The 57,671-nt window shown below is 69.6% G+C and carries 41 protein-coding genes (1 of these 41 running past the window's edge); 21 read left to right on the top strand and 20 right to left on the bottom strand.

Features of this window, described 5'->3' with window-relative positions; translation table 11 throughout:
• Together BST17_RS05985 and BST17_RS05980 are read right to left on the bottom strand one after the other, a co-directional pair.
• Positions 1–2,038: the 5' portion of an MMPL/RND family transporter gene (locus BST17_RS05985; RefSeq protein ID WP_083056160.1), read on the bottom strand. Its footprint begins 938 nt before the window's first position; only the first 2,038 of its 2,976 coding nucleotides appear in the window; it begins with the start codon at positions 2,036–2,038; the stop codon falls past the left edge of the window.
• A 41-nt stretch (positions 2,039–2,079) separates the two neighbouring features.
• On the bottom strand, positions 2,080–3,501 hold the full coding sequence (locus BST17_RS05980) for a condensation domain-containing protein (protein ID WP_083056159.1): 1,422 nt from the start codon (positions 3,499–3,501) through the stop codon (positions 2,080–2,082).
• A gap of 303 nt (positions 3,502–3,804) precedes the next feature.
• On the opposite strand from BST17_RS05980, the gene BST17_RS05975 reads away from it, so the two are divergent.
• Positions 3,805–14,697 (top strand): type I polyketide synthase, encoded by a 10,893-nt coding sequence (locus BST17_RS05975; protein WP_083056565.1) that lies wholly within the window; start codon positions 3,805–3,807, stop codon positions 14,695–14,697.
• Between the two features lie 124 nt (positions 14,698–14,821).
• Here BST17_RS05975 and BST17_RS05970 read toward each other — a convergent pair whose 3' ends face one another.
• Positions 14,822–15,910, bottom strand: coding sequence for an NAD(P)H-dependent amine dehydrogenase family protein (locus tag BST17_RS05970; protein WP_083056157.1), 1,089 nt, complete (start codon positions 15,908–15,910; stop codon positions 14,822–14,824).
• Positions 15,911–16,168: 258 nt separating this feature from the next.
• Between BST17_RS05970 and BST17_RS05965 the strand changes: the two genes are divergently transcribed.
• From BST17_RS05965 to BST17_RS05955, 3 genes are all read left to right on the top strand, one after another.
• Entirely contained in the window at positions 16,169–18,004 is a 1,836-nt protein-coding gene (locus tag BST17_RS05965) for an acyl-CoA dehydrogenase (RefSeq protein WP_083056156.1), read from the top strand.
• A 197-nt stretch (positions 18,005–18,201) separates the two neighbouring features.
• Positions 18,202–18,801, top strand: coding sequence for a ClpP family protease (locus BST17_RS05960; protein ID WP_083056155.1), 600 nt, complete (start codon positions 18,202–18,204; stop codon positions 18,799–18,801).
• Positions 18,802–18,804: 3 nt separating this feature from the next.
• Entirely contained in the window at positions 18,805–19,395 is a 591-nt protein-coding gene (locus tag BST17_RS05955) for a ClpP family protease (protein ID WP_083056153.1), read from the top strand.
• Here BST17_RS05955 and BST17_RS05950 read toward each other — a convergent pair.
• Together BST17_RS05950 and BST17_RS05945 are read right to left on the bottom strand one after the other, a co-directional pair.
• Positions 19,392–19,718 (bottom strand): helix-turn-helix domain-containing protein, encoded by a 327-nt coding sequence (locus BST17_RS05950; protein ID WP_083056563.1) that lies wholly within the window; start codon positions 19,716–19,718, stop codon positions 19,392–19,394. The genes BST17_RS05955 and BST17_RS05950 overlap by 4 nt on opposite strands.
• 236 nt (positions 19,719–19,954) lie before the next feature.
• A complete protein-coding gene (locus BST17_RS05945; RefSeq protein WP_083056561.1) occupies positions 19,955–20,869 on the bottom strand; it encodes a TIGR03564 family F420-dependent LLM class oxidoreductase in 915 nt (304 codons plus the stop codon).
• Between BST17_RS05945 and BST17_RS05940 the strand changes: the two genes are divergently transcribed.
• Positions 20,868–22,007: a TDT family transporter gene (locus BST17_RS05940; protein ID WP_234807555.1), complete on the top strand. Its 1,140-nt coding sequence runs from the start codon at positions 20,868–20,870 to the stop codon at positions 22,005–22,007. The two genes, BST17_RS05945 and BST17_RS05940, sit on opposite strands and share 2 nt — an antisense overlap.
• A 192-nt stretch (positions 22,008–22,199) precedes the next feature.
• On the opposite strand, the gene BST17_RS05935 is transcribed toward BST17_RS05940, so the two are convergent.
• Positions 22,200–23,498, bottom strand: a complete 1,299-nt coding sequence (locus BST17_RS05935; RefSeq protein ID WP_083056150.1) for an acetyl-CoA C-acetyltransferase — start codon at positions 23,496–23,498, stop codon at positions 22,200–22,202.
• A gap of 46 nt (positions 23,499–23,544) precedes the next feature.
• On the opposite strand from BST17_RS05935, the gene BST17_RS05930 reads away from it, so the two are divergent.
• Genes BST17_RS05930 through BST17_RS05920 form a run of 3 tightly spaced genes read left to right on the top strand, consistent with a single transcriptional unit; the run spans position 23,545 to position 26,869 of the window.
• Entirely contained in the window at positions 23,545–24,897 is a 1,353-nt protein-coding gene (locus BST17_RS05930) for a 3-oxoacyl-ACP reductase (RefSeq protein WP_083056148.1), read from the top strand.
• A gap of 34 nt (positions 24,898–24,931) precedes the next feature.
• Positions 24,932–25,774, top strand: coding sequence for a MaoC/PaaZ C-terminal domain-containing protein (locus BST17_RS05925; protein WP_083056147.1), 843 nt, complete (start codon positions 24,932–24,934; stop codon positions 25,772–25,774).
• Between the two features lie 9 nt (positions 25,775–25,783).
• Positions 25,784–26,869 (top strand): methyltransferase, encoded by a 1,086-nt coding sequence (locus BST17_RS05920; protein ID WP_083056145.1) that lies wholly within the window; start codon positions 25,784–25,786, stop codon positions 26,867–26,869.
• A 58-nt stretch (positions 26,870–26,927) separates the two neighbouring features.
• On the opposite strand, the gene BST17_RS05915 is transcribed toward BST17_RS05920, so the two are convergent.
• From BST17_RS05915 to BST17_RS05905, 3 genes are all read right to left on the bottom strand, one after another.
• Positions 26,928–27,527, bottom strand: coding sequence for a TetR/AcrR family transcriptional regulator (locus BST17_RS05915; RefSeq protein WP_083056143.1), 600 nt, complete (start codon positions 27,525–27,527; stop codon positions 26,928–26,930).
• Between the two features lie 25 nt (positions 27,528–27,552).
• Positions 27,553–28,707, bottom strand: a complete 1,155-nt coding sequence (locus BST17_RS05910) for a glycoside hydrolase family 3 N-terminal domain-containing protein (protein ID WP_083056142.1) — start codon at positions 28,705–28,707, stop codon at positions 27,553–27,555.
• A gap of 78 nt (positions 28,708–28,785) precedes the next feature.
• Positions 28,786–29,079 (bottom strand): hypothetical protein, encoded by a 294-nt coding sequence (locus BST17_RS05905; RefSeq protein WP_083056140.1) that lies wholly within the window; start codon positions 29,077–29,079, stop codon positions 28,786–28,788.
• Positions 29,080–29,109: 30 nt separating this feature from the next.
• On the opposite strand from BST17_RS05905, the gene BST17_RS05900 reads away from it, so the two are divergent.
• Both BST17_RS05900 and BST17_RS05895 read left to right on the top strand, forming a co-directional pair.
• Positions 29,110–29,283, top strand: coding sequence for a DUF2613 domain-containing protein (locus BST17_RS05900; protein WP_083056138.1), 174 nt, complete (start codon positions 29,110–29,112; stop codon positions 29,281–29,283).
• Entirely contained in the window at positions 29,261–33,484 is a 4,224-nt protein-coding gene (locus tag BST17_RS05895; RefSeq protein WP_207573578.1) for an alpha-(1->3)-arabinofuranosyltransferase, read from the top strand. Before BST17_RS05900 ends, BST17_RS05895 begins: the two co-directional genes overlap by 23 nt.
• Here BST17_RS05895 and BST17_RS05890 read toward each other — a convergent pair.
• Complete coding sequence (locus BST17_RS05890) at positions 33,456–34,526, bottom strand: PDR/VanB family oxidoreductase (RefSeq protein ID WP_083056137.1); 1,071 nt, start codon at positions 34,524–34,526, stop codon at positions 33,456–33,458. The genes BST17_RS05895 and BST17_RS05890 overlap by 29 nt on opposite strands.
• The gene (locus tag BST17_RS05885; protein ID WP_083056135.1) at positions 34,523–35,419 is read right to left on the bottom strand and encodes a metal-dependent hydrolase; all 897 of its coding nucleotides are present in this window, start codon (positions 35,417–35,419) and stop codon (positions 34,523–34,525) included. Before BST17_RS05885 ends, BST17_RS05890 begins: the two co-directional genes overlap by 4 nt.
• Before the next feature lie 86 nt (positions 35,420–35,505).
• On the opposite strand from BST17_RS05885, the gene BST17_RS05880 reads away from it, so the two are divergent.
• Positions 35,506–36,483, top strand: coding sequence for a phosphotriesterase family protein (locus BST17_RS05880; RefSeq protein WP_083056134.1), 978 nt, complete (start codon positions 35,506–35,508; stop codon positions 36,481–36,483).
• Here the strand turns inward: BST17_RS05880 and BST17_RS05875 are convergent.
• Entirely contained in the window at positions 36,477–37,655 is a 1,179-nt protein-coding gene (locus BST17_RS05875; RefSeq protein ID WP_083056132.1) for an acyltransferase family protein, read from the bottom strand. The two genes, BST17_RS05880 and BST17_RS05875, sit on opposite strands and share 7 nt — an antisense overlap.
• Before the next feature lie 103 nt (positions 37,656–37,758).
• Here BST17_RS05875 and BST17_RS05870 point away from each other — a divergent pair, with 103 nt between their 5' ends.
• Together BST17_RS05870 and BST17_RS05865 are read left to right on the top strand one after the other, a co-directional pair.
• Positions 37,759–38,970 (top strand): cell envelope lipid trafficking protein PgfA, encoded by a 1,212-nt coding sequence (locus BST17_RS05870; protein WP_083056130.1) that lies wholly within the window; start codon positions 37,759–37,761, stop codon positions 38,968–38,970.
• A 35-nt stretch (positions 38,971–39,005) separates the two neighbouring features.
• The gene (locus BST17_RS05865) at positions 39,006–40,574 is read left to right on the top strand and encodes an MmpA family trehalose lipid delivery protein (RefSeq protein WP_207573582.1); all 1,569 of its coding nucleotides are present in this window, start codon (positions 39,006–39,008) and stop codon (positions 40,572–40,574) included.
• On the opposite strand, the gene BST17_RS05860 is transcribed toward BST17_RS05865, so the two are convergent.
• Positions 40,558–41,730: a glycosyltransferase family 4 protein gene (locus BST17_RS05860; RefSeq protein WP_083056128.1), complete on the bottom strand. Its 1,173-nt coding sequence runs from the start codon at positions 41,728–41,730 to the stop codon at positions 40,558–40,560. The two genes, BST17_RS05865 and BST17_RS05860, sit on opposite strands and share 17 nt — an antisense overlap.
• Positions 41,731–41,875: 145 nt before the next feature.
• Here BST17_RS05860 and BST17_RS05855 point away from each other — a divergent pair, with 145 nt between their 5' ends.
• The 3 genes from BST17_RS05855 to BST17_RS05845 all read left to right on the top strand — a co-directional run bounded on the left by BST17_RS05855 (position 41,876) and on the right by BST17_RS05845 (position 44,529).
• Complete coding sequence (locus tag BST17_RS05855; protein WP_083056126.1) at positions 41,876–42,640, top strand: class I SAM-dependent methyltransferase; 765 nt, start codon at positions 41,876–41,878, stop codon at positions 42,638–42,640.
• Between the two features lie 47 nt (positions 42,641–42,687).
• On the top strand, positions 42,688–44,157 hold the full coding sequence (locus BST17_RS05850) for an aldehyde dehydrogenase (RefSeq protein WP_083056124.1): 1,470 nt from the start codon (positions 42,688–42,690) through the stop codon (positions 44,155–44,157).
• A 186-nt stretch (positions 44,158–44,343) separates the two neighbouring features.
• Positions 44,344–44,529: a hypothetical protein gene (locus BST17_RS05845; protein ID WP_083056122.1), complete on the top strand. Its 186-nt coding sequence runs from the start codon at positions 44,344–44,346 to the stop codon at positions 44,527–44,529.
• 71 nt (positions 44,530–44,600) lie between these two features.
• On the opposite strand, the gene BST17_RS05840 is transcribed toward BST17_RS05845, so the two are convergent.
• The 6 genes from BST17_RS05840 to BST17_RS05815 all read right to left on the bottom strand — a co-directional run bounded on the left by BST17_RS05840 (position 44,601) and on the right by BST17_RS05815 (position 50,708).
• Entirely contained in the window at positions 44,601–45,266 is a 666-nt protein-coding gene (locus tag BST17_RS05840) for a response regulator transcription factor (RefSeq protein WP_083056120.1), read from the bottom strand.
• The gene (locus tag BST17_RS05835) at positions 45,251–46,735 is read right to left on the bottom strand and encodes a sensor histidine kinase (RefSeq protein WP_083056555.1); all 1,485 of its coding nucleotides are present in this window, start codon (positions 46,733–46,735) and stop codon (positions 45,251–45,253) included. The genes BST17_RS05840 and BST17_RS05835 overlap by 16 nt, the downstream gene beginning before the upstream one ends.
• A gap of 35 nt (positions 46,736–46,770) precedes the next feature.
• Positions 46,771–47,085 (bottom strand): hypothetical protein, encoded by a 315-nt coding sequence (locus BST17_RS05830; protein ID WP_083056118.1) that lies wholly within the window; start codon positions 47,083–47,085, stop codon positions 46,771–46,773.
• Positions 47,086–47,168: 83 nt separating this feature from the next.
• On the bottom strand, positions 47,169–49,001 hold the full coding sequence (locus tag BST17_RS05825; RefSeq protein ID WP_083056116.1) for an acyl-CoA dehydrogenase: 1,833 nt from the start codon (positions 48,999–49,001) through the stop codon (positions 47,169–47,171).
• Positions 49,002–49,258: 257 nt separating this feature from the next.
• Positions 49,259–49,804, bottom strand: a complete 546-nt coding sequence (locus tag BST17_RS05820; protein ID WP_083056114.1) for a dihydrofolate reductase family protein — start codon at positions 49,802–49,804, stop codon at positions 49,259–49,261.
• Between the two features lies 1 nt (position 49,805).
• The gene (locus tag BST17_RS05815; RefSeq protein ID WP_083056112.1) at positions 49,806–50,708 is read right to left on the bottom strand and encodes a helix-turn-helix domain-containing protein; all 903 of its coding nucleotides are present in this window, start codon (positions 50,706–50,708) and stop codon (positions 49,806–49,808) included.
• 71 nt (positions 50,709–50,779) lie between these two features.
• Here BST17_RS05815 and BST17_RS05810 point away from each other — a divergent pair, with 71 nt between their 5' ends.
• The gene (locus BST17_RS05810; protein ID WP_083056553.1) at positions 50,780–51,934 is read left to right on the top strand and encodes an acyl-CoA dehydrogenase family protein; all 1,155 of its coding nucleotides are present in this window, start codon (positions 50,780–50,782) and stop codon (positions 51,932–51,934) included.
• Positions 51,934–52,911, top strand: coding sequence for an acyl-CoA dehydrogenase family protein (locus BST17_RS05805; RefSeq protein ID WP_083056110.1), 978 nt, complete (start codon positions 51,934–51,936; stop codon positions 52,909–52,911). The genes BST17_RS05810 and BST17_RS05805 overlap by 1 nt, the downstream gene beginning before the upstream one ends.
• Here BST17_RS05805 and BST17_RS05800 read toward each other — a convergent pair.
• The gene (locus BST17_RS05800) at positions 52,898–53,731 is read right to left on the bottom strand and encodes an arylamine N-acetyltransferase family protein (protein ID WP_083056551.1); all 834 of its coding nucleotides are present in this window, start codon (positions 53,729–53,731) and stop codon (positions 52,898–52,900) included. The genes BST17_RS05805 and BST17_RS05800 overlap by 14 nt on opposite strands.
• A gap of 82 nt (positions 53,732–53,813) precedes the next feature.
• On the opposite strand from BST17_RS05800, the gene BST17_RS05795 reads away from it, so the two are divergent.
• From BST17_RS05795 to BST17_RS05785, 3 genes are read left to right on the top strand one after another with little or no spacing between them, the layout of a single operon-like run.
• Positions 53,814–54,623 (top strand): 1-acyl-sn-glycerol-3-phosphate acyltransferase, encoded by an 810-nt coding sequence (locus BST17_RS05795; protein WP_083056108.1) that lies wholly within the window; start codon positions 53,814–53,816, stop codon positions 54,621–54,623.
• On the top strand, positions 54,623–56,281 hold the full coding sequence (gene fadD12, locus BST17_RS05790) for an acyl-CoA ligase FadD12 (protein ID WP_083056106.1): 1,659 nt from the start codon (positions 54,623–54,625) through the stop codon (positions 56,279–56,281). The genes BST17_RS05795 and fadD12 overlap by 1 nt, the downstream gene beginning before the upstream one ends.
• Positions 56,282–56,290: 9 nt before the next feature.
• A complete protein-coding gene (locus tag BST17_RS05785) occupies positions 56,291–57,493 on the top strand; it encodes an alpha/beta hydrolase (RefSeq protein ID WP_083056104.1) in 1,203 nt (400 codons plus the stop codon).
• Positions 57,494–57,671 lie beyond the last annotated feature (178 nt).

Below are 57,671 nucleotides of genomic sequence, written 5' to 3'. Positions count from 1 at the left end.
CGCCCTGCTGCAGCTGGGCCAGCGTCGCCTCGGCACCGGCCGGGCTGTCCAGGCCCATGGCCTGCATGGCATTGGTCAGCCGGGTGAACGCGGTGCCGACCTGCTGCAACGCCGCGTTGAGCGACTGCCGGTCCTGCAGCGACTCCAGCTGCCCGGCCAGATCCTCGATCTCGGCCAGCGTGCCGTCATTGCGGGCGGCGGCCAGCCGGGACAGGTGGATACGCGTCTGGCTGCACGAGGCGTCCAGATCGCACACCACATTGCCGTGCAGGGCCGCCAGCACCGGGGGCACCCAGGCGAACATGTCCCGGGTCGCCATCAGGTTCACACCCATGGAGTTGCCGAGCCGGTTGATGCTGGCCACCAGCTTGGCCGCCACATCGACGTTCTTGACCAGCTTGTCCCCGCCGTACTGGCCGCGCAGCGCGGCGAACGCATCGACCATCTGCTGCAGGCTGCCGGCGATCTCGGTGACCTGGCCGCGCACATCGGACAGGCCGCCCGCCAGGGTGTTCGCTCCACTGGAAAGCCGGTTCAGATCCTTGGAGCCGTCGCTGATCATCTTGGCGCCGTCGGCCAGCCGGGTCCCGACGATGCCCGCCTGATAGGTGGCCCGGAACTCCGGCGGCACCGAGCCCAGCGGCCGGGTGATACCGCTGACCATCTGGATGTCGGGCATCTGGGCGATCCGCTCGGCGAGCTGCTCCAGGTCGGCCAGCGCCTCCGGGTTGCGCAGGTCCTTGGGGGAACGGATCAGCACATAGGACGGGATGGACTGGTTGATGTCGAAGTGTTCCTCCAGCGCCGCGTACCCCAGCGAGCTGGGCTCCGAGGCGGCGACGGCCTTGCGGTCGTCGTAGTTGAACGTCGCGAAGCCGGCCAGACCGGCCAGCAGGAACAGCACCAGCAGGCTGCCGATCAGATGCGCCCACGGCCGGCGCACGATCCGCGCGCCCGAGCGCCGCCACAGCCGCGAGGTGACCTCCTTGCGGGGTTTGATCCAGCCGCGCGGGCCGATCACGGCGAGCAGGGCGGGCAGCAGGGTCATCGCGGCCAGATACGCCACGAACACACCGACCGCCGACGAGACGCCGACGGTGGAGAAGACACCCATCTGGGCGAAGCTGATCGCCAGGAAGGTGACACCGACCGTCGCCGCCGAGGCGGTGATGACCTTGCCGACCGATCCGAGCGCCTCGCGGACCGCGGTGTGCGAGTCCTCGCCCCTGCGGATGAAGTCGTGGTAGCGGCTGATGAGGAAGACCGCGTAATCGGTGCCCGCGCCGAAGATGATCGCGCTGAGCAGGATCATCGCCTGATTCGAGACACCCAGGCCGGTGAACTCCGAGAGCCCCGCCACCGAGGCCTGCGCGATCACCAGCGACATGCCGATCCCGGCCAGCGGCAGCAGCATGGTGACCGGATTGCGGTAGACGATGAGCAGCACCAGCAGCACCAGCACGGCGATCGCGATCTCGATGGGCAACCGGTCCTTCTCACCGGCGACGGTGAGGTCGGCGACGGTTGCTGCCGGGCCGGCCAGGTGCACCTCGAGTGGGCCACCGGCGGTCGTCCGCTCGATCAGATCGGAGACCTGGTTGAACGACTCGTAGGACTGCGGAGTGCCCAGCGCTCCGGCCAGGCCCACCGGCAACACCCAGGACTTGTCGTCCTTACTGGTCAAAGTCGAACGCAGAGCGGGTGTTCCGATGAACTCCTGCAGCATCACGACGTTGGCCTGGTCATCGCGCAGCGCGTCGACCAGTTTGCGATAGGTCTCCTCGTGCTCGGGGCCCAGGCCGTCCTCGTCGGTCAGCACCACCAGCAACAGGTCATCGGTGCCGGGCTCGGAGAACGCCTCCTCCATCTGGCGGGCTGCGACGCTGGACGGCGCGTCGCCGGGGAGCATGGAGAGCGGGTTGCGCTGCGCCATCTCGTTGAGGCTCGGGACCGCCAGTGGCAGCGCCACCGCCAGTGCCACCCAGAGCCCGATGACGGCCAGCGGCCACCGCACCACAAAATCGGCTAACCGACGCACACGTCCCCCACTACTGCCACTCACCGAACCGGCACACCGGCTTAACCAAAACGACCCCAGTCTCCGGTCTCGGCGACCTGCTCGATCACCGATTTCATCGTCGCGATGTACCGGGTCACCGATTTCTGGGCGACCTCGTTGTCCGGGAACATCACCGCCATCGCCGTGCCCTTGTCGTAGCGGAACACGTAGACGGTCAACTGGTAGGAGAATCGGCCGTCGGAGTAGATGCCGATGTTGTTGGAATATCCCATTTCCGCCGCGGCGAGAACGGCGTTGAGTGGGGCCGCCCCGCCGTGCAGGAAGTTCGACACCGGGAAGTTCGGGCGCGGATTGTCCAGCCACGGGGCCAGTTCCAGCACCCGGTAGTAGGGCACCCGGGCCAGCTCGAGACCGGTGTCGAACGACGTCTGCGCCGACCAGGCCGCCTCGGCGAACGTCGTCGCGGCGATCGGCACGGTCAGCGGCACCAGACCGGTGAACCAGCCCTGGGTCATGAAATTGTCCGAGGTCCGCCGGGTGTCCCGCGGGGTCAGACCGTAATACGTTGCCGCACCGGTCAGCTCGTGCTCGACCATGGCGGTGCACGCGTACAGGCCGCCGACGAAGCGGACCCCCGCGGCGACGCAGGCGGCGTCGAAGCGCGCCGTCTGATCGGCGTCGAGCAGCATCTCCCCGACCATGTCGGCCACCGTCGGCACCGACGCGTCACCCAGCGGCAGCGGGAACTCCGGCATGCTGTTGTTGTTGTTCTCGGCGAACTCGATCCAGGCCTGCACCTCCGGCGAATCGACCGTCAGCTGGTCGGTACGTTCGCGTTCCTGCACGCAGAAGTCGTCGAAGTGGCCTGCCTCGGGCAGCGGCATGGGCTGCCCGGTGGTGGTGAGCGACGTGTACATCCCGTGCGCCTCGAGCATGGTGATGCCGATCAGCGCGGCGTCACCGTGCACGTGGTCGATGCTGGCGTAGAAGTCGAAATGGTCCTCGCTCTGCACGATTCCGAACGAGAAGCAGCCCCACTCCAACGGGGAGGGGATGTCGACGATGTGTTTGCGGGCGTCCTCGGTGGTGATCTCGCCGTGGACGACGGCCTCGAACTCGATATCGGCCGGATCGGCGATGGTGCGCCGCACGATGTCACCGGAACCGTCGTAGGAGAACCAGCTGCGGTAGGTGTCGTGCCTGCGCAGGTAGGAGTTCAGCGCGTGGTTCATCGCCTCGATGTCACAGACGCCGGGAACCTCGCAGGTGGCGATGATCTGCCGGGAGTAGTCCAGGCCCTTGGCGGCCTGTTCGTAGACACCGCGGATGTGCTGACCCTGCATGTAGCTGACCGGGACCGGGCTGACCGGCGCCTGGCGCGCCTTCTCCATGGCCGCGGTGGTCGGATGCCACGACGTCACGACACCTGGGGCCGGCGTCCAATCATCGATCGTCCCGATCGTGATCTTCCCGATGTGCAACCTGGTCCTCCCGGGTCTGGCCGTCGACGGTGGGCACCACGCAACACCGAAGGCGACTTCACGATAGCGGCTGTCGGCACGGGAGGCGCCGCGCTGTCCGGGTGCTCAGCAGCAGTCACGAAACCGCGTGCGATAGCACGGTACATGCAATACTGACCGCCGAGTAAGGTACCGGCCGTGGCTGACGGCCGATGAGCGGACCGTCGCACCTCAACAGGCGTTTTGACATCGCGTGTGGTCCATCTGCGGTGCCGTGAACTCCGATACCGAATGTTCATCAGCTTGAAGCGGGGGAAACACCTGATGACTGCAACCGACCACACCGAACCCACCCGGTTCGCGATCATCGGCTACGCGGCGCGGCTGCCCGGAGCCGCCGACGCCGACGGCTACTGGGACGTGTTGCGCAGCGGCCGGGACGCGGTCAGTCCCATTCCGCAGGACCGCTGGGACATCGAGGAGTTCTTCGACACCGACGCCGCAACCCCGGGCAAGGTCGTCACCCGCCGTGCCGGGTTCGTCGACGACGTGACCGGATTCGACGCACCGTTCTTCGGGGTGTCCGCCCGCGAGGCGCGCCTGATGGACCCACAGCACCGGCTGTTACTGGAGACCTCCTGGCGCGCGGTCGAACATTCGGGTACGGCGCCAACGGCGTTGGCCAACACCAAGACCGGCGTGTTCGTCGGGCTGTCCACCCACGACTATCTGGCCATGGCCTCCTCGGAGCTGACCTATCCCGAGGTCGAGGCCTACCTGGCCATCGGCACCTCCGGCGCCGCGGGCGCCGGCCGGATCAGCTATCGGCTGGGTCTGCACGGACCGGCCGTCACCGTCGACACCGCCTGCAGCTCCTCGCTGGTAGCGATCCACCAGGCCTGCCAGGCCCTGCAGCTCGGCGAATGCGATATGGCCTTGGCCGGTGGCGCGAACGTGCTGCTGAGCCCGGCCACCATGATCACCTTCTCGCAGTCGCGGATGCTCTCCCCCGACGGCCGGTGCAAGACCTTCGACGCCGCCGCCGACGGGTACGTCCGCGGCGAGGGCTGCGGTGTCATCGTGATCAAGCGACTCGAGGACGCACTGCGTGACGGCGACCGGATCCGCGCCGTCATCCGCGGCAGCGCCGTCAACCAGGACGGCGCCTCGGGCGGACTGACCGTGCCCAACGGTGTGGCGCAGCAACGCGTCATCGCCGAGGCCCTCGACCGCGCCGCCGTCACCCCCGGTGACGTCGACTACCTGGAGGCGCACGGCACCGGCACCTCGCTGGGGGACCCGATCGAGGTCCAGGCCGCGGCCGCCGCGCTGGGCAAGGGCCGCGCCGCCGATCAGCCGCTGCTGATCGGGTCGGCCAAGACGAACATCGGCCACCTGGAGGCCGCCGCCGGTATCGCGGGCGTGCTGAAGGTGGTGCTGGCCCTGGAGAACCAGGAACTGCCCAAGCACCTGCACTTCCAGAACCCGTCCCCGCACATCCCATGGGACCGCATCCCGGTACGCGTCGTCGACGAGTCCACCCCGTGGGAACGCGGCGCCCGGCCCCGCATCGCCGGGGTCAGCTCATTCGGCTTCTCCGGTACCAACGCCCACGTCATCCTCGAGGAGGCCCCGCAGCTTGCCCCGGCCCCGGCCGCCGGCACCGACGACCGGCGCTTCATGGTGCTGCCGCTGTCCGCGCGCACCCCGGCCGCCCTGGTGCAGACCGCCGAGGATTACCGCGGCTGGCTGGCCGAGCACCCCGAGGCCACCCTGGCCGACGTCTGCCTGACCGCCGGCGCCGGCCGCGCCCACCTGGAGCACCGGGCCGCCCTGGTGGCCAACTCGCTGGAATCCGCCAAGGATCTGCTCGGCGCCCTCGCCGATGATCGCCCCGCGCCGGGCCTGGTGCGCGGCGACTGCGTCGACGCACCCAAGACCGCCTGGTTGTTCCCCGGCCAGGGCAGCCAGTACGCCGGGATGGCCCGCCAGCTCTTCGAGACCGAGCCGGTATTCGCCGAGACCATGACGCGGTGCGCCGAGGCGCTCGAAATCCCGCTGCTGGACCTCATTTTCGACGCCCCCGAGGGGGACGCCACGATCCGGCAGACCCAGTACGCCCAGCCCGCCATCTTCGCGGTCGAGATGGGCCTGGCTCGGCTGTGGGAGTCCTGGGGCTTCGAACCCGATGTCGTGCTCGGCCACAGCGTGGGCCAGTACTCGGCGGCCTGTGTCGCCGGGGTGTTCAGCATGGCGGACGGCATCCGGTTGCTCGCCGAGCGCGGGCGCCTGTTCGGCGCGCTGCCGGCCGGCGGACGGATGGCGGCCGTGTTCGCCGATCCCGACCGTGTCGAGCGCCTTGCCGATGAGTACCCCAGCCTGTCGGTGGCCGCGTACAACGGTGCCAACACCGTGCTCTCGGGTCCCGGAGCGGACCTGGAGCAGGCCATCGCCGGGCTGGCCGCCGACGGGGTGCGCTGCGACTGGCTGGACACCAGCCACGCGTTCCACTCGGCCCTGCTCGACCCGGCCCTGGACGCCTTCGAGAGTTACGCCAACCAGTTCGAATACCGTGCCCCGCAACGCATCCTGGTGTGCAACCGCACCGGAGCGGCGCTGGGCCGCACCGCCAAGCTCGACGGTGCCTATTGGCGCAGGCATGCCCGGCAGCCGGTCGAATTCGCCAAGGGTGTGGCAACACTGGCCGAACTCGGCTGCGCGGTGCTGCTGGAGGTCGGCCCGCAACCGGTGCTGACCGCCGCGGCCATGCGCGCCTGGCCGGATTCGGTCACCGCGCCGCGGGCGATCGCGTCCATGCGCCAGAACGGCGCCGATCACCGCCAGATCATGGAGGCGCTGGCCAACGCCTACGTGGCCGGGCACGTGCCCGATTTCGCGGCCGTGGTGCGCAGGCCGGCGCGCAAGCTCGACCTGCCCACCTACCCGTTCCAGCACCGCCAGTACTGGTTCAAGGACAAGCAGGCCGGCACCGAGAAGAACGGCTGGGGCACCGAGGCCCCGCGCACCGAGGCGGTCCGGCTACTCGAGGACGGCCGCATCGCCGAGCTGGCCGCGCTGCTCGACGGCAAAGAGGCCAGCCCGGCCACCATTGACGCGCTGAACAAGCTTGCAGCGCAACACAACCGGCAGCGTGATGCGCAATCCATCGCCGATGCCCGCTACGAGGTCCGCTGGCAGACCGGCGGCGCCGGCTCCGCGGTCGCGCGCCAGGACGCGTCCTGGCTGCTGGTCAGCGACGATGCCGCGGTCACCGCGCCACTGATCGAGGCACTGACCGCGGCGGGGCACCGGCACCGGGTGCTCGGCCTGCCGGTCTCCGACGCCGACGAACAGCGCCTGGCCGAGCAGCTGCGCGCCGCCGTCGCCGACGAGCCCGACCTGCGCATCCTGCACGTCGCCGCACTGGATTCGCACACCGCACCCTCGATGCAGACGCTGCTGCGAATGCAGCACCGGGTGCTCGACGGCACCCAGCGACTGTTCCGCGCCGCGGCTGCCGCCGATCTGCGGCTGCCGATCTGGACGGTGACCCGGCATGCCCAGCGGGTCACCGAGAACGACCCGGTGTCCCCCGAGCAGACCAGCCTGTGGGGTTTCGGCCGCGCGGCCGCCCTGGAGTACCCGCAGATCTGGGGCGGTCTGGCCGATGTCACCGGTGACGCCCAGGAATGGCCCGAGCTGATCCGGCAGGTCCTCGGCCTGCCCCGCGGCGAGGACCAGATCGCGCTGCGCGGGCGCACCGTGTCGGTGCCACGCCTGGTGCGCCGCACCGGCCAGCCGAATCCCAAGCCGCTCGAATTGCGTTCCGAGGCGACATATCTGGTCACCGGTGGACTGGGTTCACTCGGCCTGGAGATCGCCGCCCACCTGGCCGCCCACGGGGCCCGGCAGCTGGTGCTGACCAGCCGACGCGACCCGAGCGAGGCCGCCGCACAGCGGATCGCCGATATCACCGGCCGGCACGATTGCGCCGTGCGCGTCATCACCGCCGATGTGGCCAACCCGCACGATGTGGCGCATCTGATCGCCACCGTGACCGCCGAAATGCCCCCGCTGGCGGGCATCGTGCACGCGGCCGGTGAGAACAACACCACCCCGCTGAGCAGTCTGGCGGCCGCCGAACTGGACCGGGTGTTCTCCGGAAAGGTCTGGGGCGCCTGGTACCTGAGCGAAGCTGTCGAGGGTCTGCCGCTGGACTTCTTCGTCTCCACCTCGTCCATCTCGTCGGTGTGGGGAAGCTACGGCCAAAGCGCCTACAGCGCGGCCAACGCCTTCCTGGACGGGCTGACCTGGCGACTGCGCGAACGCGGGATCGCCGGCTACAGCGTCAACTTCGGTCCGTGGGCGGCCGGGATGGCCGACCCGGATGCCCGGGCGCAGCTGGACCGCCGCGGGGTGCGCACCCTGCCGCCCGCCGATGCGCTGGCCGGGCTGGCCGACGTGCTGGTCGGCCCTGCCGTGCAGTCCGTTCTGGCCCGCATCGACTGGTCCAAGTTCCTGCCGGTCTACCTGCAGACCGGCGCACGGGCGTTGCTGGCCGAGGTGGCCCGCGAGGTGCCCGATGCGGTGTCGGTGCCGTCGGCCGCAGCGGGGATGACCCCGCTGGTCGAGCAGCTGACCGCCGCGCCGGTGCAGCAGCGCAAGAAGCTGGTGCTGGAGTACCTGCGCAACGCGGTGGCCGAGGTGACCCAGGTCGACGTCGCCGATATCCGCGAGGAGGCCGGGTTCTTCGATCTCGGCATGGACTCGCTGATGGCCGTCGAGCTGCGTCGCCGTCTGGAACGCGCGGTGGGCGCCGAACTTCCGGCGACCTTGGCGATGGATTACCCGCGCCTGAGCGATGTGGCCGAGTACCTGCTCGGTGATGTGCTCAAGCTCAACGAGCGGGCCGGCGCGAAGGCGGCTGTGCAGCATGTCTCGCTGGCCTCGGCGGCCACCGACGAACCGATCGCCGTGATCGCGGTGGCCTGCCGGTTCCCCGGCGCGCCGGATCCCGACGCGTACTGGGAGCTGCTCGCCGGTGGTGTCGATGCGATCCGGGAGATCCCCGAGGACCGGTTCGACGTGGACGAGTTCTACGACCCGGACCAGCAGACGCCCGGCAAGATCTACACCCGCAGTGGCGGATACCTGGACAGCGTCGACGGTTTCGATCCGGAGTTCTTCGGGATCTCACCGCGCGAAGCGGTCTGGATCGACCCGCAGCAGCGGCTGATGCTCGAGATCGCCTGGGAGGGCCTGGAGCGGGCCGGCTACTCGCCGGCGTCGCTGCGCGGCAGTCGAAGCGGCGTCTTCGTCGGCGTCGGCGCCAACGAGTACTCCCACTTGCTCTCGGGGGACTCGGTGGAGAACCTGGAGGCGCACTTCATCACCGGCAACGCGCTGAACGCGATCGCCGGCCGTGTCGCGTTCACCCTCGGCCTGGAGGGGCCGGCGATGGCGGTGGATACCGCGTGCAGCTCCTCGCTGGTCGCGGTGCACCAGGCCGCCCAGGCACTGCACTCCGGTGACTGCGACCTCGCTCTGGCCGGTGGCGTCAACGTGTTGCTCAGCCCGGCCTCGATCGTGGCGGCCTCGCAGGCGCGGATGCTGTCTCCAGACGGCCGGTGCAAGACCTTCGACGCCGCCGCCGACGGCTACGTCCGCAGCGAGGGCTGCGGCGTGCTGGTGCTCAAGCGACTGTCCGACGCGCAGCGCGACGGTGACCGGATCTGTGCGGTGATCCGCAGCAGCGCGGTCAACCAGGACGGCGCCTCCAGCGGGCTCACCGTGCCCAATGGCGGTGCCCAGCAACGCCTCATCACCTCCGCGCTGGACCGTGCCGGTCTGGGCGGCGGCGATGTGGACTACCTGGAGGCACACGGCACGGGCACACCGCTGGGTGATCCGATCGAGGTGCAGGCCGCCGCGGCCGCCTACGGCCGTGGCCGCGAGGCCGGCCGGCCGTTGTTGATCGGCACCGCCAAGACCAACATCGGCCACCTGGAGTCCGCGGCCGGTGTCGCGGGTCTGATCAAGGTCGTGCTCTCGCTGCAGCACGAACTGTTGCCGCAGACCCTGCACCAGAACAACCCGTCCCCGCACATCCCGTGGGACACCTTGCCGGTCAAGGTGGTCGACGCAGCCACCCCGTGGCAGACCAACGGCAGGCCGCGCCGCGCCGGGGTGAGTTCCTTCGGCTTCACCGGTACCAACGCCCACGTGCTGCTCGAGGAGGCGCCGGCCGCCGAGCCCGCCGTCGCGCCCGACACCGAGACGCCGGCCAAGGAAACGCTGAGCGTGCTGCCGTTGTCGGCCCGTTCGGCGGCCGGGCTGACCGCACTGGCGCAGCGCTACGGGTCCTGGCTGGCGGCGCACCCCGATGCCGCGCTCGACGATGTGGCGTTCACCGCGGGAGCGGGGCGGTCGCACTTCGAGCATCGCGCCGCGGTGGTCGCCACCAGCACGGCCGAGGTCAAGATGCTGTTGGAGGACCTGGTCGGCAACCGGCTGCGCCCGGGCGTGGTGCGCGGTGAGTGCACCGATCCGCCGACCACGGCCTGGTTCTTCCCCGGCCAGGGCAGCCAGTACCCGGGGATGGCGCGCGAACTGTTCGACACGGAGCCGGTTTTCGCCGATACCGTGCGGCGCTGCGCGCAGGCGGTGGACGGCATCCTGCCCCGACCGCTGCTGGAGGTGCTGTTCGGGTCCGGCCGCGAAGCCGCCGAGACGTTGAAGCACACCTCATTTGCGCAGCCGGCGATCTTCGCCGTCGAGATGGGGCTCGCCCGGCTCTGGCAGTCCTGGGGCGTGGAACCCGATGTGGTGCTGGGCCACAGCGTCGGCCAGTACGCAGCGGCCTGTGTGGCCGGCGTGCTCAGCCTGGAGGACGGCGCCCGTCTGATCGCCGAGCGCGGGCGGCTGTTCGGCAGCCTGCCCGCCGGTGGCCGGATGGTGGCCGTGTTCGCCGACCCCGAGTACGTCGAGCGGGCCGCCGAGGCGTTTCCCCGGGTGTCCGTGGGCGCCTACAACGGTCGCAACACGGTGCTCTCGGGCCCGGGCGAGGATCTGGAGCAGATCGTCGCCAACTGCAGCCAGGACGGCGCACGCTGCACCTGGCTGGAGACCAGCCACGCCTTCCACTCCGAACTGCTGGATCCGGTGCTCGACGAGTTCGAGTCGTTCGCCGGGCAATTCGAGTACGCGGTGCCGTCGTTGCCGCTGGTCTGCAACCGCACCGGTGCGGTGCTGACCGCCGACACCCCCATCGATGCGCTGTACTGGCGCCGGCATTCGCGACAGCCGGTGCAGTTCACCGAGAGTGTGCGCACGGTGGCCGGGTTGGGTTGCTCGGTGCTGATGGAGATCGGCCCGCAGCCGATCCTCACCGCGGCCGCGCTGCAGTCCTGGCCGGAGTCCGCGGCCACCCCGCGGACCATCGTGTCGCTGCGCAAGGGCGCCAACGCGCAACGCCAGATCGCCGAGGCGTTGGCCACCGCCTACATCAGCGGTCACCGGCCGGACTTCTCCGCCCGGTTCCACACCGCCGCGCATCGGGTCGAATTGCCGACCTACCCGTTCCAGCGCCGTCGATACTGGCCGAAGGCGTCGGCCATCATGAGTTCCGGTGGCACCGCGACGTCCGGCATCCTGGGCACCCCGAAGGATCTGGCCTCCGGGGACACCATCTACAGCAACGTGTTCTCGGTGAAGACCCAGCCCTGGCTGGCCCATCACGTCATCTACGGGACCGTGGTGGTGCCCGGTGCCACCTACGCATCGATGGCGCTGGCCGCGGCCGGTGCCCCGGCGCGGGTGACCGACGTCTACTTCTACGAGCCGATCATCCTGCCGGACAAGGCTGCTCGTGAGGTGCAGCTGACGCTGAGCACCACCGATGACGGGTGGAAGTTCCAGGTGCACTCCCGGCCCTACGGCGTGCGGGAGGCCGAATGGTCGCTCAACGCCGATGGCGCCCTGGTGGCCGGGGTCGACATCGCCGAGCCGGACGAGACCGTGCCTGCGCCGGACGAGGCGATCGAGCACATGAACCGGACCCGGCCGCAGGAGCTGTTCGACATCTTCAACGATCTCGAACTGGCGTGGGGCCCCACATGGTCGACCTCGCTGCGCTCGCTGTGGGTGGGCGAGGGTGAGGCGATCGGCGATGTGTCCGTCGGCGACGAACTCGCCGAGCACCTGGGCAGCGAACCGATCCACCCGGTGCTGCTGGACCTGTGCACGGGTGTCGCGTTCCCGTCGTTCCCGGCCGTGCTGGCCGCCGAACAGGGCATCCACGATCTGTTCCTGCCGCTGCGGTACGGGCAGGTGCAGCTGGCCGAGAAGATGCCCCGGCGCTTCTACTGCCGGGCCCGCTGGCATGAGGGGCCGCTGAACAGCGAAACCCTGGTGTTCGACATCGATTTCACCGATCGTGACGGACGAGTGCTGGGCGGTATCCGCGAGTTCACCGTGAAGCGGGCACCGCGGGAGGCACTGCTGCGCGGGCTGGGCGGCGACTCGACCCGGTTGCTGTACACCCTGGGTTGGCATGAGGGCGCCGCACCGGAGACCACGGCCGAGGACACCGGCGGCACCTGGCTGATCGCCGGCTTCGACGAGTTGGCCGCCGGCCGGCCGGGTGCGGTGACCATCACGGCACCCACCGATCCGCAGGCCTGGCAGCAGGCGTTCGCCGCCGCCACCGAGCGCGGAGCCGCCGTCACCGGGATCGTCTGGCGCAGTGGCACGCACGCCGACGCCGACGAGTCCACCAGCGCGTTGGCGTCCCGGCTGGAGGCCGAGGTCACCGCGCTGCTGGCGGCGACGCAGACCGCGCTGGCCGAGGAGAAGAGCAATCTGGCCGGCGGACTGTGGATCCTCACCGACGGCGCGGTGGCCACCGAGCCCGGAGAACCGGTGGACCCGGTGCAGGCCGCGCTGTGGGGCTTCGGACGCACGCTGATCGCCGAGCAGCCGATGCTGCGGGTCCGCATGATCGACGGCGCCGTGTCCGGAGACACCGGCTGGCTCGCCGGTGCGCTGGGCACGCCCGTGACCGAACCGGAGATGGCGGTGCGCCAGGGCCGGTACCTGGTGCCGCGGCTGTTGCACTGGGCCCGCAACGGCTACCTGCCGATGCCGCGGACCGATGACTTCGTGCTCGCCCCGACCGAGCGCGGCGCCATCGACAACCTGCGCCTGACCGAGAAGGACGTCACCGCACCGGAACCGCACGAGGTGCAGGTCCGGATCGAGGCGGCCGGGTTGAACTTCCGCGACGTGCTCAACGTGCTGGGCCTGTACCCGGGCGACCCGGGTCCGATCGGCGGCGACCTGTGCGGTGTGGTCACCGCCCTCGGTGAGGACGTCACCGACTTCGAGGTCGGCCAGCGGGTGTTCGGCTCCATGCAGGGGGCGTTCTCCAGCCGCCTCAACGTTCCGGCGCAACTGCTGGCGACGGTGCCCGACGGCATCAGTTCGGTGGACGCCGCGACCATTCCGGCCGCGGCGCTGACGGTGCGGTTGGCCTTCGACTGGGCCCAGATCAAGCCGGGTGATCGCGTGCTGATCCACGCGGCCAGCGGCGGCGTGGGCCTGGCGGCGGTGCAGATGGCGCGCCAGCACGGTGCCACGGTGTTCGCCACCGCGAGCACCTACAAGCGGGCGACGCTGCGGGCGATGGGTGTCGAGTATGTCTACGACTCGCGGACAGTCGATTTCGCCGACCAGATCCTCGCCGACACCGACGGCGCCGGAGTGGATGTGGTGCTCAACAGCCTGACCAACGACGGCTTCATCGAGGCGACGGTGCGGGCGACCGCGCTGGGCGGACGGTTCGCCGAGATCGCCAAGCGCGATATCTGGACCGCCGCGCAGATGGCCGCGGTACGTCCGGACATCGACTACGAGATCGTCGCGCTGGACGTGACGATGATGAGCGATCCCGACCACATCCAGCGCCTGATGGTCGAGGTGTCCGACGGGTTGGCCGAGGGTGTGTGGACCCCGGTTCCCGCCGAGGTCTATCCGTTGACCGAGGCCAGGACCGCGTTCCGCCGGATGCAGCAGGCCCGTCACATCGGCAAGATCGTCATCCAGATGCCGAAACCGCTGCAGCCGCACGGTGATCGGAGCTACCTGGTGACCGGTGGTCTGGGCGCGCTGGGTCTGCACACCGCGGCGTATCTGGCCCAGCTGGGGGCCGGCGACATCGTGCTGACCAGTCGGCGCAGCCCCGATGCCGAGACCCAGCAGGCGATCGACACGATCACCGAGCGCTACCACTGCCGGGTGCATGTCTACTCGGCCGACATCGGCGACGAGGCCGAGGTGGCCGGGGTGCTGGAGCGCATCCGCCGGGAGCTGCCGCCGCTGGCCGGGGTGGCCCATCTGGCCGGTGTGCTCGACGATGCGCTGCTGCCGGATCAGAACCTGGACCGCTTCCGGGCGACGTTGGGCCCCAAGGCCTACGGCGCACATCACCTCCACCGGCTGACGGCGGGCGAGGATTTGGACTTCTTCATCCTCTACTCGTCGGCGTCGGCGGTGCTCGGCTCGCCGTCGCAGTCGAACTACGCCACCGCCAACGCGTTGCTCGACGGCCTCGTCGCGCAGCGCCGCGCGGCCGGATTGCCCGCCACTGCGGTCAACTTCGGCCCGTGGGGTCACGGCGGTATGGCCAGTTCGCAGGCGGCGGTGGCCAACCTGAGCGCGCAGGGCATGATGCCGCTGGAGCCGTCGGCCGCGCTGGCTGCCCTCGGCGAGGCGATCCGGCACGGTGTCGGGCAGTCCACGGTGCTCAAGGCGAACTGGCAGCGGACCGCGAAGATGCTCGGCGGTATCCGGCCGCCGCTGCTGGATCAGGTGCTGCCCAGCGGTGATACCGCCGCCGGCGGTGACAGCGAGCTGTTGCGGCAGTTGCAGGAGCTGCCGGTGGCGGCCCGGGCCGGGTTCATCACCGAGTTCCTGCAACGTGAGGTGCAGGGCTTCCTGCGGCTGGCCCAGCCGCCCGCGGCGACGAGCCGGTTCCTGGATCTGGGCACCGACTCGCTGATGGCGGTTGAGCTGCGCAACCGGTTGTTCGGGCAGTTCGGCGGGAAGTTCGACATCAGCCCGACGGCGGTGTTCGACTACCCGACCATCGGCGAACTCGGCGAGCACCTCGTCTCGCAGCTGCCCGACGCCGAGGCGCCGGCAGAGGCGGAGGCCAGCTGAGGTGTGGACGCAGCGGGGTTCGGCTCGGGTGGACCGAGCCGAACCGCGCTGCGTGTCGTGACCTACCTGGGTTCAGCCCGGAGACCGGTATCGCGTCCCGGCTGCACTGAGGTAGGAGACCCGGTCAGGCCCAGCGTGCGCGCTCGGCCTCGGGCGCCAACGCCGACCGCAACGGCACCTGCAGGCCGTCGTAGATCCCGGGCTTCTGTTCGACGAGCCAGTTCAACGCGCCGAGCAGCCGGTTGGCCGCGGTGGTGTTGCCACCGTCGGCGCGGGTGCCGCCGGGCACGTCGGCACGGGTGGTGATGGTCAGCTGCGGATCGCCGTCGACGATCACCCGGTGGTCGCCCACCCCCTCGTCGGGTTGCGGCCAGTCCGGCGCGCAGCTCGGATGAATGCGGGTGATGTGCTCGATGATGACCCGCTGCCGTCCGCCGGACCAGCCGATCACCCTGAGGAAGAAGGCGCCCTGGGTGCCCTTCTCGAACGGGCCCATGACGGTCTCGACGGTCTGCTCCAGCGGTAGCCGTTCGACTTCTTCGGTGATCTCGTCGATCTCGATGCCCAGGCCGCGGCCGATGAGCCGGACGTTGCCGCCCCAGACCATCGTCGGGATGCTCGGCAGCAGCATCATCGGCAGTGGATCCTCGGGGCCCATGGCACCCCCGAAACCGCAGGACACCTTGACCGCGAACGGCTGGTTGTAGGTGGAGTAGTCGAAGATCTCCTGGCAGGTGATGGTGTTGATGCGGGTGCACAGGCCGGCGGCCGTCACGGCCAGCGCGTCGTTGCCCCAGCCCGGGTCGACACCGCTGACCAGCAGCGTGGCCCCGCCCTCCTCGGCGGCACCGGTGAGTCGGTCCACCCATTCCGGCGGCGCCGAGGCCGGGTCGTAGAGCGAATACAGCGACGGTGTGACGACGTGCTTGCCGGCGCGTAGGCAGCGCTCGATATCGGCGATGGCCTCCTCGGGCCGGATATCGCCGGAGGCCATGTAGGCCACCGCATCGGCGTCGGCGATGGTGGCGTCGATATCGGTGTTCGCCCGCACCCCGGTGGGCTCGGGCAGGCCCGCGAAGTCGGCGGCGTCGCGGCCGGCCTTCGCGGCGCTGGAGGTGATGACGCCGACGAGTTGGAGCCCTGGGAAGGCGACCGTCGAGCGGATCGCCGTCGAGCCCATATTTCCTGTCCCCCACACCACCACACGCCTCATGCGCATCACCTTAGAGGTTTGTTGGACCTCTTCGTGGCGAGCATCACATATCGGGTGAATTCGCAGCTCAGAAGGTATAAACGGGCCGCTCGGCGAGCCCAATCAACCACCGGGTTGGTTCGCTGGCGAAAATTTGCTCGCCACCTCTTTGAGATGTGGTTACCCGGCGGTATAGTTTGAAGCAGTTACTGGTGGGTAACTTAGCGCAGTCCGCAGGCGAGTACCCAACCGCAGGTCCGATCTCACCGAGGAGAAACCGTGAGCCACTACAAGAGCAACGTCCGTGACCAGGTATTTACCTTGTTCGATGTGCTCGGCCTCGACAAGGCGCTCGGCGCGGGCTCGTTTGCCGAGCTCGACGCGGACACCGCCCGCGAGATGATCAACGAGATGGCACGTCTGGCCGAGGGCCCGATCGCCGAGTCGTTCGCCGACGGCGACCGCAACCCGCCGGTGTTCGACCCGGCCACCCACACGGTGAAGCTGCCCGAGTCCTTCAAGAAGTCGGTCAACGCCACCATCGAAGGCGGCTGGAACAAGGTCGCCCTCGACGAGGAGCTCGGCGGCATGCCCGCCCCCAAGGCCCTGCTGTGGGCTCTCAACGAGCACATCCTGGGCGCCAACCCGGCCGTCTGGATGTACAGCGGCGGCGCCGGCTTCGCGCAGATCTTCGCCCACAACGGCACCGAAGAGCAGAAGAAGTGGGCCGCCATCGCCTCGGAGAACAACTGGGGCGCCACCATGGTGCTGACCGAGCCCGACGCGGGCTCCGACGTCGGCGCCGGCCGCACCAAGGCCACCCAGCAGGAGGACGGCTCCTGGCACATCGACGGCGTGAAGCGCTTCATCACCTCCGCCGACGCCGACGATCTGTTCCCGAACATCGCGCATCTGGTGCTGGCCCGCCCCGAGGGCGCCGGCCCGGGCACCAAGGGTCTGTCGCTGTTCTTCGTGCCGAAGTTCCTCTTCGACTTCGAGACCGGCGAGCTGGGCGAGCGTAACGGCGTGTTCGTCACCAACGTCGAGCACAAGATGGGCCTGAAGGTCTCGGCCACCTGTGAGCTGAGCTTCGGCCAGCACGGCGTCCCGGCCAAGGGCTGGCTCGTCGGCGAGGTGCACAACGGCATCGCGCAGATGTTCGATGTCATCGAGCAGGCCCGGATGATGGTGGGCACCAAGGCCATCGCCACCCTGTCGACGGGATACCTGAACGCGCTCGAGTACGCCAAGGAGCGTGTGCAGGGTGCCGATCTGACCCAGATGACCGACAAGACCGCGCCGCGCGTGACGATCACCCACCACCCGGATGTGCGTCGTTCGCTGATGACCCAGAAGGCCTACGCCGAGGGCATGCGCGCGCTGTACATGTACACCGCCACCTTCCAGGACGACGAGGTCGCCAAGGCCCTGCACAATGTGGACGCCGACCTGGCCGTGCGGGTCAACGACCTGCTGCTGCCGGTGGTCAAGGGCTTCGGCTCGGAGACCGCTTACCGGTACCTGACCGAGTCGCTGCAGACCCTGGGCGGATCGGGCTTCCTGCAGGACTACCCGATCGAGCAGTACATCCGCGACGCGAAGATCGACTCGCTGTACGAGGGCACCACCGCCATCCAGGCGCAGGACTTCTTCTTCCGCAAGATCGTGCGCGACAAGGGACAGGCGCTGGCCTACGTCTCCGGTCAGATCGACACCTTCGTCAAGAACGAGACCGGCAACGGCCGCCTCAAGGCCGAGCGGGCCCTGCTGGCGACCGCGCTGGAGGACGTGCAGGGCATGGCCGCCACGCTGACCGGCTACCTGATGGCCTCGCAGGAGGATCAGGCCGCCATCTACAAGGTGGGCCTGGGCTCGGTGCGCTTCCTGATGAGCGTCGGTGACCTGATCATCGGCTGGCTGCTGCAGCGTGAGGCCGTCGTCGCGATCGAGAAGCTCGACGAGGGCGCCACCGGTGCGGACAAGGCGTTCTACGAGGGCAAGATCGCGGCCGCGTCCTTCTTCGCGAAGAACTTCCTGCCGCTGCTGACCAGCACCCGCACGGTGCTCGACGCACTCGACAACGAAGTGATGGAGCTCGACGAAGCCTCGTTCTGAGTTCTCAAGACCAAGAGCCCCCGGCGGATTCGCCGGGGGCTCTTGTGTTGTCGGGGTGGTCACGCCGGCCGCGAGCGTGCAACCAGATCGTCCGGTGGGCGTTTCGCGCGATCTGTGTGCACGCTCGCGTTCCAGGCCGTTCTGCTGACAGCAGCGTGGGCTGCGAAAAGGGCTTCGCAGCAGGCAGAGTCACGGCCATGACTGAGAAACCACCCCTGTTCGGCCGACAACTACGCGAGGACCTGTACCGCAAGCGGGTGCTGGTACTCGACGGCGGCCTCGACGATGACAACGGCGCGGTGCTCGTCGCGCAACTGCTCACCCTGGCCGCCGACTCCGACGAGGACATCGCACTGTGGATCCACTCCCCCGGCGGGTCGGTGCCCGCGATGCTGGCCATCCGCGACGTGATGCGCCTGATCCCGGCCGACGTGGCCACCCTCGCTCTCGGATTGGCCTGCAGCGCCGGGCAATTCCTGCTCTCGGCCGGCACGCCGGGTAAGCGCTTCGCGCTGCCGCACGCCCGCATCCTGATGCACCAGGGATCGGCCGGCATCGCCGGGTCCGCGGTCGAGGTCGAGGTGCAGGCCGACGATCTGCGGCACACCCGCGACACCGTGCTGGGGCTGATCGCCGCCGACACCGGCCAGCCGATCGACCGGATCTTCACCGACTCGCTGCACGACCGGTGGTTCACCGCCGCGCAGGCCCGCGAGTACGGTTTCGTCGACCACATCGTCGGCGACTTCGGTCAGATCGCGCCGAACCGTAAGCAGCGCTTGGGGATCGGGGCATAGCAGATGAGCACCTACACCATCCCCAACGTCGTCGCCCGCACCACCTCCGGCGAGCGCATCATGGACGTCTACAGCCATCTGCTCACCGAACGCATCGTCTATCTGGGTACCGCGATCGACTCCGGCGTCGCCAACGCGCTGATCGCGCAGTTGCTGCATCTGGAGGCCGATAACCCCGAGCAGGAGATCGCGCTCTACATCAATTCCGAGGGCGGCGACCTGTCGGCGATGCTCGCCGTCTACGACACCATGCGCTTCATCAAGGCCCCGGTGGCGACGACGTGCATCGGCCAGGCCGTGGCGACCGGCGCGGTGCTGCTGGCCGCCGGCGCCCCGGGACGGCGGTCGGTGCTGCCGCACTCCCGGGTGGTGCTGCATCAGCCGGCCGCGCAGGGCCGGGGCACCATCCCCGACCTGATCCTGCAGGCCGATGAGGTGGTGCGCACCCGCAACCAGCTGGAGGTGATCCTGGCCCGGCACACCGGCCGCAGCACCGACCAGCTACGCCACGACACCGACCGGGATCGGGTGTTCGACGCCGACGAGGCAGTGGCTTACGGATTGGCCGATCGGGTGCTCCAGGAGCGGGCCTAAGCCGCCATCCGGACGGTCCCATCCGAGGGGCGGCCGGCGGCGCGGGTCAGATCGGCCGAGATACCGCCGAGCAGCCGACCCAACTCGACACCGAGCGCCCCGCACACCGCGGCGATCATCTCGCTGGACGGCTCCTTGCGGCCGCGTTCGATCTCCGACAGGTACTGCGGGGACACCCCGGCGCGGGCGGCGACATCGACCAGTCGGTCGCCCTTGGCGCGGCGGGTGTCACGCAGCCGGCGGCCCAACGCCTCGCGCCACAGCGGCTCCGGATTGCGGTTCGGCTTCGTGCGGTCCGGCTCGAACGGGATGACCTGGCCCATGACAGCATCCTTGCCGTCCCGGCACCGCCGTGCGGAGGTGTTCACCACCAGCTGAAGACATGAGGGCGGGTTCGGGAGGACATTCGGTTTCTCAACCTGAGGGCGTCCACTCATACCTTGCGGTATCTCGCGCGGCCGGTGTTTCACCTCGTGCCCGGCTCTTTCGGATCAGTCACTCCCGAACCCGTCGTGCAGACGACTGTACGCCTGTGTCCAAGATCACACCAGGGCAGATTTCAGGCAGTGTCCAGCGTGCGCAGCAAGGCCCGAGTACGTGCCCTGACCTCGGGTGATCGGTCGAAGACGACACCGACATACTCGTCGACGCCGGCGGCGGACAACTCGTTGATCCGGGCCGTCACGGTGGCCTCGTCACCGATCAGCGCCGCGTCGGCGGGGCCGGCACAGCCCTCCCGATCGAGCATTGCGCGGTAGGACGGTAGCTGCCCGTACATGGCGAACTGTTCGGCGGCCTGCGCCCGGGTTGCGTCGACGTCATCGGTGACGGCGACCGGCAGGGCGGCCACCACCCGGACCGCTCGACCGTCGGCCGCCGCGCGCAGACCGGGACCGACGTGTTCGGAGAGCGTCTTGGGCCCGGTCATCCAGGTGACCGTGCCCGCGGTCCGGCGGCCGGCGATCTTCAACAGCTGCGGGCCGAGCGCGGCGATGTACACCGGCGGGGCGGGAGCGCCGGGCACCTGCACCGCGCCCCGGGTGGTGTAGATCTCGCCGGCGGCATTCGCCGGCTCACCGGCCAGCAGCGGCAGCAGCCCGTCGAGGTATTCGTTGAGCCTGCGCACCGGCCGGTCCCACGGGATGCCCCACATGCCCTCGGTGACCGCCGCGTGTGTCATGCCCAGCCCGAGGATCAACCGCCCGCCCGAGATCAGGCTCAGCGTCAGCGCCCGTTGTGCCAACTGCATGGGGTGCTGATTCTGGATCGGCACGACACCGGTGCCGACCTCGATGGTGTCGACCTCGCGCAGCGCCACCGCGAGCACGGTCAACAGATCGGGTTCGTAGGGCATCTGCGTCATCCAGATCCGCCGGAACCCCTCGTCGCGCAGCTGGGCGAACTCCGACACGACGCCGTCGATCAGGGACGTGCCGCTCGATCCGGACAACGACCCGAGGATGCTGATCTCCATGACGCCAATCATGCCGGGTCGCGCGGCGACCGAGCCGGGGACGCGGTTGGGAAACTTCGGCCCGAACTGGTTCTCCTCGGTGATGGGCACCGGCATCCTGGTCGTCGCCGGCGCCACCCTGCCGGTGCACGTGCCCGGTCTGCGGGTGTTCACCGAGATCGTCTGGGTGGTCGCCGCGGCACTGCTGGTCGCGCTGATCATTACCGTCAGCGTGCAGTGGTTCCGTCATCCGACGGTGGCCCGCGGTCATGTGCGCAACCCGCAGATGGCGCATTTCTACGGCGCCGCCCCGATGGCGCTGCTGACCGTCGGCACCGCCACGATGCTGGTCGGCAAGGATCTGCTGGGCGAGCGGCTGGCCGTCGACATCAACTGGGTGCTGTGGTCGGCGGGCACGATCGGCGGCCTCTACACCGCCGTGTCGATCCCGTACCTGATGTTCACCCAGCTCAACGTCGGACCCGACGCCGCATTCGGCGGCTGGCTGATGCCGGTGGTGCCGCCGATGGTGTCCGCCGCCGCGGGCGCGATGCTGATCCCGCACATAGCAGCCGGCACCGGCCGGACGACGATGTTCTACGGGTGTCTGGCGATGTTCGGGCTGTCGCTGATCGCCGCGCTGATCATCATCACGATGATCTGGAGCCGGCTGGCGCTGTACGGGACATCGGGCACCGCGCGGGTGCCGACGCTGTGGATCGTGCTCGGCCCACTCGGACAGTCGGTGACGGTGGCCGGGCTGCTGGCCACCCATGCCCAGCTGGCCGTCACGCCGGAGTTGGCCACCGGGGTCGGGATCTTCTCGGTCCTGTTCGGGGTGCCGGTATGGGGTTTCTGCGTGCTGTGGATCGCACTGGCCACCGCGCTGACGGTCCGCACATTGCGCCGCGGGATGCCGTTCGCGCTGACGTGGTGGAGCCTGACGTTCCCGGTGGGCACCTTCGTCACCGGCACCACCCAGCTCGCGATCCACACCGGGCTGCCCGCCTTCGAGATCGCGGCGGTGGCGGCCTATGCGGGGCTGCTGTGCACCTGGGCGTTGGTGGCGGCGCGGACCGCGCGGGGAAGTGTCGCCGGAAGTCTCTTCGCGCCGGCCGGGTCGGCACCGATCACCGCGTCCAAGGACCCGGGCCGGTAGGGCGGGCGGCGCGCCAGCCGGCCGGAGAAACAAAGAGCTCCGTGTTGCCGTCGGGTCGGGGGGTCAGACGGCAACACGGAGCTATCCCATGTATCGACGGTGCTTGCGCGGGCGTTACAGCGATCCGAAAACTTTTTCCGAGAACTTTCCGCCCTCGGTGCGCGCCGCACCGAGCTCGCCGAAAAGGCGAGGTCAGGCCTCCAGGATGGCCGTGACGCCCTGACCGCCTGCGGCGCACACCGAGATGAGACCGCGCACCGGCTGACCGGTCTCCTTCTTTTTCTCGGCCAGTTGCTTGGCCAGCTGCGCGACGATGCGCCCACCGGTCGCGGCGAACGGGTGCCCGGCCGCCAGCGAGGAGCCGTTGACGTTGAGCTTGGACCGGTCGATGCTGCCCAACGCCTTGTCCAGACCCAGCCGGTTCTTGCAGTAGTCGTCGGACTCCCAGGCCTTCAGCGTGGCGAGCACCACCGAGGCGAACGCCTCGTGGATCTCGTAGAAGTCGAAGTCCTGCAGGGTCAGGCCGTTGCGCGCGAGCAGCCGCGGCACCGCGTAGGTCGGGGCCATCAGCAGACCGTCCGAGCCGTTGACATAGTCCACCGCGGCGGTCTCACCGTCGACGAAGTAGGCCAGCACCGGGATGTCGCGTGCGGCGGCCCACTCCTCGGAGGCCAGCAGCGCGACCGACGCGCCGTCGGTCAGCGGGGTCGAGTTGCCGGCGGTCATGGTGGCGTCGCCGTTGCGGACGCCGAACACCGGCTTGAGCTTGGCCAGCTTCTCGGCCGAGGAATCCGGGCGCAGGTTGTTGTCCCGGTAGACGCCGAGGAACGGGGTGACCAGGTCGTCGAAGAAGCCGCGGTCGTAGGCGGCGGCCATGTTGCGGTGGCTGGCGGCGGCCAGCTCGTCCTGGTCGACCCGCTTGATGCCCATCTGCTTGGCGGTGATGGCGGCGTGCTCGCCCATCGAGAGCCCGGTCCGGGGCTCACCGTTGGTGGGAATCTCCACACCGAGGGCCGCGGGCAGCTTGCCGACGAGCTTGAGCCGGTCGGCGGCGGACTTGGCCCGGCGCAGGCTCAGCAGCACCCCGCGCAGGTCGTCGCCGAAGGCGATGGGTGCATCGGAGGTGGTGTCGACGCCGCCGGCCGCGGCCACCTCGTACCGGCCGAGGGCGATGCCGTCAGCCGCGGCGATGGCCGCCTGCAGGCCGGTGCCGCAGGCCTGCTGTAGGTCGAAGGCCGGGGTGTAGGGCGACAGCGCGCTGCCCAGCACGCTCTCGCGCATCAGGTTGAAGTCGCGGCTGTGCTTGAGCACCGCGCCACCGATGACGGCGTCGAGCTTCTCCCCCTTGAGGTTGAAGCGGTCGGCGAGGCCGTCGAGCACGGCGGTGAACATGTCCTGATTCGACGCGTTGGCGTACGCGCCGTCGGACCGGACGAAGGGGATACGGTTTCCGCCGAGCACGGCGACGCGGCGAGAATTCGTGTTAGCCATATCCCAATATTACCCGCCGTTCTTACTCTGGAGTAAGTTAGTACCCATGGCTTCCGACCTGTTCTCCCAAGTGGTCAATTCCGGGCCCGGATCGTTCCTGGCCAAACAACTCGGCGTCCCGCAGCCCGAAGAGCTGCGCCGCTACCGCGCCGGGCAGCCGCCGCTGGACGGTTCGCTGCTCATCGGCGGTGACGGACGTGTCGTCGAACCCCTGCGCGCCGCCCTGGCCGACGATTACGACGTCGTCTCGGCCAACCTCGGCGGTCGCTGGGCCGACTCGTTCGGCGGGCTGGTGTTCGACGCCACCGGCATCACCGAACCATCCGGCCTCAAGGCGCTCTACGAATTCTTCACCCCGGTGCTGCGCAATCTGGGCGCCTCGGGCCGGGTGGTGGTCATCGGCACCGCACCGACCGAGACCGACAGTGCCCATGAGCAGATCGTGCAGCGCGCGCTGGAGGGCTTCACCCGCTCGCTGGGCAAGGAACTGCGCCGCGGCGCGACCGTGTCGCTGGTGTATCTGGCCGCCGACGCCGCCCCGGACGCCAGCGGTCTGGAATCCACCCTGCGCTTCATCCTGTCCGGCAAGTCCGCCTACGTGGACGGCCAGGTGTTCCGGGTGGGCGCCGCCGAGTCGACCGCTCCTGCCGACTGGGACAAGCCGCTGGCCGGCAAGGTCGCCGTGGTGACCGGTGCCGCCCGCGGTATCGGCGCGACCATCGCCGAGGTGTTCGCGCGCGACGGGGCCGCCGTGGTGGCCGTCGACGTGCCTGCCGCCGAGGATGCGCTGAAACAGACCGCCGAGAAGGTCGGCGGCACGGCGCTGGCGCTGGACGTGACCTCCGAAGGCGCAGTCGATGCCATCGTGGCCCATCTCAAGGAGCACCACGGCGGCAAGGTCGACGTGCTGGTGAACAATGCCGGCATCACCCGCGACAAGCTGTTGGCCAACATGGACGAGTCGCGCTGGGACTCGGTGATCGCGGTCAATCTCGTTGCGCCGCTGACCCTCACCGAAGGCCTCGTATCGGCCGGCGCGCTGGGCGAGGGCGGCCGGGTGATCGGGCTGTCCTCGATGGCCGGTATCGCAGGCAACCGCGGCCAGACCAACTACGCCGCCACCAAGGCGGGCATGATCGGCATCGTCGACGCCCTGTCGCCCAGCCTGGCCGACAAGGGCATCACCATCAACGCGGTGGCGCCCGGTTTCATCGAGACCAAGATGACCGAGGCCATCCCGCTGGCGACCCGCGAGGTCGGTCGCCGGCTCAACTCGCTGTTCCAGGGCGGGCAGCCCGTCGACGTCGCCGAGGCCATCGCCTACTTCGCCAGCCCGGCGTCGAATGCGGTGACCGGCAACACGATCCGGGTCTGCGGCCAGGCCCTGCTGGGGGCGTGATGAGCGTTCGCGCGAAGAACCGGAGGTCCTGAGCATGTCCCAGCCCAGTGGTCTGCTGAACATGGCCCGTGCGGTCGCCGGGGCGCTGCCGTTCGTCCCGCGCGCCGGCGGCCTGCCCGATCGCACCGTGCACGTGCCCGAATTGCGCATCGATCCGGCCAACGTCGCCGCCTACGCCGGGGTGACCGGTCTGCGCTTCGGTGACACGCTGCCGCTGACGTACCCGTTCGCGCTCACCTTCCCGAGCGTGATGTCGCTGGCGACCGGTTTCGACTTCCCGTTCGCGGCAATGGGTTCGGTACACACCGAGAACCACATCACCCAGCACCGCCCGATCTCGGTCAGCGACACACTCGACGTCCGGGTGCACGCGGAGAACCTGCGTGAGCACCGCAAGGGCCTGCTGGTCGACATCATCACCGAGATCAAGGTGGGCTACGACCTGGCCTGGCGGCAGACCACGACGTTCCTGCACCAGCAGCGCACCAGCCTGTCCGACGAGCCGCGGCCGGAGCCGCCCAAGGCGCCGAAGCTGCCGCCGCCCAACGCGGTGCTGAGCATCTCGGCCGGGCAGATCCGGTCCTACGCCTCGATCGGTGGTGACCACAACCCGATCCACACCAGCACGGTGGGCGCCAAGCTGTTCGGCTTCCCGACCGCCATCGCACACGGGATGTTCAGTGCGGCAGCGGTGCTGGCCAACATCGAGGGCCAGCTGCCCGATGCCGTCGAGTACTCGGTGCGCTTCGGCAAGCCGGTACTGCTGCCGGCCCGCGCCGGGTTGTACGTCGAGCGCGACGACGCCGGCTGGGAACTGACGCTGCGGCACCTGTCGAAGGGTTATCCGCACCTGTCGGCGACGGTGTCCGCGCTCTAAACTGCAGGGGTGTCCGGCACCCGTGTACCTCCCGTCGGCCTCATCCGCGCCGTCGACCGGGTCCGCGACGGCCTCGGCCGGTTGCGCCGCCGCAGTGCACCGCCGCCGGCGGTGCTGCTGGAGTTGATCATGGGCGCCTGGGTGTCGCAGGGCATCACGGTGGCGGCCGAGTTGAAGATCGCCGACGCCCTCGCGGCCGGCCCGCTGAGCGCCGAGGACCTGGCGCGGCGGGTGGGCGCCGATCCGGACGCCCTGGCCCGGCTGATGAGGGCACTTATCAGCGTCGGGGTGTTCACGGTGCGCCGCGGGCGGTTTGCGCTCAATCCGCTGGCCGACGCGCTGCGCACCGACGCGGCGGTGTCGGTCGCCGGGATGGCCCGCTTCGTCGGGTCACCCGAACACCGCGAGCACTGGAGCCATTTCGCCGACGCGGTCCGCACGGGGCGGCCGGTGATCCCCGAACTGCGGGGCATGCCGCCGTTCGAATACATGGGCAGCAACCCGGAGTTGGGCGCGATCTTCAACGACGCGATGACCAGCATGTCCGAGCTCGCGCTCGGCCCGGTCGTGGCCGCCTACGATTTCACCCCGTTCAGGACCGTCATCGACGTCGGCGGCGGCCACGGTCGGCTACTGGCCGCGATACTGGCGGCCAGCCCTGCCTCGCGCGGAGTGCTCTACGACCTGCCCGACGTGGTGGCCGGCGCGCCGGAGTTGTTGCGGCGCTTCGGCGTCGACGAGCGGGTCCAGGTCACCCCGGGATCCTTCTTCGACACCGTCCCCGCCGGCGGCGACGCCTACGTGCTGAAGAACATCATCCACGACTGGTCCGACGACGAGTCATTGGACATCCTGCGTCGCGTCCGCGACGCCGCCCGTCCGGGTGCCACCCTGCTGCTCGTGGAGGCGGTGATCCCGGACCACCGGCGCGAATGTGTGGGCAAGTGGATCGACATGGAGATGCTGGTGTCCGCCGGTGGCCGGGAGCGCACCGAACGGGATTTCCGCTCGCTGTACCAACGGTCGGGATTCCGGTTGACCAGGGTGGTGCCGACCGCCGCTCCGTTGAGCCTCATCGAGGGCACCGCGGTCTGAGTCGTTCCGGGCCCCGGGTCCGAAGATGATGGCGGGACCATCGTGTCCGGGTTCGGCGTCAGCCGGCGGCGGGCCTGCCCTTCAGGCCGCGCCAGAACAGGTTGATCATCAGCTCGGTCGCCTCGGACACATCGGCGTCCCCGGAGCTGACCCGGTCGGCGATGGCCTCACCGGCGCCCACCAGGGCCACCGCCATCATGTTGAAGTCGGCGCCGGGCTCGGGGTTTCGGGTCCCCGACTGCAGCAGCCGGCCGACCAGATCGATGATGCGCTCGCGACCCTCACGCACCGTGTGCGCGAAGGCCTGCGAACTGGTGGCCTGGCTGTACAACACGATCCAGGACGCCCGGTTGGCGTCGATGTACCCGAGGAATGCGCCAACGGCGTTGCTCAGCATGTCCTTTGGGCTCAGTGTGAAGTCGATCTTGCCGCGCACCTCGTCGACGAACCGGTTCAGCTCGCGGTCCAGGCAGGCGCCGAACAGATCCTCCTTGGAGCCGTAGTACAGATACAGCATCGGTTTGGAGATCTGCGCCTCGGCGGCGATCGCGTCCATCGACGTCTCGTGATAGCCGTTGATGGAGAACATCTGCACGGCGGCGTCGAGCATCTGCTGCTCGCGCACCGCGCGCGGCAACCGCTTCGTTCCTCCGGCCATCGGAACAGATTACGGCCGGTCGGGCTCAGCAGTTGGGATTGGGGCCCTTGGACGCCGCGACCCGCCGCAACGAGTCGTCGACCTTGCCCTGCGGCAGTTCGCCCGAGGCGACGGCCTGCTCCAGGCGGTCCAGCACGGCGGGCACCTCGGCGGTGGTGATCCACAGGGCGACGTCGGCGCCGGCCTGTAGCGATTTGAGCACCGCCTCGGCCACCCCGTACTGCTGGTTGACGGCGGCCATGCTGGACAGATCATCGGTGAAGATCACGCCGCCGAAACCGATCTCGCCGCGCAGCAGGTTGTAGGCCGCGGGGCTCAGGCTGGCCTGCTCGCCACCGGTGAGGCCGGGAACCTGCATGTGCCCGACCATCACGGCCGTGTGCGGTTGATTGGCCAGCGACCGGTAGGGCACCAGATCGCTGGTCTGCAGTTCGGCCAGCGGCGGGGTGGACACCGAACCGGTGTGCGAGTCGCCGGCGGCCCGGCCGTGACCGGGGAAGTGCTTGAGCACCGGCAGCACCCCGGCGTCGCGCAGGCCGCGCGCGTAGGCGCCGGCGTACTGGGTGACCGTCTCCGGGTCGTCACCGAAGGACCGGTCCCCGATCGCGGCGCTCTGCTGGGTCAGATCGACGACGGGGGCGAAGTCGACCGTGATGCCCAGGCCGCGCATGGCCCGGCCGCGCTCCAGCGCGATGCCGTACACCTCGTCGGGGGTCTTGGTCTCGGCCAGCACCCGGGCTGAGGGCTGGCTACCGATCACCCCGGCCAGCCGTGACACCCGTCCGCCCTCCTCGTCGACGCTGACGCCGAGCGGTAGGGCGGTGGCCGATGCCGCGATCTGGGCCAGCGGCGCACCGAGCATGGACATGTCCGTCCAGCTGCCGATCATGATGCCGCCGACCTTGTGATCGGTGACCGCGGCCTGTGCGTCGGCGGCGTTGTTGACGCCGACCATGAGCAGCTGGGCCAGCTTGTCGCGGGTGGACAGCGAGGCGATGTCGCCGCAGACCGCGGGCCCGGGGGCCGCCGGCAGCGGCCGGTCGAGTGAGGCATTGGACGGGGTGGCCGCGCTGGTCTGCGGTGCCGGGGACGCGGCCGTGTCGACCTCAGTGGCCGGTGAACAGGCCATCAACAGTCCGGACAGGGCGGTCAGGGCACCGAGGGTGCGTGACATCGACATGGGTCCCCACCCTAACCGGGCGGACCAGAGCCGGGGCCCGGCCGCTGAGTTTCAGTCCGGCAGACCGGCCCGCAAGACTCACCAGGTCTGCAGGTCGGCGGGAATCCCGTGGGCCTGCAGCCAGCTGCGCTCACCGACGGCCATGATCTGCTCGACGGCGCCGCACACCGCGTCGACCAGGTCGGCCCCGGCATCCACCCCCAGGGCCCTGCGCAGCGCGGGGAACGAGAACGGCTGCACCGAGATGGTGTACTGGTAACCGTCAAGGTGAGCGCGGTCATATCCGGAGAACCGCAGAATCCCGTCCGCGCCGTGACTGACCCACACGGTGCAGGTCGGCGACCGCCAGAACACCCGCTCCGGTGAAGTCATGCCCACATTCTCACGTGCTAGGTTGGCCGCATGGATCGGTTCGTCGTGCCCGCTGCCGCCAGCATCGTGGTCGGCCTGTTGCTCGGCGCAGCGGCCATCTTCGGCGTGACCCTGATGGTCCAGCAGGACACCAAGCCCCCCGTGCAGTCCGGAGATCCGGCGTCGTCGGTGCTCAACCGCGTTGAATACGGCGACCGGGCCTAGCCCGGGCGCGCCGCACGCCGTTTCAGGTCTCTCCCGGCGTTGGCTGTGGCTGGTCGGCAGCGCCTTCCTCGCGCTGACCTTCCTGCAGTCCCCCGGCCGGATCTCCCCGGACACCAAGCTCGATCTCACCGCCAACCCGCTGCGGTTCCTGTCCCGCGCCGGTGATCTGTGGAACAGCGAGCTGCCGTTCGGGCAGGCGCAGAACCAGGCCTACGGCTACCTGTTCCCGCACGGCACCTTCTTCCTGACCGGAGACCTCCTCGGCCTGCCCGGCTGGGTCACCCAGCGGCTGTGGTGGGCGCTGCTGCTGACGGTCGGATTCTGGGGATTTCTGCGAGTCGCCGAGGCTTTGAACGACGGGAAGGGCATCGGCACCACCGCGTCCCGCGTCATCGCGGCCTGCGCATTCGCGTTGTCCCCGCGGGTGCTGACCACCCTCGGCGCGATCTCCTCGGAGACGTTGCCGATGATGCTGGCCCCCTGGGTACTGCTGCCGGTCATCCTCGTGCTGCGCGGCGACCCGCGGATCCGGCTGCTGGCGGCGCGCTCCGCGGCCGCCGTCGCGCTGATGGGCGCGGTCAACGCGGTCGCCACCCTGACCGGCTGTCTGGCCGCGATCATCTGGTGGGCCGCCCACAAACCCAACCGGCAGTGGTGGAAATTCACCGGCTGGTGGTTGGGCTGCACCGTACTGGCGGTCACCTGGTGGGCCGTCGCGTTGGTGCTGTTGGGCCGGATCAGTCCGCCCTTCCTGGATTACATCGAATCCTCAGGCGTGACGACGCGTTGGTTGTCACTGACCGAGATGCTGCGTGGCACCGACAGCTGGACACCGTATGTGGCGCCGACGGCGACGGCGGGTTCGCCGCTGGTGACCGGATCGGTCGCGGTGCTGGCCACCACCCTGGTGGCCGCGGCCGGGCTGGCCGGTCTGGCGATGCGCAGCATGCCCGCGCGCGGCCGACTGATCGCCATTCTGTTCGTCGGTATCACGGCGCTGGCGGTCGGCTACTCCGGAGGGCTGGGGTCGCCGATCGCGACGCAGGTCCAGCTGTTCCTGGACGCCGACGGGACCCCGCTGCGCAACGTGCACAAGCTCGAGCCGTTGCTGCGTCTGCCGATCGCACTCGGCCTGGCCCACCTGCTGGGCCGGATACCGTTGCCCGGCAGTGCGTCCCGGCGTACCTGGGTCGGTGCATTCGCCTATCCCGAACGCGATCGCCGGGTCGCCGTCGGCATCGTCGTGCTGACCGCGCTGGCCGCCGCGACCTCGCTGGCCTGGACCGGCCGGCTGACCCCGCCGGGCAGTTTCGAGGCCATCCCGGCGCACTGGCACGACACCGCCGCCTGGCTCGACGAACACAACACCGACGGCGGCCGGGTACTGGTGGCACCGGGTGCCCCGTTCGCCACCCAGGTGTGGGGGAACAGCCACGACGAACCGCTGCAGGTGCTGGGCAGCAGCCCGTGGGGAGTGCGCGATTCGATCCCGCTGACCCCACCGGAGACCATCCGCGCACTGGACTCGGTACAACGCCTGTTCGCCGCGGGCCGGCCGTCCGCCGGGCTCGCCGACACCCTTGCCCAGCAAGGCATCTCCTATGTCGTGGTGCGCAATGACCTCGACCCCGACACCTCGCGTTCCGCGCGACCGCTGCTGGTGCACCGGGTGATGGACAACTCCCCCGGGTTGACCAGGGTCGCCGAGTTCGGTGACCCGGTCGGGCCCGGCACATTGGACGGTTTCGTCACCGACAGCGGACTGCGCCCGCGCTACCCGGCGGTGCAGATCTACCGGGTCGACGACGCCCGACCCGGCCCGTATCTGGCCGACGCCGACGCACTGGCCCGTGTCGACGGCGGCCCGGAAGCGTTGCTGCGCATCGCCGAACGGCGCCGGCTGGCCGGCCTGCAACCGTTGGGTCCGATGCTGCTGACCGCCGATGCGCAGCGCGCCGGTCTGCCCACGCCACTGGTCACCGTCACCGACACCCCGGTGGCGCGCGAGACCGACTACGGCCGGGTGGACCACCACTCCTCGGCGATGCGCTCACCCGACGACCTGCGGCACACCTTCAACCGGGTGATGGACTATCCCGCCGGCACCGACCCGCTCTATGCCCGCTGGGACGGCGGGCGCCTGCGCGTATCCAGCTCGGCCGCGGATTCGACTGCACTGCCCGATGTCTCACCATCGGCGGGGCCGGCCGCCGCGATCGACTCCGACCCGTCGACCAGCTGGGTATCCAGCTCCCTGCAGACCGCCGTGGGTCAGTGGATGCAGATCGACTTCGACAACCCGGTCACCAATGCCGCGGTCACCATCACCCCGAGTGCCACCGCCGTCGGCGCGCAGGTGCGCCGCATCGAGGTGTCGACCGTCAACGGCACGACCACACTTCGCTTCGACGAGCCCGGCAAGCCCCTCGCCGCGGCGTTGCCGTTCGGCGAGACACCGTGGTTGCGCATCACCGCCGTCGGCACCGATGACGGCTCCCCCGGTGTGCAGTTCGGCATCACCGATCTGACCGTCACCCAGTACGACGCCTCCGGTTTCGCCCACCAGATCCCGCTGCGCCGCACACTCGACGTACCCGGCCCACCGGCGGGATCGCAGGTGGCGCAGTGGGATCTGGGGTCGGATCTGCTGGGCCGGCCGGGTTGCGCGGACGGCCCCGACGCCGTGCGCTGCGCCGCCACCATGGGCCTCTCGCCGGAGGAACCGGTGAACATGAGCCGCACGCTGACCGTGCCCACCGAGACGACCGCGACGCCGACGGTGTGGGTGCGGGCCCGGCAGGGTCCTCGGCTGGCCGATCTGATCCACGATCCCGCAACCGTGCGCGCCGCGGGCGAATCCGACCTCATCGACGTGCAGGGGTCGGCCTATGCGGCCACCGACGGTGACCCGCGCACCGCCTGGACCGCGCCGCAGAACACTGTCGCGCCGAAGAAGCCGGCCACCCTGACCGTGCGCCTGCCCGAGCCCACCGAGGTCGCGGCGCTGACGCTGACCCCCAGCCGAGCCGAGGTGCCGGCGCACCCCACCCTGGTCGCGGTCGACCTGGGCGCCGGCCCGCAGGTGCGCAGGCTGTCCGGGGACGGTCCGCAGACCGTGGACCTCAAGCCCACGCTGACCGACACCGTCACACTGTCACTCCTGGATTGGCGTGACGTGATCGACCGCACCGCACTGGGATTCGACCAACTCAAACCACCCGGCCTGGCCGAGGTGACGGTGCTGGACGCCGCCGGCGCACCGGTCGCCGCGGCCGATCCGGCCGACCGGGACCGGCCGGTGGAGGTGGCCTGCGGGCGCGGGCCGATCATCGGCGTGGCCGGACAGTTCGTGCAGACCTCGATCAGCACCACCGCCGGGGCGCTGCTCGACGGCGACCCGGTCGCGGCGAAACCCTGTCAGGCCGAGCCGATCTCACTGCCGGCCGGTCAGCAGGAGGTGCTGGTCAGCCCGGGTGAGGCGTTCGTGGTCGACGGTATCGCGCTGAACACGGCGCGCGCGGAGGAACTGCGCCCGGCCGCCACGACGCCGGCCGATACCGGGCGGTGGGACGCCGCGCACCGGGAGATCACCGTCGCCGGCAGCGACCGGGACCGCGTGGTCGTTGTCCCGGAGAGCGTGAGCCCGGGGTGGGTGGCGCACCTGGCCGACGGCACCGCCCTACGACCGGTCACGGTGAACGGCTGGCAACAGGGCTGGGTGGTGCCGGCCGGCGCCGACGGCACGCTCACGCTGAGCTTCCCGTCCAACACGCCGTATCGGATCGGTTTGTTCGGCGGGCTGGCGCTGCTGCCGGTGCTCGCCCTGCTCGCGCTGCTGCCGATCCGTCGGCCCGGGTCCGGGCAGCCGGTGCCGACGTGGTCACCGCGCCCCCTGCTGGTCGGTGCCGCGGCCGTGGTTGCCGGTGGGCTGATCAGTGGGGTGACCGGGGCGTTGGTGGTGGCCGCCGCGATCGGGCTGCGTCATCTTTTGGGGCGCAACGCGCACCGCGCCGAGGCCGCGACCGTCGGTATCACCGCCGGCGGGCTGGTCATCGCCGGCGCCGCGCTGTCACGCAATCCATGGCGTTCGGTGGACGGTTACATCGGCCACTCGGCAGCCGTGCAGCTGCTGGCCCTGGTATCGGTGGCGATGCTGGCGGCATCGACCGTGCTCACGCGTCGAGGACGAGACGCCCACTGACGGAACGGGATACACAGGTCAGCATCGAGTTCTCCCGCTCGGCGTCGGTGAGCCGGGCATCCCGGTGCTCAGGTGTCCCCGACAGCACCCCGATTCGGCAGGTGCCGCAGAAGCCCTGTCGGCAGGAGTAAGCGATATCGGGCCGCACCCGCACCAGGGCGTCGAGCACCGTCTCGTCGGCGGCCACTTCCACCACCTGGCCGGTGCGGGCGAGTTCGATCTCGAACGCGGTGCCGTCGGTGACCGGCGGTGCGCTGAAGCGCTCCAGATGCAGTGCCGTGGCCGGGAATCGGCCGAAGTTGCTGCGCACCGTCTCGATCATCGGCGGCGGGCCGCACACGTAGACCGCGCCGCCGGGAGCGGCCCGGCCGAGCAGATCCTGCGGTGTCGGCAGCCCGTGTTCCTCGTCGAGGCGCACGGTGACGCGGTCGGGATCCCACTGCCAGATCTCATCGAGGAACGGGATGGTGTCGGCGCTGCGGCCGCAGTACACGAAATGCCAGTCGGTGCCCAGTCGTTGCGCTGCCCGCACCATCGGCAGGATCGGGGTGATACCGATACCGCCGGCGATGTAGAGCACCCGCTCGTAGGGGATGAACGGGAACCCGTTGCGCGGGCCGCGGACGGTGACGGAGTCCCCCACCTGCAGGGCGTGCATCTCCAGTGAGCCGCCCCCGCCGGCCGGGATCTTGCGTACCGCGATGCGGTAGTGGTTGCGCTCCTGGGGGTCACCGCACAGCGAATACTGCCGGCGCCGCCCCGAGGGCAGGTGCAGGTCGAGGTGGCTGCCGGGCTGCCAGCCGGGCAGCTCGCCGCCGTCTGGGGCCGAGAACGTGAGCGCCACAACATCTTTGTCATGCGCGACGATCTCGCGTCGGCTCAGCACGAGGGTCATCGGGTCGTGCGGCGTGCGGGTGGCCCGCTCGTCGGCGTAATCGGCTTTGACCACCCGGTTCAGCCAGAACCGGTCCAGCAGGGAGACGACGACGTTGATGGCGCGGTCGTCCAGCGGTGAACCCAGGGGCGGAGCGGTGCGTTTCACCGCGATCCCGCCCGCGCGGCGGGCGAGGAGGCCAGGTAGGCGACCGCCTGTGCGGTGTCGCCGACGTCGCCCGGGTGATAGCGCGGTGAGAAGTACTGCAGCGCACGCCAGCTGGTGTGCAGGAAGGACGGTGCGACCCCGCGGCGCCCGGACCGGATCAAGCCGCGCCAGACGGCCTTGCGCCGGCGCCGCGACATCGTCAGGTTGGGGTCGACGCGCATCAGGTACCGGGTGGCCTGCCAGAGCAAGTACAGCAACATCGGGCCCGCCACCACCTGCGCCCAGGCGCGGCGCGCGTAGTTATGGTCGAAGTAACGCAGCACGTCGTGGGAGACCATCCGGTGCTCCACCTCCTCGGCCCCGTGCCAGCGCAGCAGGTCGACGATCACCGGGTCGGCGGTCTGGCCGTTGAGCCGCTCGGCGTTGAGCACCCAATCACCGAGGAAGGAGAAGATGTGCTCCAGGGCGGCCATCACCGCGAGCCGTTCGACCATGTAGTTGTGTGCCTTGGCGCCGGTCACCTCCCGCGGGCCCAGCAGGTTGCCGAAGACCCAGTAAGCGCGGTCCAGGACCGGGGTGGGGTCGATGCCGTGCCGTTCCAGGTAGTCGTTGATACCGGTGTGGGCGGTCGCGTGCATCGCCTCCTGACCCATGAAACCGATGACGTCCTCGCGCAGCTTCTCGTCCTCGATCTGCGGCAGTGCCTCTTTGAGCAACTCGACGAACCACTCCTCACCGGCCGGCAGCAGCAGGCTCAGGCCGTTGTACAGGTGGCTGGCGAAGGGATCGTCGTACACGCATTGCGCGGGTACGTCGGTCAGGTCGAACTGCACGGCACGTGCGTGCAGGGCGATCTGCTCACTGTCCGGGGTGTCCGAGTCCAACAGCTCCATCGGCGAAACGGTACCCCTGGTACCGGGTAGATGTCGATACGCGCGAACCGGCCCGGTCATGACCCAAGCCTCCTAGCATCGGCGAGGTGTCCAAGCTGAGTACCGCGCGCGGGGCCATCGAAACCTCCGACCTCGGCGTGACGCTCATGCACGAGCACGTGTTCATGATGACGACCGAGATCGCCCAGAACTACCCCGAGGCCTGGGGCGACGAGGAGCGCCGGGTCACCGACGCGATCGACCGGCTCAACGAACTCAAATCCCGCGGTGTCGACACCGTCGTCGACCTCACCGTGATCGGCCTGGGCCGCTACATCCCCCGCATCCAGCGCGTCGCGGCGGCCACCGACCTCAACATCATCGTCGCGACCGGGCTGTACACCTACAACGACGTCCCGTTCCGGTTCCACTTCCAGGGCCCGGGCACCCTGCTCGACGGCCCCGAGATCATGACCGAGATGTTCGTCCGCGACATCCGTGAGGGCATCGCCGACACCGGGGTGCGCGCGGCGATCCTCAAGTGCGCCACCGACGAACCGGGGGTCACACCCGGGGTGGAGCGGGTGCTGCGTGCGGTCGCCGCCGCGCACCGCGAGACCGGTGTACCGATCTCCACCCACACCCATGCCGGCCTGCGACGCGGCCTGGAGCAACAGCGCATCTTCGCCGAGGAGGGGGTGGACCTGAGCCGGGTGGTCATCGGCCACTCCGGGGACAGCACCGATCTGGACTACCTGGAGGAACTCATCGCGCAGGGTTCCTATCTGGGCATGGACCGCTTCGGTATCGATTCGATCCTGCCGTTCGAGCAGCGCGTCGACACCGTCGCGCAGATGTGCGAGCGCGGCCACGCCGAGAAGATGGTGCTCTCCCACGACGCGTCCTGCTATTTCGACGCGCTACCCGAGGATGTGGTGCCGGTGGTGATGCCGAACTGGCACTACCTGCATATCCACAACGACGTGATCCCGGCACTGAAGCAGCGCGGGGTCACCGATGAGCAGCTGCACACCATGCTGGTGGACAACCCGCGCCGGATCTTCTCCCACGGCGGGGGTTACTGAGCGTCGGTCACCGCACTGTCACGCGGGGCGGCCCGGTGGTGGCGCGCCTCCCAGCGGCGCAGCGCCTCCCGGCACGGGGACTCGACCAGCGCGTAACTGACCGCGGCGATGGCGAAGCCGAAGATCAGCGTCAGCACCAGCACCACCGGCATGTGCCCGTTGAACGGGAAGTAGCCCATGATCGGGAACACCATCGCCAGGGCCGCCAGGTGCCAGATGAACAGTCCATAGGACCAGCGGCCCAGGGTGACCATCAGCGGACTGCCCAGCAGCCGGTGCTCGGTGTCGGGGGCATCGAGCACCAGCGGCGCGAGCAGCGCCCCGGCCACGACGGCGCCCATCGTGATCTTGACGACGAACTGCCCGACGCTGCCCGGTGTCAGGCCCTCCGGCCCGGCCAGCGGTGAGGCGGCCACCACGAAGGCGACCGCCGCGAGAACGGCCATCGGCACCGGCCGGCGGGCCAGCCGGTGTACCCGGCCGACCGGGCTCACCGACAGCTCGGCCAGCACGATGCCCGCGGCGAACCAGGAGAAGAAGGCCGGCGGCCAGTTCAGCGGGTTGACCCCGTACGGCGGATCGAAGGGCAGCAGGCCCCAGGCCAAACTGGCGGCGGCGACGGCCAGGATCACCGGGATGCGGGCGCGCACGGGCAGCCGGCGGGCCAGCAGCGCCAGCAGCGGCAGCGCCAGGTAGAAGCTCACCTCCACCGCCAGGCTCCACATCTGGGTGAGCCCGGAGGTGAGCGTCAGCGGCACATAGATCTGGGTGAGCGTCAGATTGGCCAGCCACACCGTCAGGTTGGCTCCCGCGTCCGGCATGAGCGTCAGGATGACGATCACGGCCACCAGATAGCCGGGCATGATGCGCACCAACCGGGAGCGCAGATAGTGCCCGGTCGGCGGGCGGGAACGCAGGCCGCGGGCCGCGGCGGCGTGGCCGCGCCACAGTAGGAACCCCGACAGCGCGAAGAACACCGCCACCGCGAGGTCGAAGCGGCCGAGCAGCCGGCCGGTGACCCCGCCGCTGTGCCCGGTCTGGAACGCGACGTGGGTGATCACGACGCCGATGGCCGCGCACGCCCGCATGCCCTCGACGGCGGGCAGGAAGCTGCGGGCGCCACCGGAGGTCGCGGCACCGCCGTGACCGGGCGCGTCTGGCTGCGCAGTCATGCCGCCAGTGTGCAGGCAGCGGGTCCGGTCGTCATAACCGTCGTCATAAGGGTTGCCTTTACGGTGTGCTGTTAGGGTCGTGCGTGACCGAAGGGAGCTTGGGTTGAACCGAGCAGTGGCCCTGCGCATTGCCGCATGTGGACTTCTTGGGCTGGGTGCTGCCCTTCTCATCGCAGCATTGCTGCTGTCCACCTACACCCACGGCAAGATCGCCAAGATCCCGCTGACGCTGGACGCCGATCTGATGAGCGAGGGGACGGCCACGGCGCTGGACCCGGCGTCGCTGTCCTCGCCGGAACGTTTCGTCGTCAACGAGGACGTGCCGGTCGCGCTGCAGCAGCAACTCACCGTCGAGGCACCGGCCAACGCCGACGTGGTGACCCTGCAGGTCGGTAGTTCGCTGCGGCGTACCGATCAGCAGCAGGACCAGGGTCTGCTGCTGGCGATGGTCGACACCGTCACGCTGGACCGGACCACGGGCGAGGCGGTGTCCAGCGACACCAACCCCGGCGGGGCCGTGCAGAAGCCGCGCACCATCGAGGACGACACCCCGCCGACGAACATCGCGCTGCCGCACGAGGGGCTGTCCTACCGCTTCCCGTTCGGCACCGAGAAGAAGACCTACCCGTACTTCGATCCGATCGCGCAGAAGGCGTTCGACGCCAACTACGACGGCGAAGAGGATGTCAACGGACTGACCACCTACCGGTTCACCCAGAACATCGGCTACGACGCCGACGGCGAGCTGGCCGACCCGGTGAAGTACGCCTCGCTCTACGACAACGACGAGGACTCCGAGGTGACCGCCCGCGCCTCGCTGTGGGGCGTGGAGGCCGAGAACCCCGAAGATCCGATCACCATGACCCGCTACTACGCGGCGAAGCGCACCTTCTGGGTCGATCCGGTCACCGGCACCATCGTGCGGGCCGAGGATCACGGATTCCACTACTACTCCCGCGACGCGCTCAAGCCGGAGGTCACCTTCGCCGAGTTCGACGTCACCTCCACCGAGAAGACGGTCGAGGCGCAGGTCGCCGCCGCGCGGGACGAGGCCGACCACCTGGCGCTGTGGACCCGGATCCTGCCGATCACCTTCACCGCGCTGGGGCTGGTGATGCTGGTGGGTGGTGCGCTGTTGGGATCGTTCGCATTGCGCGCCGAGTCCACCCTGATAGACCCGGGTCTCGACGGATCCGACCGCGGGTTCTTCGGACGCCGCGACGACGAGTCCGGTCCGATGCCGGCCGCCGAGGCGCAGACCGAGAAGATCCCGACCCGACGGCCCACCGACCTGCCGCCGGATCGACCGGTCTGACGCTGGCCGCTGCACCGGCCCGCCGGACGGGCTGGATCGCGCCGGCCTATGCGCTGGCGTTGTCCCTGTTGGTCCCCGGACCGCTGCTGGGTCCGGGGTACCTGTTGCTGCGCGATGCCGTCTCGACCCCACGGTCGTATCTCTCCGATGCCGCGCTCGGGCTGACCGAGGCCGCGCCACGGGCCCTGCCACAGGATTTCGCGATCGCGATGGCATCGCAGGTGCTCGACGGGGGCGTCGTAGTCAAGCTGCTCCTGGTGGCCGGTCTCACCCTGGCCGGGTGGGGCGCGGCCCGGCTGGTCGCCGACGTCCTGCCCGATACGGGGCTCGCCGGCCAGCTGGTGGCGGCGACGCTGGCGATCTGGAATCCCTATGTCGCCGAACGGCTTCTGCAGGGGCACTGGAGTCTGCTGGTGGGCTACGGCTGTCTACCGTGGGTGGCCGCCACGGCACTGCGGGCCCGGCACTGGGCGCTGGTGTTCTGGATCGCGCTGGCCGGGCTCACCCCGACCGGGGTGCTGCTGGCCGCTGTCGTCGGGCTGGTGTGCTGTCGCACGTGGCGCGGCGCCGCAATGGCCTCCGCGGCCACGGTCGCCACCGCGCTGCCCTGGTTGGTGGCCACGGTGGTCTCGGCGTCGTTGACATCGACCGCCGGGGCGGGCGTGGACGCGTTCGCCGCCCGCGCCGAACCGGGCCTGGGCACGCTGGGCAGCCTGGCCGGGCTCGGCGGAATCTGGAACGCCCAGGCGGTGCCCGATTCCCGCACAACACTTTTCGCCCTTGTCGCCACCGGGGTTCTCCTCGCCGTGGTGGCGGTGGGGCTGCCCACCGCAATCCGCGTACCGCAGGCGCGCAGACTGCTGGTGCTGGCCGCGGTGGCGGTGCTGGTGCCCGCGGTGCTGGCCACCGGCCCCGGGCAGGCGGCGCTGGAATGGGTGTCGGCACGGCTGCCCGGGCTGGGGGTGCTGCGCGACGGGCAGAAGTGGGTGGCACTGGCATTGCCCGGCTACGTGCTGGCCGCGGCGGGGGTGGCGCGGTTCGGGCGGTCGGCGGCCGTGGTGTGCGGTGCCGCGTTGATCGCGGTGCTACCCGACCTGGCGTGGGGAGTCGGCGGGCAACTGCGCGCGGTGCAGTATCCGCCGGCCTGGCCCGCGGTGGCCGCGCTGATCGAGGCCGATCCACGGCCGGTGGCGGTGCTACCGCCGGACAGTATGCGGGGGTTCGCCTGGGCCGGTCCGGCACCGGTGTTGGATCCGTTGCCGCGCTGGGTGTCTGCCGACGTGCTGGTCAGCGGTGACCTGCTGATCGGCGGGCAGACGATCCCGGGTGAAGGGGCCCGCGGGCGGGCGGTCACGCAGCTGCTGCTGGACGGGGCGTCGGCCGATGAGCTCGCCGCGGCGGGCGTCGGCTGGGTGGTGGTCGAGGGCGCCGGGGAGCCGCTGGATCTCCCTGTCGCCTACCGGGACCCGGATCTGACGCTCTACGACGTCGGTGGGTCCGCACCGGGTGCGGATCATCGCCGACTGTTGATCGGGGCGCACGTGGTGTGGCTGGGCACGCTGATCGGCGCCGGGGCGACGGCCGCGGTCAGACGACGCCGCTGACGCGGCGCCCACCGGCGACCTCGTCGAGCACGGCGCGCATGGCCTCGGCGCTGAGCGCCCAGGAGAACTCGCCGGACCGGATCCGCGCCTTGGCTCCGAGTTCGGCCCGCAACACCGGGTCGGCGAGCAGCCGGCGCAGCCCGTCCACCAGGTCTTCGGGCCCGTCGACCAACAGTCCGGTGACGCCGTCGACGATCGAGTCGGTGAGCCCGCCGGAGCCGCGGTAGCCGATGGTGGGCACGCCGTGCTGGGCGGCCTCGATGACGGCCAGCCCCCAACCCTCCTTGCGCGAAGGCATCAGATGCACCCAGCACCGTTGCACCACAGCGTGTTTGGCCGCGTCGTCGATGTGACCGTGGAAGGTGACGTGGTCGGTGATGCCCAGCGCGGCAGCATGATCGACGAGCCGCTGCCGCCACCAGCCGCCGCCGACGATGTCCAGGTGCAGGCCGGGCACCTCGGAACGCAGCGCGGCGACCGCATCCAGCGCATCCTCGATCTGCTTGTGCGGCACCAACCGGGACAGCACCGCGACGCGCGGGGTGGCCGACCGCGGGGCGGTCAGCGTCGCCTCCGGCGCCTCGTCCAGACCGTTGCGCACCACCGCGATCCGGTCCGGTGTGACGCCGAGTTCGGTCAGTTCGCGGGCCGAGGGCAGCGAGACCGTGACGTACTGGTTGCGACGGTGCAGGCGCGGCGACAGGCGTGATTCGACGAACCAGCCGAACCGGCCGGTGCGTCGTCCGGCGACCGGCCACTGCTCACGGTGGCAGTGGTGCACCAGCAGGACCGACCGGCTGCCGTAGGCGAGCCGGGCCAGGAACGGGATGCCGTTCTGGGTGTCGATGACCACATCGGGCCGGCTACGACGCAGCGGACCGAGCCCCACCCTGGCGGCCACCATCGACAGCCCGGCCCACACGTACACCGAGTACGGTCCGCCACCGCGGCTGACGGTGACACCGTCGACGATGTCGCGGCGCGGCGCCCCCGGATAGCGCGCGGTGCGCAGCGTGACCTGGATGCCGGCCGCGGCGAGTTGGCTGCCGATGCGCTGCAGGTAGGCCTCGCTGCCGCCGCCCTGCGGGTGGCCCGTATCGCGCCAGCACAGCAGCAGGACGCGCTGCACGGGAGCGTCGGCGGGGCCAGCAGTCATAACCCGGCCAGCCTAGCCTGCGGGGCGGTCCGCGGATCCGGCGGGAAATCCGGTGAGCGCGGTCACGACGTCGGCCGCCGCGGTGGGACTGCGGTAGCAGTTGGGGGCGCCGGTCGGCCGCGGCCGACCCGCATAGGCTGGCCCGGTGCGGCCCACCCGTGACTTCGCCCGCCGCGCCGGCCTGCGACGGTCGGTCGCCCTGCTGGCCTCCTTCCGGTTCGAGCAGTCCGACCCGGCCCGGTTCTACGGGGCGCTGGCCACCGATACCGTCGACATGATCACCGATCTGTGGACCGGACTGCACGCCACCACCGCGGCCGGCCGGACGGTGCTCGACGTCGGCGGCGGCCCGGGCTATTTCGCCTCGGCGTTCACCGGGGCGGGGATGTCCTATATCGGTGTCGAACCGGATCCGCGCGAGATGCACGCGGGGCCGGCCGGGACACCGGACGGGGCGGGGACCTTCGTGCGGGCGTCGGGCACCGCGCTGCCGTTCGCCGATGACAGCGTCGACATCTGCCTGTCCTCCAATGTCGCCGAGCACGTCGCGCACCCATGGCGGCTCGGCAACGAGATGCTGCGCGTCACCCGGCCGGGCGGGCTGGCGGTGTTGTCCTACACCGTGTGGCTGGGTCCGTTCGGCGGCCACGAGATGGGCCTGACCCATTACCTCGGTGGAGCGCGCGCCGCCGACCGGTACGCCCGCAGGCACGGGCACCGGCCGAAGAACGACTACGGATCGTCGTTGTTCGCGGTATCGGCGGCCGACGGGTTGCGCTGGGCCAGGTCCACCGGCGCGCTCATCGACGCTTTTCCCCGCTACCACCCACGATGGGCGTGGTGGATGACCGGGGTGCCGGGGTTTCGGGAGTTCACCGTGAGCAATCTGGTGCTGGTGCTACAACCCTGAACTGCAACAGGTTCTCGTTTGGCCGGTTTCTCGGTAGTGTGACCTCCATGACACAGACGGCGTTCAAGACAACGTGGGACAAGCTGTTCATCGGCGGCCAGTGGGTGGAACCGTCCACCTCGGAGGTCATCGAGGTCTTCTCCCCCGCCACCGAGCAGAAGGTCGGCCAGGTTCCGCTGGCCGCCAAGGCGGATGTGGACGCCGCGTGCGCCGCAGCCCGCACGGCATTCGACGAGGGCCCGTGGCCGCGGATGTCGCCCACCGAGCGTGAGGCCGTGCTGGCCAAGGCCGTGGAGCTGATCGAGTCGCGCGCCGAGGAGTTCAAGCACCTGCTGAAGCTGGAGACGGGTCAGCCGCAGACCATCGTCGACATGATGCAGTACGGCGCCGCGATGTCGACGCTGCAGTTCTACGCCTCCGCCGCGGACAAGTTCGCCTGGCAGGACATCCGCGACGGCCTGTACGGCCAAACCCTGGTGCTCAAGGAGCCCGTCGGCGTCGTCGGCGCCGTCGTCGCGTGGAACGTGCCGTTCTTTTTGGCCGCCAACAAGCTGGGCCCGGCCCTGCTGGCCGGCTGCACCATCGTGCTCAAGCCGGCCGCCGAGACCCCGCTGACCACCAACCTGATGGCCGAGGTCTTCGCCGAGGCGGGTCTGCCCGAGGGTGTGCTCTCGGTGGTACCCGGCGGACCCGAGACCGGTCGCGCGCTGACCGACAACCCGGCGCTGGACAAGTTCACCTTCACCGGCTCGAGTGCGGTCGGTAAGGAGATCGGCAAGATCGCCGCCGAGAAGCTCAAGCCGTGCACGCTGGAGCTCGGCGGCAAGTCCGCAGCGATCATCCTCGAGGACGCCGACCTGGATTCCACGCTGCCGATGCTGATCTTCTCGGGCCTGATGAACTCCGGGCAGGCCTGTGTGGGCCAGACCCGCATCCTGGCGCCGCGGTCGCGCTACGACGAGGTCGTCGAGAAGGTCGCCGCCGCGGCCGCCGGTATGCAGGCCGGCCCGCCGGACGACCCGGCCGCCATGGTCGGCCCGCTGATCTCGGAGAAACAGCGCGAGCGCGTCGAGGGCTATATCAAGAAGGGGCTCGACGAGGGTGCCCGCATCGTCACCGGCGGCGGGCGGCCCGAGGGTCTGGACGCCGGCTGGTTCGTCCAGCCGACGGTGTTCGCCGACGTCGACAACTCGATGACCATCGCTCAGGAGGAAATTTTCGGACCGGTTCTCGTGGTGATCCCCTACGAGGACGAGGCCGACGCGGTGCGCATCGCCAACGACTCGGTCTACGGGCTCGCCGGGTCGGTGTACACCACCGACTTCCCGAAGGCCATCGAGATCGCCAAGCAGATCCGCACCGGCACCTACGGAATCAACATGTACGCCTTCGACGCGGGTGCCCCGTTCGGTGGGTACAAGAACTCCGGCGTCGGCCGCGAGTGCGGACCGGAGGGCATCTCGGGTTACTGCGAGTCCAAGAGCGTGCTGCTGCCGTTCGGGTACACCCCGGAGTAGTTTCCTCGCGAGCTGGGGGCACCTCCCGCTTGCGGGGGAACGCAGAACTGCCCCTTTTCCACAGAAAAGGGGCAGTTTTGTGTCTGCTCACCAGATGAGCGCCCGCTCATCCGGGGCTCCTCGTGCCCTCATGCTCGGCCGCGAATCTTGGGGTGTCAGAGAAATCGACCTCGCAAGGAGCACGAGATGCAGAGCTGGAAAGTCCTCACCATCGCCCTGGCCCTGATCGGTCTGGGGTTCCTGGGCGCCGGAACGGCGTTCGCCGGCGAACCCGCCACCCCGGCCACCGCCACCACGACCACCGTCCTGGCCGACGACGACTGGGACGACTGGCATGACGATGACGACTGGGATGACCGCTGGGACGACTAGAGTCCCCCCGAGAGCGACGAAGTGGCTGCCAATCCGGTTGCGGAAGCTGCCATTTCGTCGCTCTCGCCGCGTCAGGGCATGTTCTCCAGCCGGTACCCCATGCCGCGCAGCGTGACGAACCGCTCGGCGCCCAGCTTGCGCCGCAGATAGCGCACGTAGACGTCGACCACGTTCGAGTTGGGGTCGAAGTCATAACCCCAGACGTGACTGAGCAACTGCTCGCGCGAGAGCACCTGGCCCGGGTGGCGCAGGAAGGTCTCCGCGAGGGCGAACTCGCGCGCCGACAGGTCGACCGTCCGGCCGCCGACATCGGCGCGCCGGGTGCGCAGATCCAGTTGCAGTCCACCGTATTCGAGCACCGTCAGCTCGGCCGCGCGGTTGTTGCTCAGCCGCAGCCGCACCCGGGCCAGCAGTTCCTCGAACCGGAACGGTTTGGGCATGTAGTCATCGGCACCGCCTTCGAGTCCGGCCACGGTGTCCTGCACGCTGTCCCGGGCGGTCAGCACGATCACCGGCAGGGCGCTGCGCTGCGCGCGCAGCTTGCGCAGGACCGCGAAGCCGTCGAGTTCCGGCAGGCCGATGTCCAGGATCATCAGATCGAAGCCACCGGTGACGGCGTAGTCGTAGGCGGACAGTCCGTCGGCGACGACGGTGACGGCGAAACCGTTGGCGGCCAGTCCCTTTTCCACGAACGACGAGATGCGTGGTTCATCCTCGGCGATCAGGATGCGCGCCATGGAACTTCCCCTTCCGGTGATACGACGCGGGCGGGTACGACGATGGTGAACGTCGCGCCGTGCCCAGGTGTGCTGTCCAGCAACACCTCACCCCCGTGCGCGTGGGCGATGGCCCGTACGATGGCCAGGCCCAGACCCGCGCCGTCGGACCGTTTTCCGCCGGCGCTACCGCGGCCGAAGCGCTCGAAGATGCGGGCCCGGTCGGACTCGCTCACCCCGGGACCACTGTCGGCCACCCAGAACCGCAACCAGTCGCCGGACAACTGGGAGCCCACGCTGATCCGGTCACCGGGGCGGGTGTACCGACAAGCGTTGTCGGCCAACGCCACCGCCGCCTGGGTGACGCGCTGCGGATCGACCACGGCCACCACCTGCGCCGAGGTGTCGAGGGCGAATTCCCGCTGCCCGAGCCGGCTGATCTTGCCGAACACGTCGGCGGTCAACGCGCCGATGTCGACCGGGACGGGTTGCAGGAACGCGGGTTGCTCGGCGCGGGCCAGCAGCATCAAATCCGAGACCATGCGGTTCATCCGGTCCAGTTCGTCATCGACGAGGGCCACGGTGGACAGCACATCGTCACGGTCGCCGGGGTCCACCACCTCCAGATGCCCGCGCACGATGGTGATGGGGGTGCGCATCTCATGGCCGATATCGTCGATGAAGCGCCGCTGTGCCGACACCCCGGTCTCGACCCGGTCCAGCATGCCGTTGACGGTACCCACCAGTGCGTCCAGTTCGTCACCCGCGCCGGTGGACGGAATGCGCTGGGACAGATCGGTTTCGGTGATGCCACGGGTGGTGGCGACGATATCGCGCAACGGCGCCAAGATGCGGCCGGCCACCAGCCAGGCGGCACCGGCCGCGCCGAGCACGGTCAGCGCGCCGATCACCAGCATCAGCCGGGCCGCGGCGTCGGCTGTGGCCCGCTCGGCGTCCCCGAGATAGGCCGCGACGATGACACCGCGGCCGGGGCTGCCGTCCAGGCTCACCGGGATGGCCAGGTAGCGCACCTCGCCGGCCTCGGGATGCTCGTAGCGTCCCTCGGTGGGCACCGTCAGGTCGGCCACCAGCGCGGTGAAAGCGGCGTCGCCGGCCAGGATTTCCGGGGTGCCCGGTTCCTGCCGGCTCTGCGTGCGGTACTGCCCGTCGACGTAGCCGAGGAACTTCTCGTTGGGCCGGGCGATGTTGTAGGCGATGGCTTCCCGGATCACCTCGTCGACGGCCGCGAACGGTTCACCGGTGCGCGGGTTGATGCCGGGTGCGCTGAGTTCGGCGAACTCCTGCACCTCGAAGCGCAACGCCTCGTCCATCCGGGTGTTGATACCGGACACCAGCAGCCGCCAGGTCACGAAGGTGACGATGCCCAGGGCCGCGAGCACCAGCAGCAGCACCCAGCCGATGATGCGGGTCCTGGCGGTGGAGGGCAGCAGCCGTCGCCGGACCGTGCGGGCCGGCGGGTGCGATGCCATGGCGTCCATCCTTCCGGGCGGCCGATCCGATGCGTTCAGTCGTCCCAGCCCCCGTCGTCCCCGTCGTCGCCGTCACTGGTGACCGCCGGCGGCGGGGCGGGCACATCGACCGGCGGCGGTGGCGGCGGAACCTTGGCATCGGCGGTCACCCGCGGCGGGTCGGCCGGGCCGGGGGCTGCCGGGATGCCCGGTCCCGGCAGGTCACCTGGCCCGGGCACCTGCTGCGGGGCGTGCACGACGATCGGTGACGCCGGGATGTCGTCGGCGCTCGACGTCATGGACACGCCCACGGCGGTCGCGGCACCGGCGGCGGCCAGCACCGCGACCGGGATGAGGATCGTCGCCTTCATGATTCCAGCGTGGTGGGCAGCGGTGACCCGACGGTGAGACGCAGATGAGAACGCTCTCATCCGCGTCTGGTGCCCGGAAAAAGCTAGAAGGCGTCCTCGGGCAACTCCATGGTGTCCAGCTGCACCGATTCGATGACGGCCCGGTCCGCGCTCAGCCGCGGCAGGATGTGGCGGGCGAAGAACTCCGCCGCGCCGATCTTGCCCTGATAGAACGCCCGGTCCTTGTCCGACGCGCTGCTCAGTGCGCCGAGGGCGATCTCGGCGTGCTCCAGCAGCAGCCAACCGATCAGCAGATCGCCGATGGCCATCAGGAACGGCACCGAGCCGAGCCCGACGCGGTAGAGCTCGCGCGGCTCCTGCTGTGAGGCCACCAGATACCCGATCAGCGCGCCCACCATGCCCTGCGCATCGGCAACGGCCCGGCCCAGCGCCGCCCGGCCGTCGGCCAGTTCGGGTCGGGCGTCGGCGCGGTCCAGGAAGGCCTGCACCTGGCCGAGCAGATGGGTCAGCGCCGCACCCTGGTCCCTGGCGATCTTGCGGAAGAAGAAGTCCTGCGCCTGGATGGCGGTGGTGCCCTCGTAGAGCGAGTCGATCTTGGCGTCGCGGATGTACTGCTCGATCGGATAGTCCTGCAGATAACCCGATCCGCCGAAGGTCTGCAGCGAATCGGTCAGGTAGCGGTAGGCGGTCTCGGAACCGAAACCCTTGACGATCGGCAACAGCAGATCGTTGATCCGGGCCGCCATCTCGGGATCGGCGCCGGACACGATCTCGGCGACCACCGGGTCGTGATGAGCCGCGGTGTACAGATACAGCGCCCGCAGACCCTCGGCGTAGGCCTTCTGCGTCAACAGCGACCGCCGCACATCGGGATGGTGCAGGATCGTCACCCGCGGCGCGGTCTTATCGGTCATCTGGGTCAGATCGGCGCCCTGGATACGGGTCTTGGCGTACTCCAACGCATTCAGATAGCCCGTGGACAGCGTGGCGATCGCCTTGGTGCCCACCATCATTCGCGCATACTCGATGATCTTGAACATCTGCGCGATACCGCTGTGCTCGTCACCCACCAGCCAGCCGACCGCCGGGCGGCCGTGCTGGCCGAAGGTCAGTTCACAGGTGGCCGACGCCTTCAGGCCCATCTTGTGTTCCAGGCCCGTGACGTAGACGCCGTTGCGCTCGCCGATCTCGCCGGACTCGGGATCGAACAGGAACTTCGGCACGAAGAACAGTGACAGTCCCTTGGTGCCCGGGCCCGCTCCTTCGGGGCGTGCCAGCACCGCGTGCACGATGTTCTCGTAGACATCGCCGGTGTCGCCGTTGGTGATGAACCGCTTGACGCCGTCCAGATGCCAGGTGCCGTCGGGCTGCTGGGTCGCCTTGGTACGCCCGGCGCCGACGTCGGAGCCGGCGTCCGGTTCGGTCAGCACCATGGTGCCGCCCCAGTTGCGCTCCGCCATCAGCGTCGCCCAGTGCTTCTGCTGTTCGTTGCCCAGGCTGTAGACGATGTCGGACAGCACCGGTCCGGAGTGGCAGATGTAGGCGGCGGGCTGGGCGCCGAGGGCGAACTCGGCGATCGCCCAGGTCAGGGTGGCCGGCGCGGGCAGCCCGCCGACGGCCTCGTGCAGTCCGACCCGGAACCATTCGCCGTCCTGCCAGGCCCGCAGGGCGGCCTTGAACGGCTCCGGGTAACTCACGGTGTGCGTCTTCGGATCGAAAGTCGGTGGGTGGCGGTCGGTTTCGGCGAACGCCTCGGCCATCGGCCCCTCACAGAGCCGCGCAGCCTCGGCCAGCATCTCCCGTACCGACGCGCCGTCGAGGTCGCCGAACTCGCCCGTCGCCAACACCTTGTCCAGATTCAACGCCTCGAAGAGGTTGAACTCGACATCGCGAACATTGGAAAGGTAGTGCCCCATGCGGTGAGGATAAACCGCCGCACGCAGGAGATCTCATCGAACTGCCGCAACACGATGTAACCGCAATTCATCAGCTGTTCACCATCCACCTGGGGTTATGCCGGAATAACCGCTTCGTGCAGGGACGTTGTGTTCCCTAAACTCGGATACACAGAAAGGAGGCACACCGATGTTGTTGATCGAGCTCAACGTGGCAGGCCGACGATTCACCAGGGAGCTGGGCGTCCGGCGCCCGTCGGTGCGCCGCCTCAATCCGCTCAGCCGGTCACCGCGGACGGATCGGGCCGCCTGAGCCAGCGCGCGCAGACGAACTCGCCGTTGCGGTCGACCTCGGCGAGTTCCCATTCCGAGCGCACCGGCAGCAACCGCGCGCCGGTACCCAGGCTGCACGGCGCGTAGCTGACCACGAGTTCGTCGACCAGGCCGGCCGTCACGAACTGCGCGGCGGTCTGTCCGCCGCCGACGATCCAGACGTCCTTGTCTCCGGCCGCCTCGGCCAGCACCCGATGCAGATCAGTCACCGCACCGTCGAACGTCTGCACCGGATGGCCTGGTTCGATGATGCCGCCGCGGCTGGTCAGCACCCAGCTGGGTTGGCTGTAGATCCATTCGCCCGGTTGGTTTTTCACAATCCACTCGTAAGTGGTCGATCCCATCGCCAGTGCCCCGACCCCGTCGGCGAACGCGTCGTAGCCGAACGGCCCCCTGGGATCGAAATCGCGGGTCAGCAGCCAGTCCAGGCTGTCGGCCCCGTCGGCGACGAAACCGTCCAGGGTGGACGCGGTGAAGTACACGCATGCCATCTCAGATACCTCTCATCCATTCCAGTGGGTCACCGCGGTGCACGTGGGCGCCGAGGCCGGTCAGCATGGTGCGCACCAGTTCTCGCCGGTGCGCGGAGTAGGTCAGGACGTGGGCGATGATGCCGTAGAGCTGAAAGGACTCGGGCGGATCGCACAGTGCGTCGATGACGGTGTCGCCCAGCCTGCCCCGCTCCCCGTACTCGCGCACCATGGCCGTCCAGCGGGCCGCGATATCGTCGTGATCGGCGGCCAGCACCCGTGCGCTACGTTGCCCGGCCCGGATCGGCAGGTCGCGACCCTCGATGCTGGCCAGCCAGACCTCCTTGGTCCACACCAGCGCGTCCAGCACCGCCCCGACGCTCGGTTCCGGGCCGTCCCAGTCCAGGACCACCTGGCCCGGTGAAACATGCTGAGTCCATTGGTCTTCGGTCAGGCCGGCGGCGATACCGATGAGTTCGGCGGTGTCGGCGATGTCGTGGGCGATCATCAGCAGTGCGACGTCCGGCTGGGCGGTGTCATTGGGGGAATCCAGCCACAGCGACTGCGGTGGGTGGAAGTGCACGCCGTTGGGGGCGGGTAGCCGGAACCCGACGGCATCGGCCTGCGACGGCGGCACCCCGAATGCACGCCGGAAGGCCCGGGAGAACACCTCCGGGGAGGACCATCCCTCCTCCAGCGCCACGGCCGCCACCCCGGCACCGCGCTGCAGCCGCCAGGCGGCGCGCTCCAGCATGACGCGGCGGCGCAACGCGGCGGGCGGTTCGCCGGTGAGCCGGCTGACCTCACGGGAGAAGTGGAACTCCGAGGCGAAACTGCTGCGCGCCATGTCCGCGACGTCGGTGTTCTGCGCATCGACCACCGCGTCGAGCAGTTCGCGCAGCCGGTCGCGCCGAGGGGCATTCACGGTTTTCGAGTATCGCCGTCGGCGGCGTGGTCGACCATGACATTTCCTGCTGGTTCTACACTCGGCAAGCGGTGAGTGAATTCGATGCGCTGTGCGCCAACGACGGTGACCTGGCCGGGCTGCGGTCCCGGGTCCGGCAGTTCCTGGTGGCCGACCGCGATACCTACGGCTGGCAACCCGAGATCGACTCCTGGCTGACCAGTTGGGATGCCGGTTTCAGTGAGCGGCTGGCCGGGGCCGGTTTCGTCGGGCTGACGATCCCGACCGAGTACGGCGGGCACGGCATGGGCTTCTTGCACCGGTATGTGGTCACCGAGGAACTGCTCGGCGCCGGCGCCCCGGTGGCCGCGCACTGGTTCGCCGACCGGCAGGTGGCACCGTCGCTGCTGAGCTACGGCACCGAGGAGCAGCGCCGGCGGCTGCTGCCCGGCATCGCGGCGGGCACGTTGTACTCGGCGATCGGGATGAGCGAACACGGCGCCGGGTCCGACCTGGCCGCGACCGCCACCAAGGCCACCCGTGTCGACGGCGGCTGGACCATCAGCGGCACCAAGGTGTGGACCAGCGGCGGGCACCGCGCGCACTTCGCGATCGTGCTGGCCCGCACCAGCGCGCTGGATCCCGACCACCGGCACGCCGGGTTCAGCCAGTTCATCGTCGCCCTGAACGCGCCCGGGGTGAGCATCAGCCCGATCGTCACCCTCGACGGGCACCATCACTTCAACGAGGTCAACTTCGACGAGGTCCGCGTCGACGACGCCGATGTGCTCGGCGAGATCGGCGACGGCTGGCACCAGGTGACCGCCGAACTCGGTTTCGAACGCAGTGGACCGGAACGCATCCTGTCCACGGCCACCCTGATCATGGAGGTCATCCGGTCGCTGGGCACCCAGACCGTCGACGACCGCACCGCCGCCGAGGTCGGCGATCTGCTGGGCCGGGCGATGGCGTTACGCCAGTTGTCGGTGTCGGTGGCGCGCGCCCTGTCGGCCGGCGAGGACGCCGCGACGCGCGCGGCCCTGGTCAAGGATCTGGGCACCCGCTTCGAGCAACAGTCGGTGGAGCTCTGCGCCGAACTGGTCGACTATGTGGCCGACGACGCGGCGGCCGACCGACTGCGCGAGGTGCTGGCCACCGCCCGTCAGCATTCGCCGATGTTCACCCTGCGCGGCGGCACCAACGAGGTGCTGCGCGGGGTCATCGCCCGGGGACTGGGAGTCCGCTAGTGGATGAGCTCAAGCAACTGGTCGACGACATCGGCGCGAAGGCCGCCCAGGCCCGGTTCGGCGACCGTCGGCGCCCCGAGACCTTCGACGCCGACCTGTGGCGCGATCTGGCGGAGACCGGGCTGGCACGCCTGACCACCGAGCAGGACGCCGGCCCGGCCGAGGCGGCCGTGGTGTTGGCCGGGCTGGCCGGCCACGCCGCGGCGGTGCCGGTCGCCGAGACCGATCTGCTGGCGGGGTGGTTGGCCGGGCAGGCCGGACTCGACGTGCCCGCCGGTCCGCTGACGGTCGCGATCGGCGCCGACGGCATCGCCAGGGACGTACCGTGGCCCGCGGATGCGGCGATCCTGCTGGCCGCGCGTGACGAGGACGGCCTGCGGGTGGGGTGGGTCGAGGATCCGGACGTCAGCACCGGCCAGAACCTGGGCGGCGAGCCGCGCGGCACCCTGCGTTACGACACGGGCGGGTCGGTCCGACTCGATGCCGCGGTGCTCGACGAGCTGGTGCGCCGCGGCGCCTGGGCGCGCTGCGTACAGATCGTCGGAGCGCTGGACGCGGCGTTGGCGCTGACGGTGGCCCACACGTCCGAGCGGGTGCAGTTCGGGCGGGCGCTGAGCAAGTTCCAGGCCGTCCAGCATTCACTGGCCGCGATGGCCGGGGAGATCGAGCAGGCAAGGGCCGCAACCGAACTGGCTACCGCGGCGGTCGGCGAGTACGGTTTCGCCGATACCCGCGCCGACTATGCGGTGACGGTGGCGAAGGTGGCCGTGGGCCGCGCCACCACGCCGGTGACCACGATCGCCCACCAGCTGCACGGCGCCATCGGGGTGACCATCGAACATCCGCTGTGGTCGGTCACCATGCGGGCGCGCAGCTGGGCCGACGAGTTCGGGAGCACCGCGTCCTACGCCCGCCGGCTGGGCCGCTGGGCGCTGGCAGCCGAGGATCCCTGGGACGTGTTCATCACATCGCCGTGATGTCGAGAACGTGACTGATCCCGGCCTCCACGTCACCCAACCCGCTCAGATCGAGGCCGAACCGGTTCACCAACTCGCCGACGACCTCGGCGGCCCCGGCCAGTTCCATCCGTTCGGTACCGCCGTTGGCATGGACGGCCAACTGCCGGCCGCGAAGGTTCCATCGGGCCTCGTCGGTCACCAGGGCCGCCGACAGCCCGACGACGAAGATCGATTTCGGATGGGTCGACACGTACCAGCTGCCGACCTCCAGGTCGATGCGCGGCCGCGGCTCGGTGGTGAACACGTACAGCGCCTGCCACTGGTCGCGGACCAGCGCCTCCAACCGGAAGGTGTCCGGACCGGCGTCCACCAGCCGGTAGGGCTCGTGCCGGGTCTGCTGTACCGGTCCCGCCACCAGCCTGATCGGGGAGGACAGCGTCTGACCGCCGAATCCCACATCGCACAGGAACCGGCCGTCCTCGCCCGGCACCGTCACCGCGAGCACATTGTGGGTCTGTGCCGGTAGCGGCGCATCGGGCTCGTGCATCCAGACCACCCGGCCGGCCAGCCGATCGACCCCGAAACCCAGCGCCTCGAGCACGTAGCCGAACAGCCCGTTCTGCTCGTAGCAGTAGCCGCCGCGACGCCGGCGCACCAGCTTGTCGGCCAGCGCCTCGACGCCCAGGTCAGCCACCGGCGTCCCGAGCACCGGGTCGAGGTTCTCGAACGGGACGGATCGATTGTGCGCGGCGTGCAGAGCGTGCAGGGTATCGAGTGTCGGAATCGCATCCCCGAGATATCCGACCCGGGTGAAGTACGCAGACACGTCGATGGCCATGGCTTCCATCGTGCCTTTGACCACTGACACCGACGCATGCAAAACTAGAACACGTTCTAATTCGACCGCCGGAGGCATCGCCATGGGCTCGACCGATATCGAACCGACCGAGATCACCAAATTCGATCCGGGACTCACCGAGAAGGTGATGGGGCTGCTGCGACCGTTCCTCAAGGCCTACCACCGCTCCGAGGTCCGCGGCCTGGAGAACTTCCCCGAGGGCGGCGCGCTGGTGGTCTGCAACCACTCCGGCGGCATGTTCCCGATGGACGTGCCGATCTTCGCCGCCGACTTCTACGAGCGCTACGGCTACGGCCGCCCGGTCTACACGCTCAGCCACGCCATGCTGATGATCGGACCGACCGGCGACTTCTTCAAGAAGACCGGGTTCATCCTGGCCAGCCATGAGAACGCCGACGAGGCACTGCGCTCGGGCGGGGTGGTGGTGGTCTTCCCGGGTGGCGACTTCGACGTCTACCGCCCCACCCTGGAGGCCAACAAGATCGACTTCGACGGCCGGCAGGGCTACGTACGCGCCGCCATCAACGCCGGGGTACCGATCGTGCCGATGGTCGGCATCGGCGGTCAGGAAACGCAGTTCTACCTGTCCCGGGGCACCTGGCTGGCCAAACGCCTGGGGCCGATCGCGCGGCTGGCCCGGACCAAGATCGTTCCGCTCTCGTTCGGGTTTCCGTTCGGCCTGTCGGCCGTGGTTCCGCTGAACGTCCCGCTGCCCGCGAAGATCACCATGGCGGTTCTGCCGCCGGTGCGCATCGATGAGCAGTTCGGCGAGAACCCCGATGTCGACGAGGTGGACGCGCACGTGCGCCACGTCATGCAGAGCGCACTCGACGAGCTGGCCGCCGAACGACGGCTACCGGTGATCGGCTGATGGGCCTGCAGGACATCGCCGGCCGCGTCGCCCGGCCCGTCGTCGACCGGGTCACCGCAACCGCGGGCCTGGTGGACACCATGGTCCGGGCCGGGGTGATCGCGCCGCTGCGCCCCGACAAGTATCTGCGCATCGCCGCCGCCATGGCGCGCGAGAACATGGGAATCACATCGGGATTCGCGAGCGCGGCGCAGCGCTGCGGTGACCGGGTCGGCCTCATCGACGAGCTCGGCGCGCTGACCTGGCGCGAGATCGATCAGCGGGCCGATGCGCTGGCCGCCGGCCTGCAGGGGCTGCCCTCGGGTGAGCCCGCCGTGATCGGCATCATGGCGCGCAATCACCGCGGCTTCGTCGAGTCACTGATCGCGGCCAACCGGATCGGCGCCGATGTCCTGCTGCTCAACACCGCGTTCGCCGGTCCCGCGCTGGCCGAGGTGTGGCAGCGCGAATCCGCGGGCCGCCCGAGCGCGGTCATCTACGACGAGGAGTTCGGCTCCACCGTCGAACGGGCACTCCAGGATTCGCCGCAGACCACCCGGGTGGTCGCCTGGACCGACACCGCGACGGCCTTGTTCACCGTCGAGAAGCTGATCACCGAGTACGCCGGCCGCGAACCGCGGCGCGCCAAGGAGAAGTCGAAGGTCATCCTGCTGACCTCAGGCACCACCGGAACCCCGAAGGGCGCCAAGCATTCCGGCGGCGGACCCGAGGTCCTCAAGGCGATCCTGGACCGCACCCCGTGGCGCGCCGAGGAACCGGTGGTGGTCGTCGCCCCGATGTTCCACGCCTGGGGCTTCTCCCAGCTCGCCTTCGCCGCATCGATGGCGTGCACGATCATCACCCGCCGCAAGTTCGACCCCGAGGCCACCCTGGCGCTCGTCGACACCCACCGCGCCACCGGATTGTGCGTGGTGCCGGTGATGTTCGACCGCATCGTCGAGTTGCCCGACGAGATCCGCAACCGCTACAGCGGACGCACGCTGCGGTTCGCGGCGGCTTCGGGATCGCGGATGCGTCCGGATGTCGTGATCAGGTTCATGGATCAGTTCGGCGACGTCATCTACAACAACTACAACGCGACCGAGGCCGGCATGATCGCCACCGCCACCCCGGAGGATCTGCGCGCCGCCCCCGATACCGCCGGAAAACCGGCCGAGGGCACCGAAATTCGCATCCTGGACGCCGATCTGCGGCCGTTGCCCGCCGGCGAGGTGGGCACCATCTATGTCCGCAACTCGACCCAGTTCGACGGCTACACCAACGGCAACAACAAGGACTTCCACGACGGGTTCATGAACTCCGGTGACGTCGGCTATCTGGACCCGGCGGGCCGGCTGTTCGTGGTGGGCCGCGACGACGAGATGATCGTCTCGGGTGGCGAGAACGTGTACCCCATCGAGGTCGAGAAGACGTTGGTGGCACATCCCGACGTCGCCGAGGCCGCGGTCATCGGGGTGGACGACGAGCAGTTCGGCCAACGGCTCTCGGCATTCGTGGTGCTGCACAACCCGGTCACCGTCGACGCGCTCAAGACGCATGTGCGCGACAACCTGGCCAACTACAAGGTGCCGCGCGAGATCACGGTGCTCGACGAGCTGCCCCGCAACAGCACCGGAAAGATCGCCCGCCGGGATTTGCAAGACCGCGTGGGTGGGTAATCAGGCCGCATGCGTCTGCTGACACCGCGCCCCGTGCTGGGTGCGTTCGCCGAACTGGTCAACGCCACCAACGCCGTCCGCCCGCTCGGCCGCAAGGGCTACAGCACGCTGCCGACGTTCGCCTTCGGGTGGCCGACATCGGAGAACGCACCGTTGTTCCTGACCGGGTCGCTGCTCGATGTGCTGCGCCGCGCGCTGCTGGGCCACTACCGGACCCGTAACGGCCGCATGTCGCTGATACTCAAGGCGCTCACCTGGAGCCTGTTGCTGTTGTTGCAGCGCCGCGAGGACGAGTCGAAGAAGTACTTCGAGGATCCGCTGCGCGCGGCGCTGGGTGCCGACTACCTGGAGGCCAAGGAGCCCGAGCGCCGACCCCGCGGGGTGTTCGGCACCGGCTGGACCCGGCGCCGGTACGTGCACGAGACGGTGCGCTACGGGCCGCACGGTCCCAACCTGGCCGACATCTGGATGCGCCCGGACCTACCCCGTGACGGCAAAGCCCCGGTGCTGCTGCAGATTCCGGGCGGGGCCTGGATGATCGGGATGCGCCGGCCGCAGGCCTATCCGATGCTGTCCAGGCTGGCCGAGCGTGGCTGGATCTGTGTGTCGATCGGCTACCGGATCAGCCCGAAATACACCTGGCCCGACCACATCGTCGATGTCAAGAAGGCGATCGCGTGGGTGAAGGAGAACATCGCGGAGTTCGGCGGTGATCCGGCAGCGGTGTACATCACCGGCGGATCGGCCGGTGGGCACCTGACCGCCTTGGCGGCGCTGACCCCCAACGATCCCAAGTGGCAGCCCGGCTTCGAGGACGCCGACACCTCGGTGGCGGCCGCGGTGCCGATCTACGGCCGCTACGACTGGTTCACCGACGAGGGCTCCGGCCGCGGCGAATTCGTGAAGGTGCTGCAGAAGTTCATCGTCAAACTGCCGTTCGCGACCCACCGGCAGGTCTATCTGGACGCCTCACCGATCACCCTGGTGCATGCCGACGCCCCACCGTTTTTCGTGCTGCACGGTGAGGACGACTCGGTGATCCCGGTGCAGGAGGGCCGCGATTTCGTCGCCGCCCTCGCGGCGGTGTCCAAGGCGCCGGTGATCTACGCCGAGATCCCGCACGCGCAGCACGCTTTCGACTTCTTCGGATCCGCCCACGGACACAACACGGCCGCTGCGGTGGAACGCTTCCTGAACTGGGTGCGCGGCTGAGGTTGCCGCCCGCGCATCAGCACAGGGGCGTGTGCCTGCACAGCTCGGCCGGCGGCGGTGGCAGCTGAGGCTGCGGGAGCTGTGGCGGCGGTGGCAGGCGCGGTGGCGGCGGCAATCGGGGCGGCGGCGGGAGGCGCGGGCCGCGTGGCGCCGGAGCCTGGGGTGGGTCGTTCGATTC

This window comes from Mycolicibacterium bacteremicum, assembly GCF_002086115.1.
GTDB lineage: Bacteria > Actinomycetota > Actinomycetes > Mycobacteriales > Mycobacteriaceae > Mycobacterium > Mycobacterium bacteremicum.
The sequence above is the reverse complement of the archived record's forward strand: the minus strand, read 5'-3'. Positions and strand labels throughout refer to the sequence as shown.

What these genes read in the sequence shown, in the direction of transcription:
- BST17_RS05975 (WP_083056565.1), top strand. Translation starts at nt 3,805, where the DNA reads ATGACTGCAACCGACCACACCGAACCCACCCGGTTCGCGATCATCGGC.
- BST17_RS05970 (WP_083056157.1), bottom strand. Translation starts at nt 15,910, where the DNA reads ATGAGGCGTGTGGTGGTGTGGGGGACAGGAAATATGGGCTCGACGGCG.
- BST17_RS05960 (WP_083056155.1), top strand. Translation starts at nt 18,202, where the DNA reads ATGACTGAGAAACCACCCCTGTTCGGCCGACAACTACGCGAGGACCTG.
- BST17_RS05955 (WP_083056153.1), top strand. Translation starts at nt 18,805, where the DNA reads ATGAGCACCTACACCATCCCCAACGTCGTCGCCCGCACCACCTCCGGC.
- BST17_RS05950 (WP_083056563.1), bottom strand. Translation starts at nt 19,718, where the DNA reads ATGGGCCAGGTCATCCCGTTCGAGCCGGACCGCACGAAGCCGAACCGC.
- BST17_RS05940 (WP_234807555.1), top strand. Translation starts at nt 20,868, where the DNA reads ATGACGCCAATCATGCCGGGTCGCGCGGCGACCGAGCCGGGGACGCGG.
- BST17_RS05945 (WP_083056561.1), bottom strand. Translation starts at nt 20,869, where the DNA reads ATGGAGATCAGCATCCTCGGGTCGTTGTCCGGATCGAGCGGCACGTCC.
- BST17_RS05935 (WP_083056150.1), bottom strand. Translation starts at nt 23,498, where the DNA reads ATGGCTAACACGAATTCTCGCCGCGTCGCCGTGCTCGGCGGAAACCGT.
- BST17_RS05930 (WP_083056148.1), top strand. Translation starts at nt 23,545, where the DNA reads ATGGCTTCCGACCTGTTCTCCCAAGTGGTCAATTCCGGGCCCGGATCG.
- BST17_RS05925 (WP_083056147.1), top strand. Translation starts at nt 24,932, where the DNA reads ATGTCCCAGCCCAGTGGTCTGCTGAACATGGCCCGTGCGGTCGCCGGG.
- BST17_RS05915 (WP_083056143.1), bottom strand. Translation starts at nt 27,527, where the DNA reads ATGGCCGGAGGAACGAAGCGGTTGCCGCGCGCGGTGCGCGAGCAGCAG.
- BST17_RS05910 (WP_083056142.1), bottom strand. Translation starts at nt 28,707, where the DNA reads ATGTCGATGTCACGCACCCTCGGTGCCCTGACCGCCCTGTCCGGACTG.
- BST17_RS05905 (WP_083056140.1), bottom strand. Translation starts at nt 29,079, where the DNA reads ATGACTTCACCGGAGCGGGTGTTCTGGCGGTCGCCGACCTGCACCGTG.
- BST17_RS05900 (WP_083056138.1), top strand. Translation starts at nt 29,110, where the DNA reads ATGGATCGGTTCGTCGTGCCCGCTGCCGCCAGCATCGTGGTCGGCCTG.
- BST17_RS05885 (WP_083056135.1), bottom strand. Translation starts at nt 35,419, where the DNA reads ATGGAGCTGTTGGACTCGGACACCCCGGACAGTGAGCAGATCGCCCTG.
- BST17_RS05875 (WP_083056132.1), bottom strand. Translation starts at nt 37,655, where the DNA reads ATGACTGCGCAGCCAGACGCGCCCGGTCACGGCGGTGCCGCGACCTCC.
- BST17_RS05860 (WP_083056128.1), bottom strand. Translation starts at nt 41,730, where the DNA reads ATGACTGCTGGCCCCGCCGACGCTCCCGTGCAGCGCGTCCTGCTGCTG.
- BST17_RS05850 (WP_083056124.1), top strand. Translation starts at nt 42,688, where the DNA reads ATGACACAGACGGCGTTCAAGACAACGTGGGACAAGCTGTTCATCGGC.
- BST17_RS05845 (WP_083056122.1), top strand. Translation starts at nt 44,344, where the DNA reads ATGCAGAGCTGGAAAGTCCTCACCATCGCCCTGGCCCTGATCGGTCTG.
- BST17_RS05840 (WP_083056120.1), bottom strand. Translation starts at nt 45,266, where the DNA reads ATGGCGCGCATCCTGATCGCCGAGGATGAACCACGCATCTCGTCGTTC.
- BST17_RS05835 (WP_083056555.1), bottom strand. Translation starts at nt 46,735, where the DNA reads ATGGCATCGCACCCGCCGGCCCGCACGGTCCGGCGACGGCTGCTGCCC.
- BST17_RS05830 (WP_083056118.1), bottom strand. Translation starts at nt 47,085, where the DNA reads ATGAAGGCGACGATCCTCATCCCGGTCGCGGTGCTGGCCGCCGCCGGT.
- BST17_RS05825 (WP_083056116.1), bottom strand. Translation starts at nt 49,001, where the DNA reads ATGGGGCACTACCTTTCCAATGTTCGCGATGTCGAGTTCAACCTCTTC.
- BST17_RS05820 (WP_083056114.1), bottom strand. Translation starts at nt 49,804, where the DNA reads ATGGCATGCGTGTACTTCACCGCGTCCACCCTGGACGGTTTCGTCGCC.
- BST17_RS05800 (WP_083056551.1), bottom strand. Translation starts at nt 53,731, where the DNA reads ATGGCCATCGACGTGTCTGCGTACTTCACCCGGGTCGGATATCTCGGG.
- BST17_RS05795 (WP_083056108.1), top strand. Translation starts at nt 53,814, where the DNA reads ATGGGCTCGACCGATATCGAACCGACCGAGATCACCAAATTCGATCCG.
- fadD12 (WP_083056106.1), top strand. Translation starts at nt 54,623, where the DNA reads ATGGGCCTGCAGGACATCGCCGGCCGCGTCGCCCGGCCCGTCGTCGAC.
- BST17_RS05785 (WP_083056104.1), top strand. Translation starts at nt 56,291, where the DNA reads ATGCGTCTGCTGACACCGCGCCCCGTGCTGGGTGCGTTCGCCGAACTG.